The sequence below is a fragment of the Streptomyces sp. NPDC001093 genome, from assembly GCF_040298985.1.
Classification (GTDB): Bacteria; Actinomycetota; Actinomycetes; order Streptomycetales; family Streptomycetaceae; genus Streptomyces.
The window spans coordinates 1-55,030 of the sequence record NZ_JBEPBF010000053.1; the positions used below are offsets into that span (position 1 = coordinate 1).

A 55,030-nucleotide genomic window follows, 5' to 3' on the forward strand; every position below is an offset into this window, starting at 1 on the left:
CGCGGGTTCGCCGGCCGCGGACGGCGCCGCCCGCAGCGGGGAGCGCCCGCCCCGGAGCCGGGCCACCTGCTCGGCGAGCCGCTCGGCAGCGGTCTCCAGGTCGGCCGACGGAGTCTGCCCGCGCAGTTCGTCGGTCACGGCGAGCAGCGCGGCGAGGTGGCCGGCGAGCTGGATGTCCAGCTCCTCCTCGCGCGACCGGTGGGGGAAGTCGGAGGCGGTGCCGGCCCTTGTGCTGTGGACCGACGGGGTGCGGATCGGTTCGTACATGCGGATGGCCTCCTGTGCGCTGACAGGAAATCATCCTAGCTTGGATTTCGTCTAAAGTTGAGTCGTGTCACGGAATGAGATCCGCCGGCCACGGTCGGCTGCCCCGTCCGCTACGGCTGGCCGTAGCCGTCCAGGAAGTTCCCGATCCGGGTGATCGCGTCCCGCAGATCGCCGACCGACGGCAGGGTCACCACCCGGAAGTGATCCGGCTCGGGCCAGTTGAAGCCCGTGCCCTGGACGACCATGATCTTCTCCTGGCGCAGCAGGTCCAGGACCATCTGCCGGTCGTCCCTGATCTTGAAGACCTGGGGGTCGAGGCGCGGGAAGAGATACAGCGCGCCCTTGGGGCGGACGCAGCTGACGCCCGGGATCCGGGTCAGCAGCTCGTACGCGGTGTCCACCTGCTCCTTCAGTCGCCCGCCCGGCAGCACCAGGTCGTTGATGGACTGCCGTCCGCTGAGCGCGGCCACCACCCCGTGCTGCCCCGGCATGTTGGCGCACAGCCGCATGTTCGCCAGGATCGTCAGACCCTCGATGTAGGAGTCGGCGTGGGCGCGCGGGCCGGAGATCGACATCCAGCCGACCCGGTAGCCGGCCACCCGGTACGCCTTCGACATGCCGTTGAAGGTGAGGGTGAGCAGGTCCGGGGCGATCTTCGCGGTCGGGATGTGCGTGGCGTCGTCGTAGAGGATCTTGTCGTAGATCTCGTCGGAGCAGACCAGCAGGTTGTGCCGGCGGGCGATGTCGGTCAGGCCCTTCAGCACCGCCTCGTCGTACACCGCGCCCGTGGGGTTGTTGGGGTTGATGATGACGATGGCCTTGGTGCGGTCGGTGACCTTGCGCTCGACGTCGGCGAGGTCGGGCATCCAGTCGGACTGCTCGTCGCAGCGGTAGTGCACGGCCGTGCCGCCGGAGAGGGAGACGGCCGCCGTCCACAGCGGGTAGTCCGGGGCCGGTACGAGGACCTCGTCGCCGTCGTCCAGCAGCCCCTGCATCGCCATCACGATCAGCTCGGAGACGCCGTTGCCGATGAAGACGTGCTCGACGTCCGTCTCGATGCCGAGGGTCTGGTTGTGCATGACGACCGCGCGGCGGGCGGCCAGCAGCCCCTTGGCATCGCCGTAGCCGTGAGCCGTCGAGACATTGCGGAGGATGTCCTCCAGGATCTCCGGCGGGCACTCGAAGCCGAAGGCGGCCGGGTTGCCGGTGTTGAGCTTGAGGATGCGGTGTCCCGCCGCCTCAAGCCGCATGGCCTCCTCGAGAACCGGGCCCCGGATCTCGTAACAGACGTTGGCGAGCTTGGTCGACTGGATCACCTGCATGCCGTGAGCTTACGGCCCGGTAATGCCTCGTGGGTGGTGTTTTCCGACACGTGAGACGCATTGGTTTGTCCTGATATCTCCGTGGGCTGTCTCAGCGGTCACTTGCGTCCCTAGAATGCGGTGCCGCCGGGGCGCCCGGTCGCGCACGGCGCCGTGAGCGGGCGGGGAGGTACGGAGGGGATGGGGATGGGCGGCGGACACGGACGGAACGGCGGACCTGTACCGCGTCCTGCGCCCCAGGACCGGCCGGACGCGTACCCCGCGCAGCCGCTTCCGGCACTGCCGGACGGTGCTGTGCCGCATCCCCTCGCGGCTGCCCCGCCGGACGCGGCCCCGCCCAGCGTGTACCTCCCGCAGGCCCCGGTGCCGGCGTACGAGGAGTATGCCGACCCCGCCGCCGCCCATGGCTGGATGAACGCCTACGACGAGACCCGCGAGCTGCCTGCGCTGACCGAGCGGCCCGGCCCGGCCGGCGCCACCCGGCCGACACAGCCGACCCGGTTCGAGCCGGTCGAGCCGGTCGGCCCGACCGGCCCGGCCGGCCGGTCGCGGGAGGGCGAGGGGCGGGCGGCGCGGCGGCGCGCCGAGCGGCACACGGGCGGCCGCCGCCGGGTGGCGGCCGTCGCCGGGGTGCTGGGCGTCGCCGGTGCGGTCGCGGTGATCGCCGCTCTGTCGGGTGGTTCGAGCGGCTCGGGTTCCCCCGCCTCGGGAGGGTCCGGTCCGGCCGTCGGCGGCTCCAGCGCCGCGAGTCCCCGCACCGGCGCCGGCTCTTCGGCCGAGGCCACCTCGACGCCCTCCGGCGGCCCCTCGGCCTCGCCGTCCGGTCTCCCGGCCGCCGGCGCGTCCCCGGGACGGACGACCGGCGGTCCGGCCACCGAGGCCGCCACCACCGCCCCCACGACGCCCTACGCGCCCGCGCCCACCGTGACGACGGCCCGCCCGGACACCAGCGCGCCCACGCCCGGCGGCCGCGGCCACGGCCACGGCGCCACGAAGCACCCTCGCTGGCCGACGGGTGCGTGAGCGCGGGCCGGCGGCGAGGGTTCGCGCTGTCCGGTGCCGTGGTCACCAAGCCCAAGCGGCGCCGGGAAACGGCGAGTTGAACGCTTGCGGCGGTAGAGGGAAACCCCTATGACCTGAGCCGGCTCCTTGTTCCCTTCCTCTCGATGCACCGAAGATGTGCATGACAAACGAACGGGCGGCCGGAGAACTCCGGTCGCCCACGTCGTCAGAGGGGACCCCCACATGAACAAGCCTCTCCTTGCCGCGCTCTCCTCCCTGGCCATGGCCGGGCTGGGAGCCGCCCCCGCGGTCGCCGCGCCGCACAGCGCCGTCAAGCCCGCGGCGACCGTCAACTTCGCCGGCACGGTCGCGCTCAGCAACTGCTCCGGTTCCGTCATCCGCTTCCCCAACTCCGCCGACAGCGACCCGGCGCTCGTCCTCACCAACGGCCACTGCCTGGAGACCGGCTTCCCGGACCCCGGCCAGGTCATCACCGGCCAGTCCTCCAGCCGCAGCTTCGGCCTGCTGAACGCCTCCGGCAGCAGGGTCGCCACCCTCCGCGCCAACCAGGTCGTCTACTCGACCATGACGGACACGGACGTCACGATCTACCGGCTGACCACCACCTACGCGCAGATCAAGAGTGCGTACGGGATCAGCCCGCTCACCGTGAACGACACCCACCCCACCGCCGGCACCGCCATCAAGGTCGTCTCCGGCTACTGGAAGCGCACCTACAGCTGCAGCATCGACGGGTTCGTGTACCGGCTGAAGGAGGGCGACTGGACCTGGAAGGACTCGGTCCGCTACACCTCCGCCTGCAACACCATCGGCGGCACCTCGGGCTCCCCGGTGATCGACACCAGCACCGGCAAGGTCGTCGCCGTCAACAACACCGGCAACGAGGACGGCGAGACCTGCACGGTGAACAACCCGTGCGAGGTGGACGAGAACGGCAACGTCACCATCCACCAGGGCATCAACTACGCCGAGGAGACCTACGAGATCCCCGCCTGCTTCACCACGGGCAACAAGCTGGACCTGAGCGCCGCCGGCTGCACCCTGCCCAAGCCCTAGCGGACCTCCGTGCGGCGGACGGACCGGCCCGCGAGCACGTCCGTACGCTTCCCGTCCTCGATGACGAACCGGCCGTCGACCAGGACGTGCGGGATCCCCGCGGGAAGCGTGCGGGGCTCGGCGAAGCTCGCGCCGGGCGCCACCGTCCCCGGGTCGAACAGCACCAGATCGGCCCGGTACCCCTCGCGCACCAGCCCCCGGTCCGGCAGCCGCAGCCGGGCCGCGGGCCGGGAGGTGAGGTGGGCGACGCACTCCTCCAGCGAGAGGATCCCCAACTCCCGTACGTAGTGGCCGAGATAGCGCGGGAAGGTCCCGTAGGCACGCGGGTGCGGCTTGTCGCCGCGCAGGATGCCGTCGGAGCCGCCGGTGTGGGTGCGGTGCCGCATGATCGTGCGGACGTTGTCCTCATGGCCGACGTGCTGGAGGACCGTCGTACCGAGCCGGTCCTCGACCAGCAGCCGGCGGGCGGTCTCCCAGGGGGCCTCCCCGCGCGGCCCGGCCGCCTCCCGGACCGTACGGCCCACCAGGTCGCCGAGCGCCGGGTCGGTGACACCGGAGATCTCGATGGTCTCCCACTCCACCGGCACGCCGTGACAGCCGTCCGAGCCGGTCACCTCCAGGTCGTGCCGGATCCGCTCGGCCGTCGCCGCGTCGGTGAGGCGCGCCAGGACCGCCTCCGGGCCGCCCTCGCTCGCCCAGCTCGGCAGCAGCGCGGCCAGGGTGGTGCAGCCGGGCGTGTAGGGATAGGTGTCGAGGGTGATGTCCGCCCCGGCGTCCAGGGCCCGGTCCAGCAGGGCCAGCAGCTCCGGCGCGCGGCCCTCGTTCACGCCGAAGTTCATCGTCGCGTGGGCCAGATGCAGCGGACAGCCGGCCTCCCGCGTCAGGGCGACCATCTCGGCGTAGGCCTCCAGCGCGCCGGCGCCGTAGGAGCGGTGGTGCGGGCAGTAGTAGCCGCCGTACGACGCCACCACCCGGCACAGCTCGGTCAGTTCGGCGTCCGGGGCGTACATGCCGGGCGTGTACGTCAGCCCGGAGGACAGTCCGACCGCGCCCTGCTCCAGCCCCTCCGCGACCAGCCGCCGCATCCGGTCCAGCTCCTCCGGGGTGGCCGCGCGGTCCTCCCAGCCGACGGCGAGCGCGCGGACCGTGCCCTGGGGGACGAGGTAGGCCGCGTTGACGGCGATGCCCCGGTCGAGCCGGTCCAGGTACTCGCCGACCGACCGCCAGTCGAAGTCGATGTCGTCGCCGTGGCCGTTCCACCCGGTGATCGCCCGCCGCACCTCCGGAAGCGTGCGGTCGTCCACCGGCGCGTACGACAGCCCGTCCTGCCCGAGGACCTCCAGCGTGACTCCCTGCGCGGCCTTCGCGCTGTGGTCGGGGTCGCGCAGCAGGGCGAGGTCGGAGTGGGCGTGCATGTCGATGAAGCCGGGGGAGAGGACCAGGCCCTCCGCGTCCAGCTCCCGCACGGCGCGCGGGCGCTGGCAGCCGGCCGCGGCGGCCTCCTTGACGACCGAGACGATCCGCCCGCCGTCGATCACCACATCGGCCCGGTACGACGGTGCGCCGCTGCCGTCGACGACGTCGGCGTCCCGGATGACCAGGTCCTCCATGTCCCGCCTCCCTTTTCACCGGCTCCTAGAAGAACGTACGGATGTAGTCGACGACCGTGCCGTCGGCCTCGGCCACCGGGATCAGCTGCCACTTGTCGAACGCCGTGCACGGGTGGGACAGGCCGAGCCCGATCCAGTCGCCGACCCCGACGTCCGCGCCGGGGACGGTGCGCAGCCACAGGTGCTGGTCGGACAGGGCGGTCACCTCGATCCCGTCGGCCGGGTGCTCCGTGCCGTCCCGGCGTACCACCTGGGCGACGGGCAGGTCCAGGTCGTAGGCGGCGTCCCGCTTGCCCGCGTTGACGAAGGCCTGATCGGCCGAGGGGCGCGAGACGACCTGCGCCCACAGCCGGAACGCGGGCTCCAGGGCACCTTCCTCGGGCACCCGGTTGAACGGGGTGAGCCTGCTGTAGTGCACGTCGTCGTGCGAGACGTAGGCGCCGGAGCGCAGCAGCTTCAGGACGGGGAGGGAGAGCCCGGGGACGGCGGCGAAGACATCGGCGACCGCGTCGAACCACTCGCTGCCGCCGGCGCTGACGATGATCTCGCCCGCTCCGGCGAACCGCCCGGCCTTGTCGAACTCCACGGCGAGCGCGACCAGCCGGTCCAGCCAGGCCCGCACGAGCTCCGGGTCGGCGCCGGGCACCTGGGCCTCGTAGCCCGCGACACCCACGAGCCGCAGCGTCTCGGTGCCGGCCACGGCATCGGCGACGGCCCGGGCGTCCTCCTCCGTGCGCACGCCGGTCCGCGCACCCTCGCCGGCGCCCAGCTCGACGACGACGTCCACGGGCCGGGCGGAGCCCCTGAGCGCGGCGTCCATCAACTCGGCGCCGCGCACGGAGTCGACGTAGCAGACGAATCGGAAGCCGGGGTCGGCGGCGAGCTCGCCCGCGATCCAGCGCAGTGCCGAGGCGTCGACCAGCTCGTTGGCGAGGAAGACCCGCTGGATCCCGAACGCCCGGGCGACGCGCACCTGGTGGGGCACCGCCAGCGTGACGCCCCAGGCGCCGTGCTCGATCTGACGGTGGAAGAGCTGCGGGGCCATGGAGGTCTTGCCGTGCGGGGCGAAGGCGAGGCCGTGCCGGGCGGCGTACGTCTCCATGAGCGCGAGATTGTGTTCCAGGCGCTCGGCGGACAGCGCGAGCACGGGCGTGGTGAAGCCGTCCGTCTCGGCGAAGAGGTTGCGGCGCTGAGCGGCCAGCTCGCCGACGGTGAGGCCCTCGGCGTCCGGCGGGAGGCCCTTGAAGCGGTGGTCGACGCGTTCCTCGGCCAGCTGGGCGAGCGCTTCGCTGCTGCTCATGGAGCCCCTCTCTCACCGTTGCACTCTCTGCAACGGTCATTGCACGGATTGCTGAATGGTGTCTAGCATCTCGCCGACATCGGGTCAACGGAACCGTGACCCGGGGATCGGACAGGAGTCATCGTCAACGACGCTGCTGACGCCGTGAAGGGTGCGGTCATGGAGGTTGTGGACCTGGTCGCGCTCGGCGAGTCCATGGTCACCTTCCTGCCCACCCGGCCGGGCCGCCTCGCGGACGTGCCCTCCTTCGACCGCGCGATCGGCGGCGCCGAGTCCAACGTGGCCTGCGTGCTGGCCGCCGCCGGGCACACCGCGCGATGGGTGAGCCGCGTGGGTGCGGACGGCTTCGGGCAGCACCTGGTGGAGCGGATCGCCGGGTACGGCGTCGACGTCTCGTCCGTCTCCCGCGACCCGGCCCGCCCGACCGGTGTCTACTTCCGCACGGCCGGCGACCGGGGCACGGGCGCGCACGAGGTGGCGTACTACCGGGCGGGTTCGGCGGCCTCGGCGATGAGCGCGGCCACCGTGGACCTGGCGGCGGCGCGGGCGGGGCGGGTGCTGCACCTGTCGGGCATCACGGCGGCCCTGTCGGAGGACTGCCGCGCCCTGCTGCACACCCTGACGGCACGCCGCCCGGGGCGCCCGCTCCTCTCCTTCGACGTGAACCACCGCCCGGCCCTGCGGAGCACCCTCGAGGGGCCCCTCGTGCTGCTCGGCCTGGCCCGCCGAGCGGACATCGTCTTCGTCGGCGAGGACGAGGCGCAGGAGGCGTGGGGCGTCACGGGCGGCCCGGAGGCGATCCGAGCGGCGCTTCCGGAGCCGGGGCTGCTGGTGGTGAAGCAGGGGGAGAAGGGGGCGACCGCGTTCGACGGGCGCCGGCCCACCGCACTCCCGGTCACCTTCGAACCGGCCCTCCACGTGGACGTCGTGGCGGCCACCGGCGCCGGGGACGCCTTCGCCGCCGGGTTCCTCTCCGGCACCCTCCGCGGCCTCCCCCTCAAGCGCCGGCTCAGGCTGGGACACCTCTTCGCCGCCGCCGCCCTCACCACCCCCGGCGACCTCGCCACACCCCCCGCCCGGGACCACGCCGACCGCCTGACCGCCCTGGACGACACCGCATGGGGGAGACTTCGACTCGCCCCCGGCTGGACGCAGGCCGAGCGGGCCACACAGGAGGCGAACACCCCATGAGCCAGACCGTCGACCGCGCCCTGAGCATCCTGCCGCTCCTGGCCGAGGGTCCCGCCGACCTCGGCCAGGTCGCCGACCGCCTGGGCGTGCACAAGTCCACCGCGCTCCGCCTCCTGCGCACCCTGCACGAGCACGGCCTGGTCTACCGCCAGTCCGACCAGCGCTACCGCCTCGGCGCCCGCCTCTTCGCCCTCGCCCAGGAGGCGATGGAGAACCTCGACATCCGCGAGATCGCCCACCCCCACCTCGTACGGCTGAACGAGGCCTGTGGGCACACCGTGCACCTCGCCGTGTACGAGGAGGGCGAGGTCCTCTACATCGACAAGGTGGACAGCCGCTACCCGGTCCGCATGTACTCCCGGATCGGCAAGCCCGTCGCCATCACGGTCGCGGCCGTGGCCAAGCTCCTCCTCGCCGACCTGCCCGAACCCGAGCGCCGCGCCCTCGCCGACAAGCTCGAGTACCCCCTCTACACGCCCCGTTCGACCCCCAACGCCCCCGCGTTCCTGCGGGAGTTGGAGAAGGTCCGCGAACAGGGCTGGGCCACCGACCTCGGTGGTCACGAGGAGTCCATCAACTGCGTCGCCGCCCCCGTCCGCGGCGCCGACGGCCGCGTGGTCGCCGCGATGTCGGTGTCCGCGCCGAACGTGGTCGTCACCGCCGAGGAACTCCTCACCCTGCTCCCGCAGGTCCGCCGTACCGCGGACGCGATCAGCGGCGAGTACTCCGGAAGAACGCCAGTGACGGACCCCACGAAGGACACCGCATGACCGAGAAGACCGCGCTCACCCCGAAGACCCACACCACCCCGCCCGCCCGGTTCTCCCACGGCGTACGGAAGGGCAACATCCTCCAGGTCGCCGGCCAGGTCGGCTTCCTGCCCGCCGAGGAGGGCAGGCCCCCGACACCGGCCGGTCCCACCCTGCGCGAACAGACCCTCCAGACCCTCGCCAACGTCAGGGCGATCCTCGAAGAGGGCGGCGCGAGCTGGGACGACGTGATGATGATCCGCGTCTACCTCACCGACGTGGACCACTTCGCCGAGATGAACGACATCTACAACACCTACTTCGAGGAGCAGGGCCTCACCCAGCCGCCCGCCGCCCGGACCACGGTCTACGTCGGACTCCCGGCCGGCCTCCTCATCGAGATCGACGCGCTCGCCGTACTCGGCTGAACAGCTGACGATCGCTCACCACCCGCACGTCCCCTCACGGTACGGCGGCCCCCACCCCCGGGCCGCCGTGTCGCGATCCCCCCTGCCCGAAAGCATCATGCATTTACGAAGAGGACCTCCGTATGTCCTTCCTGCTCGCCGCGACCGCTCCCACCGCCCCACCACCCCACACCGGAGGCCTGCTCCTCCTCCTGAACGGCACCCCCGGCCTCCTCACGGTCGCGGCCCTCGGCATAGCCCTGTTGCTGTTCCTGATCATCAGGGTCCGGCTGCAGCCCTTCGTGGCCCTCCTGGCCGTCTCCATAGCCGTGGGCCTGCTGGCCGGCCTGTCGGTCACCGAACTCTTCGGCACGGTCCAGCGTTCCGACGCCGTCTCCACCATCGAGTCCGGCATGGGCGGCATCCTCGGCCACGTCGCGATCATCATCGGCCTCGGTACGATGCTCGGCGCGATCCTGGAGGTCAGCGGCGGCGCGGAGGTGCTGGCGACCCGTCTGCTCGGTCTGTTCGGCGAGCAGCGCGCCCCGCTCGCCATGGGCCTGACGGGCCTGATCTTCGGCATCCCGGTCTTCTTCGACGTGGGCATCTTCGTCCTGGCCCCGCTCGTCTACGCGGCGGCCAAGCGCGGGGGCAAGTCGATCCTCCTCTACTGCCTCCCCCTGCTGGCCGGCCTCTCGATGACCCACGCCTTCCTGCCCCCGCACCCAGGCCCCGTCGCCGCCGCGGGCCTCCTCCACGTCCAGCTCGGCTGGATCATCCTCATGGGCATCGTCTGCGGCATCCCGGCCGTCCTGGCCGCCTGGGCGTACTCCGCCTGGATCGGACAGCGGATCTTCGTCGCCGTACCGCAGGACATGGTCGAGGCGGCGGAGGAGGCCAGGCGGGCGGTCGTGGCCGAACAGCGTGCCCAGGGAGTGGAACCCCGGGAACGTCCGGTCCCGCTCGCCACGGTCCTGGCCATCATCGGCACACCGCTGATCCTCATCCTCGCGGCCACGTTCTCCTCGATCGCCCTGGACCCGTCCCCCACCCGCTCGGTCCTGGAGTTCTTCGGCCACCCGTTCGTGGCCCTGACCATCGCGTTGCTGATGGCCTACTACCTGCTGGGCATCCGCCGGGGCTGGTCCCGCAAGTCGCTGGAGACGGTGTCGACCGCCTCGCTCAAGCCGGTCGGCAACATCCTGCTGGTGGTGGGCGCGGGCGGGGTCTTCGGCGCGGTACTGAAGGCGAGCGGGGTGGCCCAGGCCCTGTCGGACACGTTCCACGGCGTGGGCCTGCCGGTGATCGTCCTGTCGTACCTGATCTCGCTGGTCCTGCGGGTGGCCCAGGGCTCGGCGACGGTGGCGATCGTGACGACGGCGGGCATCGTGGCGCCCCTGCTCGCGGAGGGCCACCACGCGCAGCCCTTCGTGGCCCTGGTCATCATGGCCATCTCGGCCGGCTCCATCTTCGCCTCGCACGTCAACGACGGTGGCTTCTGGATGGTGGCCAAGTACTTCGGCATCAGCGAACGGGACACGCTGCGGACGTGGACCGTCCTGGAGTCGGTGCTGTCGGTGGCGGGGTTCGCGGTGGCGGCGGTGGTGAGCGTGTTCGTATGAACGTGACGTGAGGGATACCGGGGATGAGCGGGCTGACTGGTTCCGGCACAGGGAAGTCGTCCATACTGCCGCCGTGGAGCAGCGCATAGGAGCGAGCAGCAAGCCGTCCGAGGCCGAGCCGTTGAAGACCGGGCCCGTGACGGGCGCCGGTTTCGACCCGGCGTTCATCCCCGGAATCACGGTTCCGGCACAGGCCAGGTCGTCCGACGAGCCGGAGCCGGAGGACGCGGTGGCGCCGGCGGTGTCGGCGGAGCCGGAGGATTCGAAGGCGCCCGAGACAGAGGTGACCGGGACGTCCGAGGAAGCCACGGAGTCCGTGGACGACGAAGGCCCGGACGACGGACCGGTCTTCGAGGCCTCCGACCGCCGGGCGAAGATCGTGGCCGACCGCAAGGGTGTCCGCCTCAGCCTGGACGAGGAGGCCTGCGAGTTCCGCTGGGACGAGATCGCGGCGGTCGAGACGGAGTCCCCCCGCTTCGGCAAGCGCTACACGATCACCGTCCACACCCCGGACCGCCGCTGGTTCCCGATCGAGATCGAGGCGACGGCGAAGTCCCGCTTCAAGGAGTGGGACGAACAGCTGGACGCGGTGCTGGACGCGTACTTCGACGACTCCGAGGAGTCCCCTTCGGAGCGTTGATGAAGGGGACGAAGGCGTCGGCCGGCTTCTCCGGCCCGTAGTGGTAGAGCACGTTGCGCGTCTCGAAGGCGGTCGGGTCCGATCGAATCGACAAAGCCCGGGCCGCTGCGGGCCCGGGCCTCGTCACCAGCCGATTCTCATGTCACGGCAGTGCGTGCACATGCGCCCCCACCGAGCCCGACCACGCGTTCCCCGCCGACGCGTCCCAGTTCGTGGACCAGGTCATCGCACCGCGGAGGTCCGGATACGTCTTCGACGGCTTGAAGGAACCGCAGTTCGTGCCCGCGGTCAGGCAGTCCAGCGCGTTGTTCACCACCGAGGGAGATACGTAGCCGCTGCCCGCCGCGCTCGGGGAAGCCGGGAGGCCGAGGCCCACCTGGGACGGGGCGAGGCCGCCCTGGAGCTGGATGCAGGCGAGAGCGGTGAGGAAGTCGACCGACCCCTGGCTGTAGACCTTGCCGTCGCAGCCCAGCATGGAACCGCTGTTGTAGTACTGCATGTTGACGACCGTGAGGATGTCCTTGATGTTCAGGGCCGTCTGGAAGTACGCGTTCGACGTCGACTGCATGTCGATCGTCTGCGGCGCCATCGTGATGATCAGCGACGAGCCCGCCTTCGCCGACAGGGCGCGGAGCGCCTGCGTCATGTACGTCGCGTCGAGGCCGTTCTCCAGGTCGATGTCCACGCCGTCGAAGCCGTACGTCTGCATGAGGGAGTAGACCGAGTTCGCGAAGTTCGTCGCCGAGGTGGAGTCGTTGATCGACACCGTGCCGTTCTGGCCGCCGATCGAGATGACGACTTTCCTGCCGGCCGCCTGCTTCGCCTTGATGTCCGCCTTGAACTGGTCGACCGTGTAGCCGCCGAGGCCGGCCGAGTCCAGGTTGAACGTCACCGCGCCCGGCGTCGACGTGGCGTCCGCGAAGGCCACCGCGATGATGTCGTACGACGACGGGACGTCCGACAGCTTCTGGACCGTCGCGCCGTTGTTGAAGTTCTGCCAGTAGCCGGTCACCGCGTGCTTGGGCAGCGCGCCGCCACCGCCGCTGCTGCCCCCGGAAGCCGTCGTGGCGGTCACCGCCGCCGACTTCGCCGACTCGCCCGCCGCGTTCGTCGCCGTCACCTGGAAGGAGTACGAGGTCGAGGCCGTCAGGCCTGTCACCGTCGCCGAGGTGCCCGTCACCGCGGTCACCTTCGTGCCGTCGCGGTAGACGTTGTAGCCCGTCGCGCCCGAGACCGGGGACCAGGACAGTGAGACGGAGGAGGACGTCGTACCGGAGACCGTCACGCCGCCGGGGGCCGCCGGAATGGTCGGGGCCGGGCCGCCGCCTCCGCCGCCGTCGGGGCCGTAGACCGAGACGTCGTCGGCGTAGTAGGCCGCCTGGCCGTACCAGCCGTGGGTGTAGACCGTGACGGATGTCGTCGAGGCGCCTGTGGTGAAGGTCGTGGACAGCTGCTTCCAGGTCGTCGTGTCCGGCGTCCACGTGGACACGTCCGTCGTACCCGTGCCCGTCACGCCCAGGTAGGAGTAGCCGCCCTGCACCCACGCGCTCAGCGTGTACGTCGAGTTGGGCTTGACCGCGACCGTCTGGGTGCACTGGGCGTCGTCCTGGCCGGCCGGGGTCGCCTTCAGCGCGGAGGAACCGGAGTGCACCGGGGAGGAGACCGTCGTGCCGCTGCCGGCCGTGCACGTCCAGTCGGACAGGCCCGACTCGAAGCCGGCGTTCGTGACGTTGTTGACGTCCGCCGCGGAGGCCGGGGTCGCGGCGAGTCCCGCGACGGAGAGGGCCAGGGCCGTGGCGGCGGACCACAGGGTGATTCGCCGTCCGCGGGGTCTGGGTATGCCTGGTGCATGGTCCATTGGGGCCTCCGGTGGGGAAGGGGGGTTCGGAGAGGGAGCCTTGGCGGAGAGGGGAGAGGGGAGAGGGGAGGAGAAGGTGCGGTGGCCACCGTTGGGCATACAAGTTGGTCCAGACCAATCTGGGTGTCAAGAGGTCCAGACCAAAACCGTTTCCGGTTCACCGCTCAAGCTGTCCGTATTTGGCCGGAGTTGTGACCGGAGAGTTCCACGCGGGCTTCACAAACGCTGTTCTCCGGCCATACGGCCGTGGATACAGTGCTCACGTAGTCACGCAGTGAAGTCGTCCTGGCGCACGGGAGTTACCTCCGTGGGCCGGCGGGTGTGAAGAGCGGGGAGTTGCGCGTGCCCACTGCCATTGCCGTGACCAGTGCCGACATGGCACTGCCGGCGCAGGACGAACGGACCATGCCGGCCGTCGTGCTGGGCGGCCTCGACCAGCGGCCCCTGGAGCACGCGCTCACCGAACTCCACACCCTGACCGAGCAGTACGGATACCTGATCGTCGTGTGCTCGACCGCCACGCCGAAGACCGTCCTACGACGGCTGCACACCCTGCGCTCGCTGCTGGAGAGCGACCGCATCGCCGTCTTCCGGCCCGGACTTCCGCCCCTCGGCATCGCCGTGCTCGCCCGGCAGCTGCGGCAACTCTCCTCCTGCGACCTCAGTCCGGGCGTCCTCGCCTCCGCCGGGCGGCTGCTCACCCACTACATCCACGCCGGGGCCGTGCTCGGCTCGGTCGCCAGACTGGACCGCGTGCCGGTCGGCCTCAAGGCGCACGCCAAGTCCTGGGTGCCCGGCAGCCAGTTCGCCGTGCTCGCGCATCCCGAGCCGCAGCTCGTGCGCACGGGTCCCGGCGTCACGCTCAAAGGGCCCGAGTTCAACACCTGGATGCTCGTCGGCAAAGGACAGCAGACGCAGCAGGGTGACTGGGTCGCCGGGCTCGCGGGGCAGTGGAGCGTGCACGGGCTGCGCGAGGTCCCGCTGCCCGCCGAGTCCCCGGTGTGGTGGGGGACGGGCCGCATGACCGAGTTCTGCAGCTACCTCGCCGACCTGTCCGTTCTCTACCAACTGGTCACGTCGGTACGGCAGACCACCTGTCACTGGTGCGGACTGGACGTCATCGGCGACCGGTGCGTCTTCTGCTCCGCCACCCCGCCCGCCCACGAACCCGCCGCGCCCCGCGCCCTGGAGCAGCGCACGCCCGCCTGACCCGATCCGCACGTCCCCAGCCCGCTCGACCGATTCCCCCAATGAGGTTGCACGGTTCATGAACTCCCGTCAGCGCCGCGGCGTGATACTCCTGATCCTGTCGGTCCTGTGCGCTCTGGGCGCGTTCGCCGGCGTGCTCTCCGTCGTCCACGACGTCAATTCCAAGGTCGGCCCCGAGGTCACCGCCTACCGGGTGCGGTCCGACGTGAGGCCGTACACCACCCTGGACGCCGGCCAGTTCGAGAAGACCGAGATGCCCAAGCGGTGGCTGTCGGACAACGCGGTCACGGATCTGCGGCAGATCCAGGGCAAGATCGCGGTCACCACCCTGCGCAAGGGCTCCCTGCTCCAGACCGACATGGTCGTCGACCAGCCCGCCCTCCAGCCCGGACAGCAGGAGGTCGCCATCATGATCGACGCGGCGACCGGCGTGGCAGGGAAGATCACCCCCGGATCGCACGTCAACGTGTACGCCACCTTCGCCGGAAAGAAGGAAGGCGACCCGGACCAGTCGAAGATCATCGTCACCGACGCCCGGGTCCTCGACGTCGGCCAGATCACCGCCCTCGACCCCGAGCAGAGCAAGAACCAGCAGCAGCCCAGCGAGGCCGTCCCCATCACCTTCGCGCTGTCCACCCTCGACGCCCAGCGCATCACCTACGCCGAGTCCTTCGCCCAGCGCGTCCGGCTCGCGCTGGTGGCCCCCGGCAGCGAGACCAGCGTCCCGGACAAGGAACGCACCTACGAACTCGCGACGGACAAGTGAGAGGCGGCCCGCATGCCAACCAGGATCCTCCCGGCGGGAGCCGACCCGGACGCCGTACGCTCCCTCACCACCCTGCTCAGCCAGCTCCCCGACGCCGAACCCCAGCCGCCGGTCGGCGACTCCACCCAGCTGGTCGACACCCTCGCCCGGCTCGCCGCCGAGTCCGTGGACGAACTGCCCGAGGTCGTGGTCGTCCACGAGCGGATCGGCCCGGTACCGGCCCTGGAACTGATCCGCGAGGTCGCGCTCCGCTTCCCCGCCGTCGGCGTCATCCTCGTCACCACCGACGCCGGACCCGGCCTGTTCTCCGCCGCCATGGACTCCGGCGCCCGCGGCCTGGTCACGCTCCCGCTGTCGTACGAGGAACTCGCCAGCCGGGTCCAGGCGGTCGCCCAGTGGTCGACCGGGGTACGGCGTCATCTCGGTCACGGCGTCTCCGACCTGCTCGGCGGGGTCGGCGGTACGGTCGTCACGGTCAGCGGCGCCAAGGGAGGCGTGGGCGCCACCCTGGCGGCGATCCAGCTGGCCCTCGCCGCACAGGCCTCCGGCCGGCCGACGGCTCTGGTCGACCTCGACCTCCAGGCCGGAGACATCGCCTCCTACCTGGACATCCAGTTCCGGCGGTCCGTCGCCGACCTCGCCGCCATCACCGACATCTCGCCCCGCGTCCTCGCCGACGCCCTCTTCCGCCACGACACCGGGCTCGCCCTGCTCCTCGCCCCCGGCGAGGGCGAACGCGGCGAGGAGGTCACCGACCGCGCCGCCCGCCAGACCGTCAGCGCCCTGCGCTCCCGCTACGAGGTGGTCGTCGTCGACTGCGGCGCCCAGCTGAGCGGGGCGGGCGCCGCCGTGGTCGAGATGGCCGACATCGCGCTCCTGGTCACCACGCCGGACGTCATCGCCGTCCGCGCCGCCAAGCGGACCGTACGGATGTGGGACCGGCTGCAGATCCGCAAGGCCGAGGAGACGACGGTGGTCGTCAACCGGCACACGCGCAGTACGGAGATCCAGCCGGCCCTCGTGCAGCGCATCACCGGCACGGCGGTGGCGCGTACGGCCGTTCCGGCCAACTTCAAGGAACTTCAGGCCGTTGTCGACACCGGGCGGGTGCATGAGCTCGACAGCAGGAGTTCCGTGAAACAGGCCCTGTGGGGGCTCGCGGGGGAGCTGGGGCTGGTGCGGGCGGCCGAGGGGACCACCGGTCATCGGGGGAGCGGGCGTGGCGCGGGCGGATTCCGGCGGCGGAAGGAGTGAGTGCCCCATGAGAAGGCCGGAGGGGGATCGGGGGCAGGTGAGCATCGAGTTCCTCGGGATGACGCCGCTGATCGTTCTGACCTTGGTGCTCGTGTGGCAGGCCGTGCTCGTGGGGTACACCTTCACGCTGGCCGGGAATGCTGCGGACGAAGGGGTACGGGCGGGGACGGCGGCGCCGCGCGGGGGTGCACGGCAGGCGGCCTGCTCGGCTGCGGGGCTGAAGCATCTGTCGGCGGCCTGGAAGGGGGATGCAAAGGTGCAGTGCAGTCCGTCCGGCTATGTCACGGCCGATGTCTACCTCAAGGTCCCCGTTCTCTTTCCCGGGGTGATCTCCTTCCCCGCCACGGTGCACGGCCACGCCGGCGCCGTCGAGGAGGTGAAGCACTGAGATGCCGTACCGACGCGGGCGGCGGGACAGGGGCCAGGTCGCCATCGAGTACCTCGGGTTCATCCCGATCCTCCTGATCGTGGCCATGGCGGGCATCCAGATCGGGGCCGTCGCGTACGCCGCCGAGCAGGCCGGTACGGCGGCCCGGGCCGGGGCTCGGGCGGCTTCCCTGCGGCAGGACGCCCAGCAGGCGTGCTCCGAAGCCGTCAGCGGCGGACTCAGCGTGACGTGCGGTGAGGAACCAGGAGATGGCTCGGTGACCGTCACCGCCCGGGTGAAGATCCCGAAGATCATCTGGGACTTCGGCGACGCCACGAAAAAAGCCACCATGCCGCTCGACCACTAGGCGAGGAGATGCCGACATGAGCCTGCGGGCACGCATCAGCACTCCGGAGGAGCACGGCAGCCGGGGCGAGGACGGGCATCTGGTCGCCTCCTACCGGGCCAAGCTGCTGGAGGAGATCGACCTCGCGGAGATGAGTTCGCTCGCGGCGGCCGAACGCCGGGCGCGCCTCGAGCGGGTGCTCGGGCACATCATCAGCCGTGAGGGCCCGGTGCTGTCGACGGTGGAGCGCGCGCAGCTGATCCGCCGGGTGGTGGACGAGGCACTGGGCCTCGGCATCCTGGAGCCGCTGCTGGAGGACGCGTCGATCACCGAGATCATGGTGAACGGCCCCGACGCGATCTTCGTCGAACGAGGCGGCCGCGTCGAGCAGTTGCCCTTGCGGTTCGTCTCCTCGGACCAGCTGATGCAGACCATCGAGCGGATCGTGTCCACCGTCAACCGGCGGGTGGACGAGTCGAACCCGATGGTGGACGCCCGCCTGCCCTCCGGCGAACGCGTGAACGTCATCATCCCGCCGCTGTCCCTGACCGGGCCGATCCTCACCATCCGCCGCTTCCCGCGCTCCTTCACCCTCCAGGAGCTGATCTCCTTCGGCTCGCTGGACGAGCACATGGTGTATCTGCTGGGGGGCCTGGTGCAGGCGAAGTTCAACATCATCGTCTCGGGCGCCACGGGCACGGGAAAGACGACCTTGCTGAACGCGTTGTCGGGCCTGATCCCTTCCCACGAGCGCATCATCACCATCGAGGACTCCGCCGAGCTCCAGCTCCAGCAGACGCACGTGGTCCGGCTGGAGGCGCGGCCGCCGAACGTCGAGGGCAAGGGCCAGGTCACCATCCGGGACCTGGTCCGCAACTCCCTGAGGATGCGACCGGACCGGATCGTGGTCGGCGAGGTCCGCGGCGGCGAGTCCCTCGACATGCTCCAGGCGATGTCGACCGGCCACGACGGATCGCTGGCGACCGTGCACGCCAACAGCGCCGAGGACGCCCTGACCCGGCTGCAGACCCTCGCCTCCATGTCCGACGTCGAGGTCCCCTTCGTGGCCCTCCACGACCAGATCAACAGCGCGGTCGACGTCATCGTCCAGCTCACCCGGTTCGCCGACGGCGCCCGCCGGATCACCGAGATCGCGCTGCTCGACAGCCATGGCGGGGAGCCGTACCGGCTCGCGACCGTGGCCCGGTTCGACGCCCGGCCCATGACCCCCGACGGCCGCGTGTACGGCGGCTTCCAGTACTTCCCGCTGCCCCGCCGTACCGCCGACCGCCTCTACATGGCGAGCCAGCCCGTCCCGCAGGCCTTCGGAGTCGCCCACTCCGTGGACCAGCTCGCCACCCGAGAAGCCAGGTAGGCCCCATGGAACTCCACACCCTCGTCCAGCTGACCACCGGCGTGACGCTGCTGGCCTGCGTCCTGGCGGTGGCCGGCGTGCACGCCTACGCCTCGGGCCGGGCCCAGCGCGCGGCCCTCGTGGACCGGCTCACCCACACCGGCCCGGCCCCGGCGACCGGCCGCAGGCGCCGCTTCCGCGACCTGGACCGGCGGCTGCGCCGCACCCGCCTCGGCCGCCGGCTGGAGCTGCGCCTCGCGGCGACCGGACTGGACGTGACCCCGGGCGAGTTCTTCGTCTGCATGCTGGCGACGGTCGCCGCGCTGTGGCTGATCGGCCAGGCCACCCTGGCCCCCTTCTTCGGACCCCTCGCCGGGCTCCTCGGCATCGGTGCGGCGGTGCAGTTCCTCAACTGGCAGCGGCAGAAACGCATCGAGCGCTTCATCAACCAACTCCCCGAACTCGCCCGCATCCTGGCCAACGCCACCCAGGCGGGCCTCGCCCTGCGCACCGCGATCGGCATGGCGGCGGAGGAGCTGGAGGCCCCGGCGGGCGAGGAACTGGCCAAGATCTCCGACCAGTTGGCGATCGGCCACTCCCTCGACGACGCGCTCGGTGAGCTGGCGGACCGGCTGCCGTCCCGGGAACTGGTCGTCCTCGTCACCACCCTGGTCCTGTCCAACCGGGCAGGAGGCCAGGTGGTGTCGGCCCTGCGGAACCTCACCGAGACCCTGGAGGAACGCAAGGAGACCCGGCGGGAGATCCGCACCCAGCTCTCCCAGGTGACCATGACGTCGTACGCCGTCCCCGTCCTCGGCGTCGGCGCGCTCTTCCTCATGAACGGCGTCAAGGACGGCGCGCTGGCCCGCATGACCGGCTCACCGGTCGGCCAGGCCTGCGTGCTCATCGCGTTCGCGATGTACGCGGTCGGATTCGTCCTCATCCGGCGCCTGAGCCGGATCGACGTGTGAAGGGGGTGGCGGCCCGATGACCGGACTCCTGCTCGCACTCCTGATGGCCCTCGGCGTCTGGGGCGCCTTCGCCGGCCTGCGCATGTACCGCGCGGAGGCGAAACTCCCCGGTGACCTGGCGGTGGCCCTGGAGGTCGGCGCCACCCGCACCGGCGCGGTGGGCTCGCTCATCGACCGGATGGGCATGCGCTACGCCCCCGCCGTGCTGCGCCTGATGGGCCCGCGCCTGGTGGCCCGCTACCGCCGCAAGATCGACCTCGCCGGCAACCCCGGCGGCCTGACCATCGACCGCTACGCGGCCCGCCGCGCGGTGTACGGCGCGCTGGGCGCGGTCGGCTGCCTGGTGTTCCTGCTGCGGGGCCAGTGGTTCGTGGCCGTGCTCCTGCTCCTGTTCGGCGCCTTCTGGACGGAGGTCGGCATCTGGTCGGCGATCCGGGTCCGCAAGGACGTCATCGAGCGCACACTGCCGGACTTCCTGGACGTGCTGGCGGTGGTGGTCAGCGCGGGGCTGGGCTTCCGCCAGGCTCTCGACCGGGTGGCGACGAGGTACGAGGGCCCCTGGGCGGACGAACTGCGCATCACCCTGCGCCAGATGGACCTCGGCATGAGCCGCCGCCAGGCCTTCGCCGAGCTGAGGAGGAGGAACGACTCCGAACAAGTGGCGATGTTCGTGACGGCACTGCAGCAGGGGGAGGAGCTGGGCGCCCCCATCGTGGACACGCTGGTCGCGCTGGCGAAGGACATGCGCCGCACCGACGCCCAGAACGCCCGCCGCAAGGCCGCCCGCGCGGTGCCCAAGGCCACGCTGATGATCACCACGTTCATGGTCCCGGCCACGATGCTCCTGCTCGGCGCGGGCCTGATCCTCGGCTCCGGCGTGGACTTCGGCTCCCTCACGGGGAAGTGAGCGGACGTGACGGTGGTGGGTCTGATGGGGCGCGGGGGAGGGGTGCCTTCCGGGGCCGGCGGCCGGGTGCGCGCCGTCATGGGCTGGTTCGCACGCCGTTGGCGGGCGACCGCCCGTACGGATCCCGCCACCGCCGAACCCTCGGAGAAGATCCAGATCCGTGCGCTGCAGGCCATGTGCCGGCAGGTCTTCGGCTTCCGCCTGGCCATGATCGCCCTGGCCGCCCCCGCCGCGCTGCTGCACGCGGCCCCCGGCCTGGGCGCCCGCCTGGCCGGCGCGGCCGTGGTCGTGACGTTCATGGTGTCGTACGTCCTGTTCCGCGACTGGGAGCGCTTCGGCCCGCTCCTCCTGCGCCACCCCAGCCTCCTCGCCGCCGACACCCTCTTCGGCTCGTTCCTGCTGATCTCGGCCGGCCCGGACACCACCCTCGCCTACGTCAGCGTCTGCACCCCGCTCCTGGCAGGCCTGGTCTACAGCTGGCGGGGCGCGGCCTGTTTCGCCTCCCTCCAGTCCCTGATCCTGCTCCTGGTCCACGCCACCCTGAAGGCAGACCGGCACGCCCCGGTCGCGGAAGCGCTCCTCCTCCCCGGCCTGTGCGTCATCTCCGGCGCCATGGGCTCGACCCTGCGCAACCTGATGCTCCGCTTCGGCGCCGCGACCCAGGCCCTGACCTCGGTCCAGGCACGCCTCGCGGCGGCGGAGGCGGTGAGCGAGGAACGCGCCCGGCTGGCACGCGAGATGCACGACTCCGTGGCCAAGACCCTCTACGGCGTGGCCCTCGCGGCGGACGGCCTGGCGGCGACGGCCTCGACGGACGCTCCCGACCCCGACCGCATCCGGCAACAGGCGGAGCTGGTGTCCCGCTCGGCGCGCAGGGCGGCGGCGGAGTCGAGGGAACTCCTGACGGACCTGCGCCGACAGCAGCAGCCGGATGCGCTCGACGGGGGCGGGACGGCGGTGTGGAGCGAACTGACCGACATGACAAGGGACTTCACGGAACGCACGGGCCTACGGGTCACCTGCCCGGACCTGGACCCCGGCCGTCTCCCCCCGCTGGCCGCCCCCCTGGCCCGCCACCTCCTCTCCATCACCACGGAAGCGCTGGAGAACGCCTACCGCCACGCGTGCGCGACCCAGGTGGAGGTGGGGGCGGCGATGCACGGGGGTCTGCTGTGCCTCACGATCCACGACGACGGCCGGGGCCTCCCGCCCGGCACCACGCTCGAACGGCTCCGCGACTCCGGCCACTTCGGCCTGCTCGGCATGGTCGAGCGCGCCGCGCAGCTGGGCGCCCGGATCCGCATCGGCAGGGGCGGCCACGAACGGGGCACGGAGGTACGCGTGGAACTCCCGCTGCCGTCGGTGAACGACTCCGGCCCCACACCCGGGAAACCCTGAGAGGAGGCACCATGCAGCACAGCAACCCCTGGCCCGAGGCTCCCCCGCCACCGCCTCCCCCTCCCCTGCGTCTGCTGGTGGCCGACGACAACCCCGTGGTCCGGGCGGGCCTGACGGCCCTGCTCTCGGCCCGCGCGGACACCACGGTGGTGGCGGAGGCGACGGACGGCCGGGAGGCGTACGAGGCGGCCGTACGGCACCGCCCGGACGTCATCCTCCTCGACGTCCGCATGCCCGGGGTCGACGGAATCTCGGCATTGCCGCACCTGGTGCGGCTGGCGCCGGTCATGATGCTGACCTACAGCCACGAGACGGAGACCGTGCGGGAGGCGTTGCGGCTGGGGGCGGGGGGATACCTGGTGCACGGCGAGTTCACGACGGAGCAGTTGGTGCGCGCGGTGCGGGATGTCCGGGAGGGGCGGCCGCATGTGACGCCGGGGGCCGCGAAGGCGTTGCTGACGCACTTGCAGGCGAGTGCACCTGCACACATGGAACCCCAAGTCCCTCAATTTTTACGGAAAAACTCACCCCAAGTTCTTTCGCAACTGCAATCCTCCATGGGACAGTCATTCCGTTCACGTTTCCGGCTGAGCACAAGGGAGGCGGAGATCATGGACCTCATCGCGTCCGGCATGACGAACCAGCAGATCGCCGCCGCCTGCTTCATCTCCGAGAAGACGGTCAAGAACCACATCAACCGCATCTTCGCCAAGCTCCAGACCACCACGCGGTCCCAGGCGGCCGCGAAGTGGTTGGGGGTGGCTTGAGGTGGGGGCGTGGGGGAGCGGACGGGGCGGGGAATGGGCCTGGGGTTGGGTCCTGGGGCCCTTTGTACACGGGAGCGTCGGGTCGTACGGTGCCCCGACCGGAGGCGAAGCTGGAGGGGGCAACCATGAGCAAATGGTTCAACACCACCGTGGCGTATCTGCAGGCCCGCGCTGTTCGCAGCGACAGGGGGCAGACCGCGGTGGAGTACCTCGGCATCATCGCGGTGGTGGTGGCGATCGTGTTGGCGATCACCGGCACCAGCATCGGTCAGTCGATCTACGACGCCATCACGAACAAGATCGCCCAGGTCACCGGCGGCTGATTCCTCCACGCCGCGACGCAGGGCAGGCCTTCCCCATCTACATCACGGTGGTGGCAGGCCTGCTCTTTCTTGCGTTGGCCTACCTCGCGGTCGGCCAGGCGTCGGTGAATCGCAGCGGCGCCCAGACGGCGGCCGACGCGGCAGCGCTCGCGGCGGCTCAGAGCGAGCGTGACCAACTCGCGGCCCAGTGGGTGAAGGTGCTGCCCGACCCCGCGAAGTGGCAGGCCATCTTCGAGGGCAGGGCGACGTTCGTCGGCCCCGACCCGTGTGAGCGGGCCGGCCAACTCGCCAAGCAGAACGATGCCGTGCTGAATGACTGCTTGCCGCCGGGGTTGCTGAAGTACCGGGTCGACGTGCGGACCAACAAGTCCGTCGGCCGGTCTGTCGTGCCCGGGTCGGAGAACTACCAGTCGACGGCTTCCGCCACCGCCGAGATCAAGTCCCTCTGTACCTTCAACCCCCCCGCCGGGGGCGCCGAGGGCGACGCGCTGCCCGCACTCACCTGCAACGGCAAGGTCTGGCATCTGAAGCCGGACGACACAACGGGGCTGCCGAAGCCCGAAGACCTCTTCGACGTCCACCTGGCCGGCTGACGAGCGAACGATCAATGACGAAGGAAGCGGAGCGATGAGCATTCGGTTCACTGCGAAGGCCCGCAGGGGGATGGTCGCATTGGCCGTTGCGGCTGGTCTGGCCGTCGGTGTGACCGGTTGCGGTGGAAGCGGCGGCGGCAAGAAGCCGGACCACTCGGCGTCCGCTTCCAGGACGGGCGGTTCCAGTCCGAGCACCCAGGAGGGTCAGTCGGACCAGCCGCTGGCCGAGTTGAAGGGTTCGGACGGCCTGCTTCTGCAGATCACCTCGGCTCAGCGTGATACGGGCGGCTTTGTGACAGTCAACGGCACATTGAAAAACGACGGAGCCCAGACCGCTGTGATTCCCTCTGCTCTGAGCGGCAACGAAACCGAGATCATCAAGAACGGCAGATCTCTGGGCGGGGCCACACTGGTCGATGCGCAAGGCAAGAAGCGGTACTACGTGCTGCGGGACACCGAGGGCCGCCCGCTGACGACCACCGGCTTCTCGACGCTCAAGGCCGGCGCCACCCTGGCCGTCTTCATGCAGTTCCCGGCCCCGCCCGCGAACACCGCCGACGTCGAGTTCCAGTTGCCCACCTTCTCCTCCGCCACCATCAAGATCTCCGGGTGAGCCCGACATGACCACCACCCGTCTCGCCCTCACCCTCACCGCCGCCGCTCTCCTCCTCGCCGCCACCCCGGCCCAAGCCGACGGCACGGACCCGAGTCAGCCCCCGGACACCGCGCCCTCCGCCACCGCCCCGGTGAAGATCGACCCCACCGACCCGGACCTCAAGCTCCCCGAGGGCGCCACCCTCGCCGCGCCCAAGGTGCTGGACATCAAGTCGGTCGTGGAGGACCAGAGCGGGGACGAGCGACGCGAGGACACCAACGCCGACGTCACCTTCGCGCTCCAGGCCGAAGTCCTCTTCAGCAAGGACAGTGCCGAGCTCGGCGGAGAGGCCAAGGCCCGCATCGCAACCATCGCCGAGGAGATCAAGAAGCAGAACGCGACCAAGGTCCGCGTCTTCGGGTTCACCGACAACCTCGGCTCGTCCGCCCACGGCGACGTCCTGTCCAGGCAACGCGCCAACGCCGTACAGGCCGTCCTGGACCAGGACCTGAACGACCCGAACGTCACCTTCGAGGTCCGCGGGTACGGCGAGCAGTACCCGATCGCCGACAACTCCACCGAGGAGGGCAGGAGGAAGAACCGCCGCGTCGAGGTGTCCTTCCCGCGCTCGGGGAGCTGACGGCACCGAGAGGGACATCGGGCGTATACGCCACTGTCGCCGAGCTGCTCAGCCAGGGTGTGGTCCCTGGCATCGCGGCAACCGTCCACGTGGCGCGACCGAACCCGATGCTTCCCGAGGGTGCGCCGGTGGTCACTGTCTCACCGGAGGCCTACGCCGGACTCGCAGTGGGTGTCATGGATCTGCATCGCTGACTCAGCCGCTGCTGCGCCGACTCGACATCACCGGGCGTCGGACGCGTGCTCCTCCTTTCGGTCACCCACCTCGTACTCGAACCAGATCCGATGGGTGCCGTCCGCGTCGATCCGCAGACCGCCGGCCCCTCGGATCCCGGCCAGCGCCCCCGTCCCGCTCCCCGGCACGATCACGAAGAACTCGGCCTGTCTGCCCTCCCCGCGGGTCGTCGCCGAGTGGGCGAAGTTGAAGGTGCCGCCCAGACCGCCCAGCGTCCCTTCGAAGGACTCCATGGCGACATACGTACCGGTCCCACTGGACTGGTCGTACGCCGCCGTGAACAGCGTCCCCGACACCCCGGCGACCTCACCCTCGTACCGCTTCCGCATCGTGGCCACCCCGACCGGCACCGCCGTCTCGACCACCGGCTCCTGCAGCGGCACCTCCGCCGGAGCGAACTCCTCGACCTTGAACGTCCCTGAAGCCTTCATACCGCGATGCTAGGACCCGCCACTGACAACGCCCTCGCGCCGCATCACCGGGTCGTGCCCACGGCCGGCAGCCCGACCTGAACACCTGCCGGCCCGAGGAGGGCCACCCCGGAAGGCCTCGCGTCACGCCGTCTCCACGCTGACCCGAACCCCCACCCGCACCCCCCACCCCGCCATCGCCCCCGCCTCCGCCTCCAGGACGTGGCGGGCCCGCAGCCGGGGCAGGCCCAGGCGGCCCGGGGGCATGGTGCGGACGGCGAGGACGGTCAGGCGGCGGTCCAGGTAGGCGACGTCGATCGGGATGCGCATCCCGAACGTGTGCACCCCGCTCGCCGGTGACAGCAGCATCGCCCCGGCGACCGAGTCCCGGCCCAGCAGCCCCTTCGTCCGGGCCCGGTAGGAGGCCGCGATCTCCAGGGGGAGGGTCGTCGGGGCGGCGGTCGGCGTCTCCTCGCCCTCGTCCCCCAGCGCCTCCCCGTCGCCGCCCCTCGGCACGATCAGTCTCCCCGACCCGTCCCGCCAGCGTCTCCCCACGTCCCCTGTCCCCTCCCGCGGCCCTGCGGCGCAGACAACTCGCCGGTGGCAAAACCCGGTTGCCACCCCACCTCCTCCCCACTGGGAAGAGGTCCATGACTGCACTCGGTGTCGTATTCCGCCCCCAGCTTCCCCCCGAGCGGCTGCGGGCGGTGGCGCGCGCGGCGGACGAAGCAGGGCTCGAGGAACTGTGGTTGTGGGAGGACTGTTTCCGGGAGGGCGGGATGACGACCGCCGCCGCGGCGCTCGCCTGGACCGAGCGGGTGCGCGTCGGTGTCGGGCTGCTGCCGGTGCCCCTCAGGAACGTGGCGCTCACCGCGATGGAGTCCGCCTCCCTGCACCGGATGTTCCCGGGCCGCGCGACCCTCGTCGTCGGGCACGGCGTGCAGGACTGGATGGGGCAGGTCGGCGCCCGCCCCGCCTCCCCGCTCACCCTCCTCGGCGAGCATCTCGACGCCCTGCGCGCCCTGTTGGGCGGGGAGCGGCTCAGCGTGCGCGGACGGTACGTCTCCCTGGACGACGTCGGCCTCGACTGGCCGCCGGAGGCCGCCGTGCCCGTGTTCGCCGGTGCCACCGGGCCGCGCACCCTCCGCCTCTCCGGCGCCAGGGCCGACGGTACGGTCCTCACCGCCGCCACCTCCCCGGACGGCGTGCGGCAGGCCCGGCAGCTCATCGCGGAGGGACAGAAGGAGGCAGGGGGTGACGCGTCGCGGCCGCACCGGGTCGTCGTGTACCTGCTCGCCGCCACGGGGCCCGGCGCCGAGGCCCGGCTGCGGGCCGAACTCGTCGCGGAGGGGCTGGGGCAGGCCGCGGACGTGGGCGTGGCGGGGGATGCGGGCGCCGTCGCAGCGGCCGTACGGCGGCTCGCCGAGGCCGGTGCCGACACCGTCGTGCTGCAGCCGACCGGGGACGAGCCCGACCCGGAGGGATTCGTGCGGTTCGCCGCCGAGGAGGTCCGGCCGCTGGTGCCGTAACCGCAGGTGGTGAGGCGTTGTCAGAGGCGGCTGCCACACTGCCCCGCATGACCGAGGAGCACAGCGAAGTGGGCCTGCGCAGCGTCACGGACGACGACCTGCACGTCTTCCTCGCCTATGAGCACGACCCGGAAGCCCTCCGGCGCTCGAGATTCACGCCCCGGCCGCGGGACGCCTTCCTCACGCACTGGCGGGAGCGCGTGCTGGGCGATCCCGACTGCCTCGTGCGGACGGTCACCGTCGGCGGCGAGGCCGCCGGGAGTGTCGTCTCCTGGACGGCGGACGACGCGCGGCGGTTCGTGGGGTACTGGCTCGGGCGGCCGTACTGGGGGCGGGGCGTCGGCACCCGCGCGCTCGGCCTGTTCCTGGAGCTGGAGCGCGTACGGCCCCTGTACGCCGACCCCTTCCACGCCAATGCCGCCTCCGTCCGCCTGCTGGAGAGACACGGTTTCGAGCGGGCCGGCACGGTCCGGCACGGGGACGACGAGCACGTCCTGCTCGTCCTCGGCGGGCCGGCGGCGCCCCGATGAGGACGATGCCCGCCCCCTGGCGCCTCGCCTTCGAGCCGGCCTGGGAGGCACTGCGCGCCGGCAGCCGGCCCGTCGGTGCCGTGCTGTACGACCCGGAGGGCGACGTCGTCGCGGCCGGGCGCGATCGCAGCCGGGAGGCCACCGCCCCGCCGGGCCTGCTCGCGGGCACGGACCTCGCGCACGCCGAGATCAACGCCCTGGCCCAGCTCCCGGCCGGCCGCCGGTACCCCGGTCACCGCCTGTACACCACCCTCGAGCCGTGCCTGCTGTGCAGCGGCGCGCTGATCCACGCCCATGTCCCGCACGTCGTCCACGCCACCGCCGACGAGCACTGGCGCGGAGTGGAGCGCGTCCCGGAGGTCGGTGGCGCGACAGCCGCCCGCTGGGCCACCCGCGAGGGCCCGCTGGACGGACCGCTCCGGCCGCTCGCCCGCTTCGGCGCCCTGCTGATGACGCTGTGGGGCCTCGTGCACACGCGGGACCTGGTGCCCGAGGGCCCCGCAGCCCGCGAGGCCCGCCGTCACCTGGACGCCGGCGCTCTCGACGCGGCCACGGCCCGGGCGGCGTACGAGATGGTCCGCGACACGCTCAGCGTGAGCCGGTGACCGGGGGATGGTCCCCGGTCGCGCCGTCGATCAGCTCCCGCAGGATGTCCATGTGGCCGGCGTGCCGTGCGGTCTCCTCCACCATGTGGACCAGGGTCCAGCGCAGGGTCACGGTGATGTCCCGCCAGGCCGGGCTGCCCTCGGCGTCCAGCGGGAGCCCCGTGATGACGGCGTCGGCGGCGGCGCGGGCGCGGCCGTAGAAGGCGACGATCCGCTCGGTCGTCTCCTCGGGGGTGATCCGCATGTCGTCGTGCGGGTCGAACCACAGCGGCTCGGCCTCGCCGCCGAACGTCTCCACGAACCAGCCGTACTCGACACTGGCGAGATGTTTCACCAGGCCCAGCAGGTTGGTGCCGGACGGTGTCATCGGCCGGCGCAGCTGCTCGTCGTCCAGGCCGTCCAGCTTCCACAGCACAGCGTCCCGGTGCCGGTCCAGGCTCGCGTGCAGGGTCTGCTTCTCTCCGGCGGTGTACGTCGTCGTACGGATCGTCATGCCAGCGGAAATTAGCAGGCGGCGCCGGCCACGCCCCGGGATCATGGAGGGCATGTCAGTGAACCGCTCCTTCGAGGCACTCGTGGCCGAGGGTGCCGCCGTACCCACCGAGGGGTGGGACTTCTCCTGGTTCGAGGGGCGGGCCAGTGAGGAGCGGCCCTCGTGGGGGTACGCCGTCTCGGCGGGGGAGCGGCTGGCCGGCGCCGAGGCCGTCCTCGACATCCAGACCGGCGGCGGTGAGGTGTTCGACTTCGCCCTCGCCACGGCGGCTCCGGCCCGGCCGCTGCTGGCCGCCGCGACGGAGGGCTGGCCGCCGAACGCGGCCCGGGCCACCGCGCTGCTGCGGCCGCGCGGGGTGGTGGTCGTCGTGGCCGCGGACGACGCGCCGCTGCCGTTCGCCGACGAGACGTTCGACCTGGTGCTCAGCCGGCATCCGGTCCGGCCGTACTGGGAGGAGATCGCCCGGGTGCTGCGGCCGGGCGGTACCTATTTCGCCCAGCATGTCGGGCCGGCCAGCGTCTTCGAGCTGGTGGAGTACTTCCTCGGGCCGCTGCCGCAGGAGGTGCGCTCCGGCCGGGACCCCGAGCGCGAGCGGGCCGACGCCGAGGCGGCGGGCCTCGAGGTGGCCGGGCTGCGGGCGGCGCGGCTGCGGATGGAGTTCCACGACATCGCCGCCGTCGTCCACTTCCTGCGCAAGGTGGTGTGGATGGTCCCGGGCTTCACGGTGGAGGCGTACGAGCCTCGACTCCGCGCACTGCACGAGCGGATCGAGACGGAGGGGCCGTTCGTGGCGCACAGCACCCGGCACCTCTTCGAGGTGTGCAAGCCGGGCTGATTCACCCGTGGTTCACCGACGGTTTCCACATCGTTATCTCGTGCGGTTCACACCAGCCTCACCAGTCACATAAGTTCAGACCAAGGTTATTCGCGTCGGCAAACCCGCGCGGCCGGCACCGCGCAGTGGAGGGGGCTGCGCGGTGCCGTGAAGCCGAATGACCTTCCCGCGGCCCGTAGCGGAACCGTCAAGTCACCGTTCACTGACCGGTTAGCCCGTCGGGGGGACCCCCGGGGCAACTCGCCGGGACGCGCTCAAAGTGGCGCAAATCCTGCGGATCCCTCCGAATCGTTTCGTATCTGATCGGTTTTCCTTGGGATTCCGCTGTGAACCGGCCATGCGGCACCCCTGAATCCAGCCTCGCGCGCCCACCGGGGCGTCGCCGGATGATTCCGGAGAGTAGTTGTGTCCCGCGGATGCACCCACCATCCCTTACGAAGGGTTATGGTGGAAACCCCCCCTCGGGCCGGTCCGTCTCCCCCCCACGGACCGGCCCGTTTTTCTTGCGCGTCACCGGCAGGTCTCGGAAGGGGGACTCCGGGAACCTCCCGGCTTGCGACGAACGTCCCCACCCATGGACGAACGTCCCCACCCATGGACGAGCGTCCTCACCCATGGGGGCGCCCCCGATCCCCAAACCCCGGGCCAGAACCGAACCCCCAGCGGGGGTAGGCTCAACAACCTCCCGCACCCCAACCCCCGCCACCCCCGGAGGGCCACGTGAACCTGCGCGACAATCTGCGCAGCCTGCTCGTCAGGCTCTACGCACGCCGGGTGGAGGGCCACCTGGACCACGCTCAGGTGCCCAAGCACATCGGCGTCATCATGGACGGCAACCGCCGCTGGGCGAAGGCGTCCGGTTCCACCACCGTCCACGGCCACCGGGCCGGTGCGGAAAAGATCGAGGAGTTCCTCGGCTGGTGCACCGAGACCGACGTCGAGGTCGTCACCCTGTGGCTGCTGTCCACGGACAACTTCGACCGGCCGCAGGACGAACTCGTCCCGCTGCTCGGCATCATCGAGGACGTCGTCCGCACGCTCGCCGCCGACGGCCGCTGGCGCGTGCACCACGTCGGCACGATGGACCTGCTGCCGGGCGGGATGCAGCGCACCCTGAAGGAGGCCGAGGAGACCACCGCCCACATCGACGGCATACTCGTCAACGTGGCCATCGGCTACGGCGGCCGGCAGGAGATCGCCGACGCCGTGCGCTCCATGCTGCTCGACGCCCACGACAAGGGCGCGACCTTGGAGGACCTCGCCGAGTCCGTCGACATCGACATGATCGGCCGTCATCTCTACACCGGCGACCAGCCCGACCCGGACCTCGTCATCCGCACCAGCGGCGAGCAGCGGCTGTCCGGATTCATGCTGTGGCAGACCGCGCACTCCGAGTACTACTTCTGCGAGGTCTTCTGGCCCGCCTTCCGCAAGGTCGACTTCCTGCGTGCCCTGCGCGACTACGCCGCACGTCACCGCCGTTACGGCGGCTGAACCGCACCGAACGCCCCGTCGGCCGCCACGCCGTCGGGGTGCGCCGGATACCCGGATTCGTGTGGATGTAACGAGGAGTTCACCGGTACGCCGGTGGCCGCTTTTGCATGGCGGTGCATGTTCGAGGGCATAAGCCAAACAGGTCGACGCCCGAACCACGGGTGTCGGATCTCAGCGGGCGGCACGGGGCCGTCCGCCCGGGAGGCCCTTTGCACCAGCCCGATCGTGCGGTGACTGCACGGAAGCAGCCGCGGAGGGCCGGTTCACGGCCCGCCGCCGTACGCGGGGGCCGCACACCGGTCCAGCTCCACTTCGTCGCTCCCCGACCTCATCCGAGGGGGTACGTCCTTCCGTGGTGACCAGCACAAAGCGCCACAAGTCCGACCGGCGCACCTATGTTCTCGACACCAGCGTCCTGCTGGCCGACCCGAACGCCCTGACCCGCTTCGACGAGCACGAGGTCGTGCTCCCCATCGTGGTGGTCACGGAACTGGAGGCCAAGCGGCACCATCCGGAACTCGGCTACTTCGCCCGTCAGGCCCTGCGCCTGCTCGACGACTACCGGGTCCGGCACGGCCGTCTCGATGCCCCCATTCCGATCGGGGACCTCGGCGGCACCGTCCGTGTCGAGCTCAACCACTCGGACCCCAGCGTGCTGCCCACCGGCTACCGCCTGGGTGACAACGACTCCCGCATCCTCGCGGTGGCCCGCAACCTGCAGGCCGAGGGGTACGACGTCACCGTCGTGTCGAAGGACCTCCCGCTCAGGATCAAGGCCTCCTCCGTCGGTCTCCTGGCCGAGGAGTACCGCGCGGAACTCGCCATCACGGAGAACTCCGGCTGGACCGGAATGTCCGAACTGACGCTCTCCGGCGAGCAGGTGGACATCCTCTTCGAGGAAGGGCATCTGTACGTCCCGGAGGCCGCCGAGCTGCCCGTGCACACCGGCCTGACCATCCACTCCGAGCGCGGCAAGGCCCTCGGCCGCATCACCGCCGAGGGCAACGTCCGCCTGGTGCGCGGCGACCGGGAGGCGTTCGGCATCAAGGGCCGCAGCGCCGAGCAGCGCATCGCGCTCGACCTGCTGCTCGACCCGGACGTCGGAATCGTCTCGATGGGCGGCCGGGCCGGCACCGGCAAGTCGGCGCTGGCGCTGTGCGCGGGCCTGGAGGCGGTCCTGGAGCGCCGCCAGCACCAGAAGGTGATGGTGTTCCGGCCGCTGTACGCGGTCGGCGGGCAGGAGTTGGGCTATCTGCCGGGCAGCGAGGCGGAGAAGATGAGCCCGTGGGCGCAGGCCGTCTTCGACACGCTGTCGGCGGTCACCAGCCGCGAGGTCATCGAGGAGGTCACCTCGCGCGGGATGCTCGAGGTGCTCCCGCTCACCCACATCCGCGGCCGCTCACTGCACGACGCGTTCGTGATCGTGGACGAGGCCCAGTCGCTCGAACGGAATGTGCTTCTCACCGTTCTGTCCCGGATCGGCGCCAATTCACGGGTCGTTCTGACCCATGACGTGGCGCAAAGGGACAATCTGCGCGTAGGCCGCTACGACGGGGTGGTCGCCGTCGTTGAGAAGCTCAAGGGGCACCCGCTCTTCGCGCATGTCACGCTGACTCGCTCCGAGAGGTCCCAGATTGCGGCGCTTGTGACCGAAATGCTGGAGGACGGGCACATCTGACCCCACTCCCATGACAGTTGGCGCCGTCCGGCAAAGGCCACGAGCCTAGCCGGGCGGCGCCTCGGCGTGTGGAGCTTTCCGAAAATCCCCTGGGCCAAACGGGATGTGAGCTTTCACACGCAACACAGAATTGCCACTCGGCGTCCGGTTACGGCAGAGTCTCAGTCCTGTCAGGCCCCGCATACGACACACCTGTACCGCCAGCGGTACAGCACCACAGAAGTACCACCAACTCCATAGAGTTCGTCGTATGCCGCCCGAGCACCATGCGGCGCTCCCCGAAGGGGGAGTTGCCCACCGGGCCCGCGCCTCCCGTGACCCCGCAGTTGGGAGGCCAGTGCCAGGGGCACGATTGCGTCCGCCAGGGTCACCGAAGCGGGCGATGCTGGAAGGAAACCGTGTGAGCCGGATTTCGGTCCGGGGATTCGCAGTGGCCTCGGCCACCGCGGTCACCGCCGTCGGAAGCGTCGTCGGAGTTGCCTCGGGCAGCGTCGCGCAGAACAACAACGACGCCGAGGCGACGGCAGCCGACACCACGCTCCTCGCGGACATACCCGCGGGCCAGCAGGCCCAGGTGCAGTCCGCGTCCTTGACGCAGCAGGCCGACGCCCAGGCCATCGCCGCGGACTCGAGTGCCAAGAAGGACGCCGAGGAGGCGGCCCGCAAGGCAGCCGCCGAGACCGCGATCGCCAAGAAGGCGGCGGCCGAGCAGGCGGCCAAGGACGCCAAGGCGCGTGCCGAGGCGAAGTCCGCGGCCAGCCGCGACAGCGCCCGCGACTCCTCGAGCTTCCCCGTCCAGAGCAGCTACACCGTCGCACAGATCCAGGCGATGGCGCGTCAGATGGTGGCGTCCGACCAGTACCAGTGCTTCAGCAACATCGTGGACCACGAGTCCAGCTGGAACTACCAGGCGACGAACGCCTCCTCCGGTGCCTACGGCCTCTTCCAGGCCCTCCCCGCCGGCAAGTACGCCTCCGCCGGCGCGGACTGGCAGACCAACCCCGCCACGCAGATCAAGTGGGGCCTCAACTACATGGACAGCCGGTACGGCAGCCCCTGCCAGGCCTGGTCGTTCTGGGCGGCCAACCACTGGTACTAGGCGCTCCGCCGGTTCGGCCGAGTGACTCAACTTTGCGCAGCCCCTCCCCGTCCTTAGGGGAGGGGCTTTCGCCCTGTACGGTCGTATCCGAACGCCTCCAGGGGGAGGAGAGGTGGCGAGCACGCGGGGACGCGGGGGAAGAGGACGGATCATGTCGCGAGTGCCAGGGTGGCTCGGCAAGCTCGGTGCCGGCCTCACCGAGATGAGTGAGCGCTTGGACGAGCGCCGAGCGGAGGTGGAGCGCGAGCAGTCCGCGCCCTCCGAGGACACCCCGCTCGAACCGGTCGCCGCGGCCCCCGCGCCCGACGCCGCCGTACCATCCCCCCGCCGGCCCGTACCCGCGACCGGTCCCCGCCCCGACCCCGCCGAGGCCGTGCCCTGGGGTGTGCGGGTCGCGGCCGAGGCCGGCTGGCGCATGCTGGTCCTCGCCGGCACCGTCTGGGTGCTGATGAAGGTCATCAGCGCGGTCCAGCTGGTGGTGTTCGCCTTCGTCATCGCCCTGCTCGTCACCGCGCTGCTGCAGCCGACGGTCGCCCGGCTCACCCGGCGCGGAGTGCCGCGCGGCCCGGCCACCGCGCTCACCGCGATCAGCGGGTTCGTCGTCATAGGGCTGATGGGCTGGTTCGTGACCTGGCAGGTCATGGAGAACATCGACACGCTCTCCAACCAGATCCAGTCCGGCATCGACGACCTGCGCAACTGGCTGCTGAAGAGCCCCTTCCACGTCACCGACAAGCAGATCAACCAGATCGCCAAGAACCTCCGCGAGGCGATCGGCGCCAACACCGACCAGATAACGTCCGCAGGGCTGGAGGGCGTTCAGGTCATCGTCGACTTCCTCACCGGGCTCCTGCTGGTGTTCTTCTCGACGCTGTTCCTGCTCTACGACGGCAGGCGCATCTGGGAGTGGTTCCTGAAGCTGGTGCCCGCCGCCGCCCGCCCGGGCGTGGCCGGCGCCGGCCCGCGCGCCTGGCGCACCCTGACCGCCTACGTCCGGGGCACGGTCCTGGTCGCCCTCATCGACGCCACGTTCATCGGCATCGGCATCTACTTCCTCAACGTGCCGATGGCCGTCCCGCTGGCCGTCTTCATCTTCCTGTTCTCGTTCATCCCGCTCGTCGGCGCGGTCGCCTCCGGCGCGCTCGCGGTGATCGTGGCGCTGGTCACCCAGGGCGTCTTCACGGCCGTCATGACCCTGGTGGTCGTCCTCGCCGTCCAGCAGATAGAGGGCCACATCCTGCAGCCGTTCATCCTCGGCCGCGCGGTCCGCGTGCACCCGCTGGCCGTCGTCCTCACGGTCGCGGCCGGCGGCATGGTGGCCGGCATCGGCGGCGCGGTGGTGGCCGTACCGCTGGTGGCGGTGACGAACACGGTGGTGGGATATCTGCGGCAGTACGCGGAGGAGCTGCGGCTGCAGAAGGCCGCCGCCGTGACGGCGGACGAGCTCCTGGCCGAGAACGCGGAAGACCCCGCCCACCAAGGGTGAGCGGGGCCTTCGCGGAACCGCCTACTCGGCCAGCACGGCCTCGGCGTCGAGGGTGACGCCGACCGCCTGGATCACCGAGGCGATCTTGAACGCCTCCTGGACGACCTCGCGCTCCACGCCCGCCTTGCGCAGCACCTGCTCGTGCGAGTCCAGGCACATGCCGCAGCCGTTGATCGCGGACACCGCGAACGACCACAGCTCGAAGTCGGCCTTCTCCACGCCCGGGTTGCCGATGACGTTCATCCGCAGGCCCGCGCGCAGGGTGCCGTACTCGTGGTCGGACAGCAGGTGACGCGTCCGGTAGAAGACGTTGTTCATCGCCATGACGGCGGCGGCCGACTTGGCGGCCGTGTACGCCTCCGGCGTCAGGTTCGCCTTCGCCTCCGGCTCCAGCTCACGCAGCACGATCGGGGAACGGGAGGCGATGGCGGTCGCCAGCACCGTGCCCCACAGCGCCTGTGCGGGAAGGTCGGAGTTGCCGATGACCGAGCCCAGGTTGAGCTTCAGGTCCTTGGCGTAGTCCGGGACGCGGGACTTCAGCGAGTCGAGCGACATGGGTCACTCACCGGCCAGCAGCGCGACCGCGTCCAGGGTGTCCTCACCCTTGTTCCAGTTGCACGGGCACAGCTCGTCGGTCTGCAGGGCGTCCAGGACCCGCAGGACCTCCTTGGGGTTACGGCCCACGGAACCGGCGGTGACCATGGTGAACTGGATCTCGCGGTTGGGGTCGACGATGAAGACGGCGCGCTGCGCGAAGCCGTCCTCGCCCTCGATGCCCAGGTCGCGCATCAGCTCGTGCTTGGAGTCGGCCATCATCGGGAACGGCAGGTCGGTCAGGTCCGGGTGGTCCTTGCGCCAGGCGTGGTGGACGAACTCGGAGTCACCGGAGAAGCCGAGGATCTGGGCGTCGCGGTCGGCGAACTCGTCGTTCAGCTTCCCGAACGCGGCGATCTCGGTCGGGCAGACGAAGGTGAAGTCCTTCGGCCAGGCAAACACGACCAGCCACTTGCCCTCGTAGGACTTGTGGTGGATCTGCTCGAACTCCTTGCCCTTCTCCAGCGAGACGCAGGCGGTCAGTTCGAACTCGGGGAACTTGTCACCGACAGTGAGCACACGCTCTCCTTGCAGCGAGGAACACCCTTTTTGGGGGTGTTTCCCATGGGTTGGACTCCGTCGATGTTGGCACAGGGTGCATTGATTAGTGAAATAGCTACACTCGGTCATGTTGATCGGAGGTAGTTATCAGTGACCATGAGTAACGGCAAGCGGAGGCAGCCGAGCCTCGCCCAGCTGCGTGCCTTCGCCGCCGTCGCCGAGCATCTGCACTTCCGGGACGCGGCGGCCGCCATCGGGATGAGCCAGCCCGCCCTGTCCGGTGCGGTCTCGGCGCTGGAGGAGACCCTGGGCGTGACCCTCCTCGAGCGTACGACGCGCAAGGTGCTGCTCTCGCCCGCCGGCGAGCGGCTGGCCGTACGGGCGAGGGTGGTGCTGGACGCGGTGGGGGCGCTGCTGGAGGAGGCCGAGGCGGTCCGGGCGCCGTTCACGGGCGTCCTGCGCCTCGGGGTGATCCCCACGGTCGCGCCGTACCTCCTGCCGACCGTGCTGCGGCTGGTCCACGAGCGCTATCCGCACCTCGACCTCCAGGTGCACGAGGAGCAGACCGCCAGCCTGATCGACGGCCTGAACTCCGGCCGTCTCGACCTGCTGTTGCTGGCGGTGCCGCTCGGCGTGCCCGGAGTCGCCGAACTCCCGCTCTTCGACGAGGACTTCGTGCTCGTCACTCCGCTCGACCACTGGCTCGGCGGCCGCGAGGGCATCCCGCGCGAGGCGCTGAAGGAGCTGAACCTGCTGCTCCTGGACGAGGGCCACTGCCTGCGCGACCAGGCCCTGGACATCTGCCGGGAGGCGGGCCGCGAGGACGCGCCGGTGACCACGACGGCCGCCGGGCTGTCCACGCTGGTCCAGCTGGTCGCCGGAGGGCTCGGGTGCACCTTGCTGCCGCGTACCGCGCTGAAGCTGGAGACGACCCGGAGCAGCCAGCTCCTCACCGGCTACTTCGCCGACCCGGCACCGAGCCGCCGGGTCGCCTTCGCCATGCGGGCGGGCGCGGCCAGGGCCGCCGAGTACGGGGAACTGGCGGCGGCCCTGCGGGAAGCGCTGGGCACGCTGCCGGTGCGGGTGCTCGACCCGGACGGGTGAGCCCGTCAATCGATCAAATGAGTGTCGAACAAAGTGATGTGCAACGGCATGAAACTCCAACTTCCGTCAGTCCGGGTCAGGTCGGAAATCCCCGGCTGAAACATGCCGCTCGGCTGATACACATACCCCCTCGGTGCGACGCGTCAGGCGTCTGTGCGAAATGCAAGGGGAGTGATGGATCACGGCGGGCTCGCGCACGCGTTGACCGCGTGCGGGCGTGACGGATTCACGGGGGAACTGCGCGTGCCGGGGAGCCCCGGCGGTGCCTTCCATCTGCGGGACGGACTCGTCGTGGCGGCGGAGAGTCCGGGCGCCCCCGGCGCCGAGGTGCTGCTGCTGCGCTCCGAGCGCATCGACGGCGAGCAGTGGGCGGAACTGGTGCGCGGATCCGGGGAGCGCTGGCCGACCGCCGGGCTGATCGAGCGCGGCTACGCGGGGGCCGCCCAGCTCCGGGTGGTGTGCCTGATGGCGCTGCAGGACGCGGCCTTCGCCGTCGTCGCCGGCCGGGTGGACGCCTGCGAACGCCTCACCGGCACCGAGCCGCACGCCCCGGTCGCCCCCGGCGAGAGGCCCGCCCGGCTGCTCGAGGAGGCGGTGCGCAAGGTGGCCGCCGTGGACGCGCTGCCGTACCCCGTACGCCCCGACCGCGAACGGCCCCTGCCCAAGGCCTCGCCGCAGCATGCCTGCACCCCGCTGCAACGGGAACTGCTCGCGCACGCCGACGGCCGCCGTACCGCCCGCGACCTCGCCTTCCGCACCGGCCGCGGCGTCTACACGGTCACCGTGGAGGTCGCGCGGATGCTGAGCGAAGGGCTGCTGGAGTGCGCCGGCCCGCTCGCCCCGGCCCCGCTCCTGATGGCGCCCGAGGCGCCCGTCGCGCGGCACCGCGAGCAGGACGCGCCGGAGCCGGAGGCGCCCGCCTCCGCCGAACTGCCGCACCGCGCACCCGGTGCCAGCGGCATCACCGAAGTCCTCGCCCCGCCGCCGAGCGGGGTGGGCTGGAAAGGGTTCTTCCGGCTGCGGCACGGAACCGCCGAATGACAGGGGTCCGCCGACTGCCGCAGCGGTCGAATCCGGCAAGGGAACAAGGGAGTTGAGCACATGGACCATGAAGCGCTGGCGCAGGAGATGCGCGGACTGCGCGAGGAGGTGACCGGGATCACCGACACCGCCCTCGCGGCGGCCGACGGCATGCTCATCGCGGCCGACACCGCCGAGTCGATCGACCCGGAGGGGCTCGCCGCGCTCGCGGCGGCGGGCCTGGGCCTGGCGCGCCGCACCGCCGCCGCCACGGCGCGCGGAGCGCTGCGCCAGACGGTGACGTACGGCAGCCACGGCTGCGTCGCCTTCTACGCCGTCGGCGACACCGCCCTGATGGTGGTCCTCGGTGACGAGGGGATGGACGTGAACCGCCTGAACCGGGCGACTCCTCCGGCCCTCGACCGCATCGGATCGATCCTCACCGAGAAGACGCCAGAGGGAGTGTGACGGATGGCGACCAAGCGCATGACGGGTTTCTCCGACCAGGTGATGAGTCTGGTGAAGTCGCTGCGGGCCGAGGCGCCCGACTGCGTCGCGGCCGGTGTGGTCGACATGGCCACCGGGATGCTGCTGTCGTACGAGACCGTCGACAACCATCCGCCGGAGGTCCTGGACCTGCTGGCGGGCGCGACCCTCGACCTGTTCCAGGGCCGCACGGTCGTCATGATCGAGGACATCTTCAAGGAGCGCCGCGGGGTCAGCGACGACAACCACTTCTTCCAGGAGATCCTCGTCAACAGCGAGAACCTCACCCATTTGTTCCTGCGGTTGAACGAGCAGCAGGACGTCGTCGCCGTCGTCGTCTGCCGTAAGTCGGTGAACGTCGGCATGCTGTTCGCCCAGGCGCGGAGGGTGGTGCGGGAGCACAGCCTGTGAGGAACGGCCGTGGGCCCTCCCCCGGGGGCCCACGGCGCGTCGCGCTCCTACTCCGTCCGCAACCCCTCCGGCCGCATCAGCCGCAGCAGCGGCGGCAGGCTCAGCAGCGTGACCGTGAGGACGACCGCCGCGCCGGCGCCGGTCATCGACAGCATGCTCGGCCAGTCCACGCCCACCGTCGCGCCCACCATCTTCAGCAGCACCGCGCCCAGCGTCAGTCCGACGGCCGAGGCGAGCAGCAGGCCGAGGGTGATGGGGATCGCCGTCTGCCACAGCACCGACATGCTCAGGGTGCGTCGCCGGGTGCCGAAGGCGACCAGCGACGACAGCAGCTTGCGCCGCTCGCGCAACTGCTCCAGCTGGGACACCAGAAGGCTCGCCCCGATCAGCGCCAGCACACAGACCGCGCCGGCGAAGGTTCCCGTACGGATGGAGGTGAATTTGTTCGACTGCTCGGTGGACGACCACACCAGCGAGTCCGCGAGCGGGTCGATCCGCGCCGCCGTGTTGCGGACGAACTCGTGCACGTCCGGCAGCGACTCGTCCAGTCTGAGGTACACCGATCCGGCCAGCGCGGCGCTCATCCGGTGGGACACGGCGGCCGGGGTCATCAGCACACCGCTCTCCTTGAAGCCGGCCGGACCGATGAGCGCGCGGCCCCGCTTCAGGTTGCCGGGCACGGTCCACACGACGTCCGGGCCGTTGCCCGCGCCGTCGCTCGCGTCGAGATGGAGGGTGCGGCCGGGCCGGGCGAGCTTCGCCACGTCGGCGTCCCGGTCCGCGCCGGTCACCGCGAAGACGTCGCCGTCGCGGCAGCTCGGCAGGTCGGCCATCTCCCGCAGCGTGGCACAGGTGCCCACGGTGAGGCCGACGGTGTTCGCCGGCCCCTTGTCGGAGCTCCAGCGCCCGTCGCCCAGCTCGGTGCTGCCAACCGAGGTGGCCTTCCGCACGCCCTTGGTCGCGGCGAACTGCTGGGCGGCCGGGAGGAAGGGCAGCCCCCGTGACAGGTTGACCTGCATCTGCACCCGGTCGGTGTTCTGCCCGGTGTACTTGGTGTAGTCGTCCTGGACCCCCGCGAACAGCATCTGCAGCGCGATCGCCCCGGCCACCGCGACCGCGATGCCGTTGACCAGGCGGGCCGCCGAACCGCTGCTCAACTGCAGCCGTCGTACGGCCAGTTGCCAGGACAGCCCGCCGCTTCCGAGCCGGGCCACGACCGCCTCGACGACCCATGGCAGCAGCGCGGTGACACCGACGAGCAGCAGCAGGACGCCGCCGATCACCAGGTACTCGTTGAAGGTGCCGTTGCTGCGGCCCTGTCCGATCATGGGGGTGAGCATCGCCAGGCCGCCCAGCGGCAGCAGCAGCCGCCACCACAGCCGGCGGCGGGTGGGCTTGGCCGTACGGACCACGCCCAGCGGCTCGATGACCACCCGGCGCAGCGCGAACAGCGTGACCAGCACCGCCGCCGCCGGAACGGCGAGAGCGACCAGGGCGGCCAGTGCCGGGGAGGGATCGAGATAGCTGGGGAAGACGCTGATGCCCACGATCTCGACCGAGCCCGCGAGCTGCCGGCCGAGCAGGAAGAAGACGGTGCCGAAGACCAGCCCGAGCAGCGAGCCCGCGAGTGCCTCGCCGGCCGCGATCCGCCGGGTCATCCGGCTGTCGGAGCCCACCAGCCGCAGCGCGGCCAGCCTGCGGTCGCGCCGCTCGCCGCCGAACCGTACGGCCGTGGCGATGAACACGGCGACCGGCATCAGCAGCACCACGAAGACGACCAGCACCAGCAGGATCAGTACCGGGTCGGCCTTGTTCACCGGTGAGGCCTTCGGCGGACCGAAGTGGTCGATCCGGGCCGTCCGCCAGCCGTCGAAGCGCGGGGCGAGGTCCTTCGCCCCGGCGTAGTAGGCGAGTTCGTGCGAGCCGATGAGTCCGGGCTCGGCGATCGTCCCGGTGATCCGGTACGGCAGCCGCTCGCGCAGCAGCTTGCCGTCCGCCGAGCCGAGGAGGTCCTTCAGTGCGGGGGAGACGACCATCTCGCCGGGCGCCGGGTACTTCGTGAGGCCCGGTGCGAGCGGTGCCCGCGGCCCTTCGGGCTCCACCAGCCGGCCGCGCACGTCGCTGCCGCGGAAGGTGCTGTCGGTGTCGGAGATCACCAGGGTGTTCGCGGCCTTCGCCCGGTGCGGGCCGTAGGTGTAGTCCAAGCGGTCCTGGTTGCGCTGGTCCCGTACCGCCAGCGCGTTCGGGATCGCGGTCGTCAGCAGCAGCAGCGCGACGCCGAGACCGACGCCGACCGCCGTCAGCAGCATCCGGATCCAGCCCTCCCGCCCGCCGGTGAAGGCGAACCGGACCCCCATGCCGAGGTCCCGGCCCCATTGCCGGGCGTTCATATGGCGCGCTCCATGTCCCGGGACTTGCCGTCGCGTACGACGATCTCGCGGTCGGAGTAGGCGGCCACCCGGGGCTCGTGCGTGACCAGGACGACGGCCGCGTTGGCGGTGCGGGCCGCGTCGGTCAGCAGCTCCATCACGCGCTCGCCGTTGAGGGAGTCGAGTGCGCCGGTCGGCTCGTCGGCGAACACCACCCGGGGCTCGGTGACCAGTGCGCGCGCCACCGCGACGCGCTGTCCCTGGCCGCCGGAGACCTCGCCGGGCCGCTTGTCCTTGAGGTCGTCCACCTCCAGGCGTTCCATCCAGGCGAGCGCGGCCCGCTCGGCCTGCTTGCGGGGGCGGCCGTTCAGCCTGAGGGGCAGGGCCACGTTCTCCACGCAGGTCAGCTCGGGTACCAGCTGGCCGAACTGGAAGACGAACCCGAACTCGGAGCGGCGCAGCGCGCTGCGTTCGGCGTCGTTCATGCCGGCGAGTTCGCGGCCGTTGTAGATGATGGACCCGGAGTCGGGCGGCACGATGCCGGCGAGGCAGTGCAGCAGCGTCGACTTGCCGGAGCCGGAGGGGCCCATCACGGCGACGACCTCGCCGGGGTGGATGGAGAACTCGGCGCCGTCGAGCGCGACCGTGGGGCCGTAGGCCTTGTGCAGGTTCTCGGCGGCGAGCAGGAAGCCGGGGGGAGGAGTCACTTGGCCACCACCTCGCGGAGCTTGTCGAGGCGCGCGGCGGTCAGTTCCAGCCAGCGCAGGTCGGCCTCCAGATGGAACAGCGCGTGGTCGCAGATCAGCTGGTCCGCGAGGTCGCCCTTGCGCTTGCGGTCGGTCAGGATCCGCATGCTGCGCAGGTGCTCGGCGCGCTGGGTGTCGAGTATGAGGGAGGCGTCGCGGTGGGTGAGGAGGGCGAGGACGACCTTGGTGTACAGGGTCGACTGCAGGTACTCCTCGGGCTTCTCCGGAGTGGCGAGCCAGGCGTTGACGTCGGTGATGCCGGCTTCGGTGATGGCGTACCGCTTGCGCTCGGGACCGCCGCCCGCCTCGATCCCGTCGACTTCCACGAGGCCGTGCTTCAGCAGCCGGGACATCGTGGAGTAGACCTGGCCGTAGTGCAGCGGCCGGTCGTGACCGAACTTCTCGTCGAAGGCCCGCTTCAGGTCGTAACCGTGCCGCGGGCCGGACTCCAGGAGCCCCAGGAGAGTGTGACCGATGGACATGCGCAGCACTCTACACATGGTGTATACGCAGCATGTATACGCGGAGTGCAGGGATCATGGCCCGGTGTGCGGCGGTGCAGGTGGGAGCCGATTGTCACGGTTCCGAAACAGGCGGCCGGCCCCTGCGCGGCATGGGGCCGGTCTCCTTCGGCAGCCGTCCCGCCTCCGCCAGCGCCCTGCGCAGCAGGAACTCGATCTGCGCGTTGGCCGACCGCAGGTCCTCCCCGGCCCACCGCGCGATCGCCTCGTACACCGACGGGTCCAGCCGCAGCAGCACCTGCTTGCGCTGCTGCGGCCGTCGCTTCGGGGTCTCCGAAGGCTCCGTCACTGGTAGAGCGTCCCGGTGTTGAGGACCGGCTGCGGGGCCCGGTCGCCGCAGAGCACCACCATCAGGTTGGACACCATCGCCGCCTTGCGCTCCTCGTCGAGTTCCACGATGTCCGCCTCCGCGATCCGGGCGAGCGCCGCCTCGACCATGCCGACCGCGCCGTCCACGATCTGCCGCCGCGCGGCCACGACCGCACCGGCCTGCTGCCGCTGGAGCATCGCCGAGGCGATCTCCGGAGCGTATGCGAGATGCGTGAAGCGCGACTCGACGATCCGCACTCCGGCCGCCTCCACGCGCGCCTGCAGCTCCTTGGCCAGCTTCTCGGTGATCTCCTCGGCGTTGCCGCGCAGCGAGAGGCCGTCCTCCTCGTGGGCGTCGTACGGGTACTCGATCGCGATGTGCCGTACGGCGGTCTCGGTCTGGGTGGCGACGAACTCGGCGAAGTCGTCCACCTCGAAGGTGGCCTGGGCGGTGTCCTGGACCTTCCACACCACGACCGCGGCCAGCTCGATCGGGTTGCCGTAGGCGTCGTTGACCTTCAGCACGGCGGTCTCGTGGTTGCGCACGCGGGTGGAGATCCGGGTCCGCGAGGTGAGGGGGTTCACCCAGCGCAGGCCGTCCTGCCGGATCGTGCCCCGGTAGCGGCCGAAGAGCTGGACGACGCGGGCCTCGCCGGGGGCGATGGTGTTCAGGCCGCCCATCGCCAGGAGGCCGGCGAGCAGCACGAGGACGCCGGCGGCTATGAGGCCCCCCTTGGCGCCGCCGGCGGAGACCGTCGAGGAGGTGGCGAAGAGGCCGGCCGCGACGGCCACGCCGAGCAGGCCGAGCAGCAGGGCGAGCCCGCCGCCGATGCTGTGCGCGGTGAACTCCCGTACGCGCGGGGCGGGCATCTCGGGTACGTCGGACATGGATCATCCCCCGTTTCGTGAAAGCTTAGCTTGGGTCTATCTAAGTGATATCACTTTTCGGGGTGGAAGCAACCCTGTGCCCTCCAGAGCCGTCGGTTCCCTTGGGGCAGGTGCTGATTGTCACGTCCGTAAAAGAGCGGATCGGACGCCCTTTGTCATATAGACGGGTGTTAGCTTTCGGAGCTGACCACTGAGACGGAAGCGGAGCGAAGGACCCATGGGACGAGCGGAAGAGAGACGAGCGCGACAGCGCGGTGGCCACCGCGCGGCGCCCAGGCGCCGCCGCTCCGCCCCCACGGCGGCTGCACCGGCCGGCGGCAAGCCCGCGAAGAGCTTCATACGCCGGCTCTTCAGCTGGAAGAAGATCCTCGGCACGTTCCTCGGGCTGTGCCTGCTCGGCATCGGCGGCTTCATCGCCCTCTACATGCTGGTGGACATCCCCAAGGGCGCCAACGCCCTCGCCCAGCAGGAGAGCAACGTCTACAAGTACAGCGACGGCACGGTCCTGGCCCGCGTCGGCAAGACCAACCGCGAGAGCGTGGACCTGTCGAAGGTGCCCAAGGACGTCCAGCACACCTTCGTCGCCGCCGAGAACAAGACCTTCTACTCGGACTCCGGCATCGACCTCAAGGGCCTGGCCCGCGGTCTGTACAACACGGCGATGGGCCGCGGCGCCCAGGGCGGTTCCACGATCACCCAGCAGTACGTCAAGAACTACTACCTCACCCAGAACCAGACCGTCACCCGCAAGCTCAAGGAGATGGTCATCTCCTTGAAGGTCGACCAGAGGCTGTCCAAGGACCAGATCCTCGCGGGCTACATCAACACCAGCTACTACGGCCGCGGCGCCTACGGCATCCAGGCCGCCGCCCAGGCCTACTACCGCACCGACGCCGAGAAGCTGACGGTCCAGCAGGGCGCCTACCTCGCCGCGCTCCTCCAGGCGCCGAGCCAGTACGACTGGGCCGTCGCGACCTCCACGGGCAAGAAGCTGGTGCAGGCCCGCTGGAACTACGTCCTGGACAACATGGTCAAGCAGCACTGGCTGGACCCGGCCGCGCGGCAGGCCATGAAGTTCCCGTACCCCAAGGAGCCCAAGGCGACGCCGAGTCAGGCGGGCCAGAAGGGCTATCTGATCGACCTCGCCAACCAGCAGCTCGAACAGCAGCTGATGCAGCAGGAGAACATCAGCCGCTCCCAGGCGGAGGCCGAGGTGATCGACCGCGGCTGGACCATCACCCTGAACATCGACAAGAAGAAGCAGGTCAAGCTGGAGCAGGCCGTCAAGTCCGAGCTGACCGGCAAGCTGGACCCGAAGAAGCGCAAGGTCGACGGCGCGGTCCAGGCCGGCGCGGTCTCGGTGGACCCGAAGACCGGCAGGATCGTCGCGATGTACGGCGGCAAGGACTACTTCCAGCACTACGTCAACAACGCCACCCGCCGGGACTACCAGCCCGCCTCGACGTTCAAGCCGGTCATCCTCGCCGCCGCGCTGCAGAACAGCGCCACCACGCAGGACGGCAAGCCCATCACCGCCAGCACGATCTACGACGGCACCAGCGGCCGCCAGGTCGTGGACCACGGCAGCAAGGTCGGCTTCGGCCCGCCGAACGAGGACCACCAGAACTACGGGCCCATCACCGTCCAGCAGGCCATGAACAACTCCGTGAACTCCGTCTTCGCGCAGATGGGCATGGACGTGGGCATGGACAAGGTCATGAGCACGGCCAAGCAGCTCGGCATGGACACCACGGGTATGCAGGCGGTGCCCGCGCAGACCCTCGGCTCGATGGGCGCGAGCCCGCTGGAGATGGCCGGGATCTACGCCACGCTCGACAACCACGGCAACAAGGTGACACCGAGCATCCTCAAGTCGGCCGAGCAGAGCAGCCGTTCGGTCCAGATCCCCGACCCGGTCGGCGGCCAGGTGATCAGCCGGACCGCCGCCGACACCGTGACCTCCGTGCTGACCGGTGTGGTCGACGACGGCACGGCGAAGCAGCGCGTGGCGGACAACTCGCTGCGCGCCGGCCAGCAGGTGGCCGGCAAGACCGGTACCTCCGACGAGGACAAGTCCGCCTGGTTCACCGGCTACACGCCCGACCTGGTCACCTCCGTCGGCCTGTTCGGCGAGCAGAGCGGGTCCGGCCGCCATGTGTCCCTGACGGGTGCGACCGGCCTGCTCGATCCGCCCGGCCGCGTCAACGGCGGCACCTACCCGGCGCAGGTCTGGGCGGCGTACACCTTCGGCGTGACGGGCAGCGCCACGTTCGACCTCGACACCACCCAGGGCGCGGCCGTCCAGCCGACGGCCCCCCCGACCTACAGCCAGACCCCGTCGCAGACGCCGTCGCACACGCCGACCAGCAAGGCGCCGAGCAGCTCCGCGCCCCCGTCCAGGACGCCGCCGTCGCACCCGCCGACCCAGCCCCCCACACAGCCCCCGACGCAGCCTCCCACGCAGCCCCCGACGCAGACGCCGACGGGCCAGATCACGCAGGACCCGATCGACCCGGGCGGCAACGGAGGGAACTTCGGCCAGGGCAACTTCGGCCAGTAGGAGCGCACACGAAGGGCGCCCGGGGACTCCCCGGGCGCCCTTGGCGCAGGTACGGCTCGCTCAGCCCCGGTTCAGCTCGAACCACACCACCTTGCCGGTGCTCAGCCGGGTCGCGCCCCAGCGCCGGGCCAGCTTGTTGACCAGGTACAGGCCGCGCCCGCCCTCGTCCGTGGCCCGGGCCTGGCGCAGCCGCGGCAGCTGCGGCACATCGTCGCCGACCTCGCAGCGCAGCACGTCCGTGCGCAGCAGCCGCAGCGTCACCGGCCGGGACGCGTACCGCACGGCGTTCGTCACGACCTCGCTGACCAGCAGCTCCACCGAGTCCGACAGGTCCTCCAGGTCCCAGCGGGCGAGCGCGCGCCGGGCCAGCCGGCGGGCCTGGCCGGGGGCCGTCTCCTCCGGCTCCAGCCGCCAGTACGCGACATCGCTCGGCGCGATCCCGTCGAAACGGGCCGCGAGCAGCGCGATGTCGTCGTCCCGGTCCCCCGGCCCGAGCATGTCCAGCACCTCGTCGCACAGGGCTTCCAGCGGCGGCGGATGGTCCGGCCCGGTCAACTGGGCGGTCGCGGCGAGCTTTTCCCGCAGCTGCTCTATGCCGGTCCACACGTCCCGCAGCCGGGACTCCACCAGCCCGTCGGTGTAGAGGAGCAGCGTGGCCCCGGCGGGCGCGTCCAGCTCGACGGCCTCGAAGTCCACCCCTCCGACCCCGATCGGCGCGCCCGGCGGTACCCGCAGCACCTCGGCCCGCCCGCCCAGGTGCAGCAGCACGGGCGGCGGATGGCCGGCGTTGGCGATGGTGATGCGGTGGGTGACCGGGTCGTAGACGGCGTACAGGCAGGTCGCCATGCGGTCCGTGCCGAGCCGCTGCGCCTGCTCGTCCAGGTGGTGCAGCACCTCCTGCGGCGGCAGATCGAGCCCGGCCAGGGTCTGCGCGGTGGTGCGCAGCTGGCCCATGATCGCCGCCGAGGTCATGGAGTGCCCCATGACGTCACCGACCACCAGCGCGACCCGGCTGCCCGGCAGCGGAATCGCGTCGTACCAGTCGCCGCCGACCCGCGCGGTCTCCGCCGCCGGCAGATACCGCGACGCCAGCCGTACACCCGTCGGGCGGGGCAGGGTCTCGGGCAGCATGGTGCGCTGCAGCTCGTCGGCGATGTACGCCTCCCGGCCGTACAGCACCGCCTTGTCGATGCCGAGCGCGCTGTGCGTGGCCAGCTGGGCCGCCACCAGCAGGTCGTCGCCCTCGAACGCCAGCCGCTCCGGGCGGCGCAGGAACAGCGCCGCGCCGATCACCCGGCGCCGGCCGCGCAACGGCGCGAGGATCGCGTGCTGCCCGGACGGTACGACCGTCTCGGCGCAGTCGCCGAGCAGCTCGGGCAGCGCGGCCCGGGCGGCGGGCGCGTCCGCGAACACCGGCCGCACCCCGCGCAGCACCTCGTTCAGCGCGCCCCCGGGGCGCACCTCGCACAGCTCGGTGGTGAGCGAGGACAGCTCGGCCAGCGCGCTCGGCTCCGGCTCGGGGTCGAAGGCCGGGGGCAGCAGCACCCCCTCGGTGTCCCGGTCCTCCGGAATCCGGTCGGTACGGCGCAGCCGCAGCACCACCGGACCGGTGGGCCGCTCGTCGCCGACCGGCAGCGGATCGCGCAGATAGACCAGGATCGCGTCCGAGAACGTCGGCACGGTCGCCCGGCACAGGCCCATCACGATCTCGTCCAGATCGAGGCCGCGCGCGATCCGCCGGGTGGCCGCGCCCACGAATCTCAGCCGATCGCCGTCGCGCCGCATCGGCATCGGCCGGCCCGGCGGCAGACCGCGCCCGGTACGGCGCTCCTGACCGCCCGGCGTGCGGTCCGCCGTCCGCTCCTGCTCGGCGCCGGGCTGCGGCGGGATGGCCTCCGGCCCGGGACGCGGGGGGACGGCCTCCGACGCCGGTCGCGGCGGGACGGCATCAGGCGCGGGCCGCGGGCGGTGTGCGCCGGGCTCGGTGGTCGCGGGCTGGGAGTGCTCGGGGCCGTTGACTGGGGGCTCCTTCCCCTTGCCGACCGGGGATTGCGTCCCCCTGCCGTCCTTTCCCTGGCCACAGGGCGTGGCCGTACCCGGTCCGCAGGACGCTCCCTCCGCCCGGGCCTGCGCCGGTAAGGCCGGGGTGGTGGCGGGCTTCGGGGTACGCAGGAGCGCCCCGCGGCCCTCCGCGGGGTCGGCGCCCTGGGGGCGCTCGAAGGAGGTGGGCTGCTCCGTCACGCGTGTCGCATCCATCCGTACGGCACTGCGCGCCGGGCGCGCAGTTGCTCCCGCAGAAGTCCCGATACCCGCAATACGTGCCCCAGGAACGGAATTCCCGCGTGCTCAGAGGTGGTTCCTGTGCCCTGGTGCCCCTCGCTCACGTGCTGCCGCCCCTCGGTGACGATCGGTCAAGCTCTGCGCATGCTCCCGGAGTTGCACTTCTGCTCCCATCCGCCACCCGACCACCACCCCTCAACGACAGTGCCGCGCACTGACTCTGATTATCCGTTTGCGGACGACGATCCTACGTTTCCTGCCCGGGGGCGCATCAAGGGTCTCATGAGGACACGTGCGCGGGCGTATGGTCCCAGTCCTCGGGGAGAGAAGGTACCTCCCAGGACGGATCCGGGCGCCAGTGCTGCCAGCCGTCCGAGAACGGCGCCCCCCAGGCCTCGATCACCTCGACCGCCTCCCGCCCGGCCGCCCGGACCCGCTCGGCGGTGGCCGCGTTCATCAGCCCGTCCCGCTGGGCCTGCGCGAACTCGTCCTCGTCGCGCCAGTGCCAGCTGCGGTCGGGGTGCACGGAGATGTCCAGGAAGTAGTCCTCGGAGTCCACCCCGCCCGCCCAACGGGCCAGCGGCTGCTCGAGGTTGACGTACCAGTTCTTGAACCGCCAGCCCGGCTCCCAGAACAGCCACACCGACCAGGGCCGGCCGGGCTGGGCCAGCTTCAGCACGCCCGTGCCGAACCAGCGGTCCCGCTGCACCGAGCGCGGCTTGGTGTAGCGGGACCGGAGCGGCTCCAGGTGCACGGGTGTGCCGTCGGCGAGGACCGGCTTCACGCACTCGGTGCCGGGGGCCATCCACACGGCGAGCAGGTCGGCGTCGTCGCGTACGACGGTGACGGGCCGCGCGATGTGGATGTGCGCGCCGGCGTTCTCCCGGTAGCGCCACAGGATCTGGGTCCCGGTGCTCCAGCGGGTCGCCGGTCCCGGGTCCGTCGTGTGCGCCGCGTCCGCCGTGTCCACGTGTGTCGTCGCTCCGTCGTCCGTCATGGACAGATATTAGGTGCCGCAGGCATACGACGCTGCGGTGCACGTCACGGTTCCGGCGGTGGCCGAAAAGGTTCGCTCGCGGCTAGGGACGTGTCATCCGCAGCACGTCCAGCGCCTCGTCGAGCTGCTCCAGGGTCAGGTCGCCGCGCTCGATGTACCCGCCCTCCAGCACGACTTGCCGGATCGTCCTGCGCTCCGCGAGGGACTTCTTGGCGACCTTCGCGGCCTCCTCGTAGCCGATGTACTTGTTGAGCGGGGTGACCACGGAGGGGGACGACTCGGCGTACTCGCGCGCCCGTTCACGGTCGGCGGTGATGCCGTCCACGGTCCGGTCGGCCAGCAGCCGGGAGACGTTGGCGAGCAGCCGGACGGATTCGAGCACGTTCCTGGCGATGAGCGGCAGCATGACGTTCAGCTCGAAGTTGCCGGAGGCGCCGGCGGTGGCGATGGCCGCGTCGTTGCCGGTCACCTGGGCGGCCACCATCAGTACGGCCTCGGGGATCACCGGGTTGACCTTGCCCGGCATGATGGACGACCCCGGCTGCAGGTCGGGCAGCCGGATCTCGGCGAGCCCGGTGCGCGGCCCGGACGCCATCCACCGCAGGTCATTGGCGATCTTCGTCAGCCCGACCGCGATGGTCCTGAGCTGCCCGCTGGTCTCCACGATCCCGTCCCGGGCGCCCTGCGCCTCGAAGTGGTCGCGGGCCTCGGTCAGCGGCAGCCCGGTGACCCGGGCGACCTCCTGGATGACGGCGGCGGAGAAGCCGGGCGGGGTGTTGATGCCGGTGCCGACGGCGGTGCCGCCGAGGGGGAGTTCGGCGAGGCGGGGCAGGGAGGCGCGCAGCCGCTCGACGCCGTACCGGATCTGGGCCGCGTATCCGCCGAACTCCTGGCCGAGGGTCACGGGAGTGGCGTCCATCAGGTGGGTCCGCCCGGACTTCACGACATCGGCGAACTCCTCGGACTTGCGGGTCAGGGAGGCGGCGAGGTGCTCGAGGGCGGGGATCAGGTCATGGGTGACGGCGGCGGTGGCGGCGATGTGGATGGAGGAGGGGAAGACGTCGTTGGAGGACTGGGAGGCGTTGACGTGGTCGTTCGGGTGCACGTCCCGGCCGAGCCGCTCACTGGCGAGGGTGGCGATGACCTCGTTGGTGTTCATGTTCGACGAGGTGCCGGAGCCGGTCTGGAAGACGTCGATGGGGAAGTGCTCGTCCCACTGTCCCCGCGCGACTTCGGCGGCCGCCTCCTGGATCGCCTGGGCGGTCTCCTTGTCGACCACGCCGAGCTGCGCGTTCACCTTGGCGGCGGCGCCCTTGATCCGGGCCAGGGCCTCGATGTGGGCGCGCTCCAGGCGCTGGCCCGAGATGGGGAAGTTCTCGACGGCACGCTGGGTCTGGGCGCGCCACTTGGCGGTGGCGGGCACGCGGACCTCGCCCATGGAGTCGTGCTCGATGCGGTAGTCGCTGTCGCTCATGGCAGCTATAGCGATCGGGCCCACGGGGTTGTTCCCCGTCGTTACGCTGAGTGAGCGACGTCTCCGCCGACGTGAACGTGGGCTGCGGGGCCGGGTCCTGGAAGAACTCGTTCGACTTGTTCGTCCGGCGGCACCTGCCGGCCTGTCCGGTGCTTGAGGGCGGGGCCTTTCGGACGGAACGGGGTCCGGGGCGGAGTCCTCCGGGCGGGGTCGAAGGGGCGCGGTCCCTGGGGATGGGACGGGTAGGGGCGGCGGGGGCGAGACGAGTCCGCCCCGCCCCGGAGCCACTACGCCAGTCCGGGACCCCGCACCGGGATCGACGTGAACGTCGGCTGCGGGGCCGGGTCCTGGAAGAAGTCGTTGCCCTTGTCGTCCACGACGATGAACGCCGGGAAGTCCTCGACCTCGATCTTCCAGACGGCCTCCATGCCCAGCTCCTCGTACTCCAGGACCTCGACCTTCTTGATGCAGTCCTGGGCGAGACGGGCGGCCGGGCCGCCGATGGAGCCGAGGTAGAAGCCGCCGTGCGCGGCACACGCGTCGGTGACCTGCTTGCTGCGGTTGCCCTTGGCGAGCATCACCCTGGAGCCGCCCGCCGCCTGGAACTGCTCCACGTAGGAGTCCATGCGGCCGGCCGTCGTCGGGCCGAAGGAACCGGAGGCGTAGCCCTCGGGGGTCTTCGCCGGGCCCGCGTAGTACACCGGGTGGTCCTTCAGGTACTGCGGCATCTCCTCGCCCGCGTCGAGCCGCTCCTTGATCTTGGCGTGCGCGATGTCGCGGGCCACGACCAGCGGGCCGGTCAGGGAGAGGCGGGTCTTGACCGGGTACTTGGTCAGCTCGGCGAGGATCGTGTCCATCGGCTGGTTGAGGTCGATCCTGACCACGTCGGAGGACTCGTCGAGGTGCTCGTCGGTCGTCTCCGGCAGGAAGCGCGCCGGGTCGGTCTCCAGCTGCTCCAGGAAGACGCCCTCCGCGGTGATCTTCGCGACGGCCTGGCGGTCGGCCGAGCAGGAGACGGCGATGGCGACTGGGCAGGACGCGCCGTGCCGGGGGAGGCGGACCACGCGGACGTCGTGGCAGAAGTACTTGCCGCCGAACTGGGCGCCGATGCCGATCTTCTGGGTCAGCTCGAAGACCTTCTGCTCGAGCTCCTTGTCCCGGAAGCCGTGTCCCAGCTCCGAGCCCTCCGCCGGGATCTCGTCCAGGTAGTGCGCGGAGGCGTACTTCGCCGTCTTCAGCGCGTACTCGGCGCTCGTGCCGCCGACGACGATCGCCAGGTGGTACGGCGGGCAGGCGGCCGTACCGAGCGAACGGATCTTCTCCTCCAGGAACCGCATCATGGAGGCCTCGTTCAGGACGGCCTTCGTCTCCTGGTAGAGGAACGACTTGTTGGCCGAGCCGCCGCCCTTGGCCATGAACAGGAACTTGTAGGCGCCGCCGTCGGTCGCGTACAGCTCGATCTGGGCCGGGAGGTTGGAGCCGGTGTTCTTCTCCTCCCACATGGTGAGCGGGGCCATCTGCGAGTAGCGCAGGTTCAGCTTGGTGTAGGCGTCGTAGATGCCGTGCGAGAGGTGCTTCTCGTCCTCACCTTCGGTGAGGACGTTCTGGCCGCGCTTGCCCATGACGATCGCCGTGCCGGTGTCCTGGCACATCGGGAGCACGCCCGCCGCTGCGATGTTCGCGTTCTTCAGCAGGTCCAGGGCGACGAACTTGTCGTTGCCGGACGCCTCCGGGTCGTCGATGATCCGGCGCAGCTGGGCGAGGTGGGCGGGGCGCAGGTAGTGCTGGATGTCGTGGACGGCCTCCTCGGCCAGCTTGCGCAGCGCCTCCGGCTCCACCTTGAGGAACGTCCGCCCGTCCGGGCCCTCGACGGTGGAGACGCCCTCGGACGTCACCAGCCGGTACGGGGTGGTGTCCTCTCCCTGGGGGAGCAGATCGGTGTACGCGAACTCAGGCATCTCAGCCCATTCCTCACTCTGACGGACGGCGCCCGCCGACGCTGGCGGGCCTCACCAGCGTAGAACCTGCCGCCGACACGAAACCTGTGAGGTAAGGCTCAGTTCGACACGCCGGGGTTTTCCACAGCCCCTAGTCGCGATCTATCGCGTTTCGGTACGCTGTCCGCGTGGACCTTCAGAAGCACACCGACGCACCTGTCGCCGAGCTGCGTGCCTCGGACGCCGACCGTGACCGCATCGCCGAGATCCTCCGAGAGGCCCTGGCCGAGGGCCGGCTGACCGCCGACGAGCACGCCGAGCGGGTCGAGGGCGTCCTCGCCGCCAAGACGGTGGGCGAGCTGGAGGTCTTCATCCGGGACCTGCCGGCCGCGCACCAGCGCCCCGCCGCCGGTGCCTATGCGCCCGTCCCGCCCCGGCCCACCCCGGGCGCGATCCCGCAGGAGGCCGACGCCAACGTTGTCGCCGTGTTCAGCAGCGCCGTGCGCCGGGGTCGCTGGCGCGCCGGGCGCCGGATCCACGCGTACTCGGTCTTCGGCAGCGTCGAGATCGACCTCAGCGAGGCGATCTTCGAGTACCAGCAGGTCGTGATCAAGGCCGTCTCGGTCTTCGGCGACGTCCAGATCCGCGTCCCGGAGAACGTGTCGCTGCGCGGCACCGGAGGCGGCGTCCTCGGCAACTTCGAGGTGGACACGCTGGACTCGGTCGAGTCCGACGCGCCGGTCGTCTACGTCGACGGCTGGGCCGTACTCGGCAATGTCGAGGCACGCCCCAGGCGGGGCAAGCGCGTGGCGGACATCCTGGACCGGGTGCAGAGCAAGGTCGACCGGAAGCTGGAGCGGGTCCAGGACAAGGTCGACCGGAAGCTGCGCAAACACCTGGGGCGCTGACGGTCGCGAATGCGCCGGTGAGCGGAAGGTTCCGTTCCTCCTGTGCGGCCCGGTGGGGGCGTGAACGAGACGCCCGCGCGCCTGCGACTGGGAACGCTGTGCATAGGCGCGCGCACAGCGGGTAGGGCTTGCTGCATCGTCTCTCGCTCGCGAAGCCGTCGTCAGGAGTAGACCCGTGCTGCAACCGCCGCATTCGTCCCTGCAGGTAGCTGCCCTTCCGGCGCAGCGGGTGCCAGCGCGAGACAGGGACCAAGACGCTCCCTGGCACACCGAGGCGGTGTGCCGGCGCGACGAGGCGGGCCTGTTCTTCGCCCCGTCGAAGGAGCCGACCGCCGCCCGGCTGTCCCGCGAGGAGGCGGCCAAGCGCGTCTGCGCCCGCTGCCCGGTGATGGTCGAGTGCCGCGAACACGCCCTCCTGCAGCCCGAGCCGTACGGCGTCTGGGGCGGCCTCACGGCGGCGGAGCGCCGCGTGGTCCTGGCGCGAAGGCGCCGCCGGGAGATGGAGCTGAAGAAGGCGGCACGGGCGACGGCGGCCAACCGCATAGCGGGTTAGGACACTGAAGAGGGAGCGCCCCCGCCGCACCGGGGGCGCCTTTCCCTGAGGGGCGCGGGCGGCGCTACTTCGCCCGGTCGAAGTCGATCGCGCTGTAGGCCCGCAGCTTGGCGAGCCGGTGCTCGGAGTAGATCCTGCGCACGGTCCCCGACTTCGACCGCATCACGATCGACTCGGTCAGCGCGGTCTCCGACCGGTACTGGACGCCCCGCAGCAGCTCACCGTCGGTGATCCCGGTCGCGACGAAGAAGACGTTCTCCCCGGACACCAGGTCGTCGGTCGTCAGAACGCGGTCCAGGTCGTGCCCGGCGTCGATGGCCCGCGCACGCTCCTCGTCGTCCTTGGGCCACAGCTTGCCCTGAATCGTCCCGCCCAGGCACTTCACGGCGCAGGCCGAGATGATGCCCTCCGGCGTACCGCCGATGCCGAGCAGCAGGTCGACGC

56 protein-coding genes (1 of these 56 cut by a window edge) are annotated in these 55,030 nt (G+C 71.0%); 36 read left to right on the forward strand and 20 right to left on the reverse strand.

Translation table 11 applies throughout. The features are described from left to right. Together ABT288_RS25040 and ABT288_RS25045 are read right to left on the reverse strand one after the other, a co-directional pair. A partial coding sequence (locus tag ABT288_RS25040) for an SCO4983 family protein (RefSeq protein WP_502972808.1) occupies positions 1-267 on the reverse strand: 267 nt, incomplete at its 3' end. 110 nt (positions 268-377) lie between these two features. After that, entirely contained in the window at positions 378-1,589 is a 1,212-nt protein-coding gene (locus tag ABT288_RS25045; protein WP_351611751.1) for a pyridoxal phosphate-dependent aminotransferase, read from the reverse strand. Between the two features lie 294 nt (positions 1,590-1,883). On the opposite strand from ABT288_RS25045, the gene ABT288_RS25050 reads away from it, so the two are divergent. Next, a complete protein-coding gene (locus ABT288_RS25050) occupies positions 1,884-2,612 on the forward strand; it encodes a hypothetical protein (protein ID WP_351611753.1) in 729 nt (242 codons plus the stop codon). Positions 2,613-2,834: 222 nt separating this feature from the next. Next, complete coding sequence (locus ABT288_RS25055) at positions 2,835-3,668, forward strand: trypsin-like serine peptidase (protein ID WP_351611756.1); 834 nt, start codon at positions 2,835-2,837, stop codon at positions 3,666-3,668. Here ABT288_RS25055 and ABT288_RS25060 read toward each other — a convergent pair. Next, complete coding sequence (locus ABT288_RS25060; RefSeq protein WP_351611759.1) at positions 3,665-5,278, reverse strand: N-acyl-D-amino-acid deacylase family protein; 1,614 nt, start codon at positions 5,276-5,278, stop codon at positions 3,665-3,667. The genes ABT288_RS25055 and ABT288_RS25060 overlap by 4 nt on opposite strands. Before the next feature lie 25 nt (positions 5,279-5,303). Further along, complete coding sequence (locus ABT288_RS25065; protein ID WP_351611761.1) at positions 5,304-6,578, reverse strand: amino acid deaminase; 1,275 nt, start codon at positions 6,576-6,578, stop codon at positions 5,304-5,306. A gap of 159 nt (positions 6,579-6,737) precedes the next feature. Between ABT288_RS25065 and ABT288_RS25070 the strand changes: the two genes are divergently transcribed. The 5 genes from ABT288_RS25070 to ABT288_RS25090 all read left to right on the forward strand — a co-directional run bounded on the left by ABT288_RS25070 (position 6,738) and on the right by ABT288_RS25090 (position 11,187). Then, the gene (locus ABT288_RS25070) at positions 6,738-7,769 is read left to right on the forward strand and encodes a sugar kinase (protein WP_351611763.1); all 1,032 of its coding nucleotides are present in this window, start codon (positions 6,738-6,740) and stop codon (positions 7,767-7,769) included. After that, a complete protein-coding gene (locus tag ABT288_RS25075) occupies positions 7,766-8,539 on the forward strand; it encodes an IclR family transcriptional regulator (protein ID WP_351611765.1) in 774 nt (257 codons plus the stop codon). Before ABT288_RS25070 ends, ABT288_RS25075 begins: the two co-directional genes overlap by 4 nt. Beyond that, entirely contained in the window at positions 8,536-8,946 is a 411-nt protein-coding gene (locus tag ABT288_RS25080) for a RidA family protein (RefSeq protein ID WP_351611768.1), read from the forward strand. The genes ABT288_RS25075 and ABT288_RS25080 overlap by 4 nt, the downstream gene beginning before the upstream one ends. A gap of 122 nt (positions 8,947-9,068) precedes the next feature. Beyond that, positions 9,069-10,547, forward strand: a complete 1,479-nt coding sequence (locus tag ABT288_RS25085; protein ID WP_351611771.1) for a GntP family permease — start codon at positions 9,069-9,071, stop codon at positions 10,545-10,547. A gap of 73 nt (positions 10,548-10,620) precedes the next feature. Then, positions 10,621-11,187, forward strand: a complete 567-nt coding sequence (locus tag ABT288_RS25090; protein ID WP_351611773.1) for a hypothetical protein — start codon at positions 10,621-10,623, stop codon at positions 11,185-11,187. A 142-nt stretch (positions 11,188-11,329) separates the two neighbouring features. On the opposite strand, the gene ABT288_RS25095 is transcribed toward ABT288_RS25090, so the two are convergent. After that, the gene (locus ABT288_RS25095) at positions 11,330-13,045 is read right to left on the reverse strand and encodes a chitinase (protein WP_351611775.1); all 1,716 of its coding nucleotides are present in this window, start codon (positions 13,043-13,045) and stop codon (positions 11,330-11,332) included. Positions 13,046-13,366: 321 nt separating this feature from the next. On the opposite strand from ABT288_RS25095, the gene ABT288_RS25100 reads away from it, so the two are divergent. The 14 genes from ABT288_RS25100 (at position 13,367) to ABT288_RS25165 (ending at position 24,535) form a co-directional block, all read left to right on the forward strand. Beyond that, the gene (locus ABT288_RS25100; protein ID WP_450858072.1) at positions 13,367-14,254 is read left to right on the forward strand and encodes a hypothetical protein; all 888 of its coding nucleotides are present in this window, start codon (positions 13,367-13,369) and stop codon (positions 14,252-14,254) included. A 58-nt stretch (positions 14,255-14,312) separates the two neighbouring features. Next, positions 14,313-15,020: a Flp pilus assembly protein CpaB gene (gene cpaB / locus ABT288_RS25105; RefSeq protein ID WP_351611778.1), complete on the forward strand. Its 708-nt coding sequence runs from the start codon at positions 14,313-14,315 to the stop codon at positions 15,018-15,020. 12 nt (positions 15,021-15,032) lie between these two features. Continuing rightward, on the forward strand, positions 15,033-16,274 hold the full coding sequence (locus tag ABT288_RS25110) for a CpaE/TadZ family protein (protein ID WP_351611781.1): 1,242 nt from the start codon (positions 15,033-15,035) through the stop codon (positions 16,272-16,274). Between the two features lie 7 nt (positions 16,275-16,281). Next, positions 16,282-16,662: a TadE family protein gene (locus ABT288_RS25115; protein ID WP_351611784.1), complete on the forward strand. Its 381-nt coding sequence runs from the start codon at positions 16,282-16,284 to the stop codon at positions 16,660-16,662. Between the two features lies 1 nt (position 16,663). After that, positions 16,664-17,008 carry a TadE/TadG family type IV pilus assembly protein gene (locus tag ABT288_RS25120; protein ID WP_351611787.1) on the forward strand — a complete coding sequence of 115 codons (345 nt, stop codon included), beginning with the start codon at positions 16,664-16,666 and terminating at the stop codon, positions 17,006-17,008. 16 nt (positions 17,009-17,024) lie between these two features. Continuing rightward, a complete protein-coding gene (locus ABT288_RS25125; protein ID WP_351611789.1) occupies positions 17,025-18,362 on the forward strand; it encodes a TadA family conjugal transfer-associated ATPase in 1,338 nt (445 codons plus the stop codon). 5 nt (positions 18,363-18,367) lie between these two features. Further along, positions 18,368-19,312, forward strand: coding sequence for a type II secretion system F family protein (locus ABT288_RS25130; protein WP_351611792.1), 945 nt, complete (start codon positions 18,368-18,370; stop codon positions 19,310-19,312). A 16-nt stretch (positions 19,313-19,328) separates the two neighbouring features. After that, on the forward strand, positions 19,329-20,219 hold the full coding sequence (locus ABT288_RS25135) for a DUF5936 domain-containing protein (RefSeq protein ID WP_351611795.1): 891 nt from the start codon (positions 19,329-19,331) through the stop codon (positions 20,217-20,219). Between the two features lie 78 nt (positions 20,220-20,297). After that, positions 20,298-21,617 (forward strand): sensor histidine kinase, encoded by a 1,320-nt coding sequence (locus tag ABT288_RS25140; protein WP_451335086.1) that lies wholly within the window; start codon positions 20,298-20,300, stop codon positions 21,615-21,617. 11 nt (positions 21,618-21,628) lie between these two features. Beyond that, a complete protein-coding gene (locus ABT288_RS25145) occupies positions 21,629-22,384 on the forward strand; it encodes a response regulator (protein WP_351611797.1) in 756 nt (251 codons plus the stop codon). A gap of 125 nt (positions 22,385-22,509) precedes the next feature. Then, positions 22,510-22,707, forward strand: a complete 198-nt coding sequence (locus ABT288_RS25150) for a Flp family type IVb pilin (protein ID WP_351611799.1) — start codon at positions 22,510-22,512, stop codon at positions 22,705-22,707. Then, a complete protein-coding gene (locus ABT288_RS25155; RefSeq protein ID WP_451335085.1) occupies positions 22,707-23,300 on the forward strand; it encodes a pilus assembly protein TadG-related protein in 594 nt (197 codons plus the stop codon). Before ABT288_RS25150 ends, ABT288_RS25155 begins: the two co-directional genes overlap by 1 nt. A gap of 34 nt (positions 23,301-23,334) precedes the next feature. Beyond that, entirely contained in the window at positions 23,335-23,913 is a 579-nt protein-coding gene (locus ABT288_RS25160) for a hypothetical protein (RefSeq protein ID WP_351611802.1), read from the forward strand. A gap of 7 nt (positions 23,914-23,920) precedes the next feature. Further along, positions 23,921-24,535, forward strand: a complete 615-nt coding sequence (locus ABT288_RS25165) for an OmpA family protein (protein WP_351611805.1) — start codon at positions 23,921-23,923, stop codon at positions 24,533-24,535. A 221-nt stretch (positions 24,536-24,756) separates the two neighbouring features. Here ABT288_RS25165 and ABT288_RS25170 read toward each other — a convergent pair whose 3' ends face one another. After that, the gene (locus tag ABT288_RS25170) at positions 24,757-25,200 is read right to left on the reverse strand and encodes a DUF3224 domain-containing protein (protein WP_351611808.1); all 444 of its coding nucleotides are present in this window, start codon (positions 25,198-25,200) and stop codon (positions 24,757-24,759) included. Positions 25,201-25,323: 123 nt separating this feature from the next. Continuing rightward, positions 25,324-25,734, reverse strand: a complete 411-nt coding sequence (locus tag ABT288_RS25175; RefSeq protein ID WP_351611811.1) for a DUF192 domain-containing protein — start codon at positions 25,732-25,734, stop codon at positions 25,324-25,326. 95 nt (positions 25,735-25,829) lie between these two features. Here ABT288_RS25175 and ABT288_RS25180 point away from each other — a divergent pair, with 95 nt between their 5' ends. From ABT288_RS25180 to ABT288_RS25190, 3 genes are read left to right on the forward strand one after another with little or no spacing between them, the layout of a single operon-like run. Next, a complete protein-coding gene (locus ABT288_RS25180) occupies positions 25,830-26,708 on the forward strand; it encodes an LLM class flavin-dependent oxidoreductase (RefSeq protein ID WP_351611813.1) in 879 nt (292 codons plus the stop codon). A 47-nt stretch (positions 26,709-26,755) separates the two neighbouring features. Beyond that, the gene (locus tag ABT288_RS25185; protein ID WP_351611815.1) at positions 26,756-27,238 is read left to right on the forward strand and encodes a GNAT family N-acetyltransferase; all 483 of its coding nucleotides are present in this window, start codon (positions 26,756-26,758) and stop codon (positions 27,236-27,238) included. Between the two features lie 5 nt (positions 27,239-27,243). Next, positions 27,244-27,843: a nucleoside deaminase gene (locus ABT288_RS25190; protein ID WP_351611818.1), complete on the forward strand. Its 600-nt coding sequence runs from the start codon at positions 27,244-27,246 to the stop codon at positions 27,841-27,843. Here the strand turns inward: ABT288_RS25190 and ABT288_RS25195 are convergent. Beyond that, a complete protein-coding gene (locus ABT288_RS25195; RefSeq protein WP_351611820.1) occupies positions 27,827-28,336 on the reverse strand; it encodes a DinB family protein in 510 nt (169 codons plus the stop codon). The two genes, ABT288_RS25190 and ABT288_RS25195, sit on opposite strands and share 17 nt — an antisense overlap. A 52-nt stretch (positions 28,337-28,388) precedes the next feature. On the opposite strand from ABT288_RS25195, the gene ABT288_RS25200 reads away from it, so the two are divergent. The 5 genes from ABT288_RS25200 (at position 28,389) to ABT288_RS25220 (ending at position 34,928) form a co-directional block, all read left to right on the forward strand. Continuing rightward, complete coding sequence (locus tag ABT288_RS25200; RefSeq protein WP_351611823.1) at positions 28,389-29,171, forward strand: methyltransferase domain-containing protein; 783 nt, start codon at positions 28,389-28,391, stop codon at positions 29,169-29,171. Between the two features lie 720 nt (positions 29,172-29,891). Further along, the gene (locus tag ABT288_RS25205) at positions 29,892-30,665 is read left to right on the forward strand and encodes an isoprenyl transferase (RefSeq protein WP_351611826.1); all 774 of its coding nucleotides are present in this window, start codon (positions 29,892-29,894) and stop codon (positions 30,663-30,665) included. A gap of 352 nt (positions 30,666-31,017) precedes the next feature. Next, positions 31,018-32,343, forward strand: coding sequence for an RNA 5'-3' helicase PhoH2 (phoH2, locus tag ABT288_RS25210; RefSeq protein WP_351611829.1), 1,326 nt, complete (start codon positions 31,018-31,020; stop codon positions 32,341-32,343). 400 nt (positions 32,344-32,743) lie between these two features. Beyond that, the gene (locus tag ABT288_RS25215) at positions 32,744-33,442 is read left to right on the forward strand and encodes an aggregation-promoting factor C-terminal-like domain-containing protein (protein ID WP_351611831.1); all 699 of its coding nucleotides are present in this window, start codon (positions 32,744-32,746) and stop codon (positions 33,440-33,442) included. A 151-nt stretch (positions 33,443-33,593) separates the two neighbouring features. Next, on the forward strand, positions 33,594-34,928 hold the full coding sequence (locus ABT288_RS25220) for an AI-2E family transporter (RefSeq protein ID WP_351611833.1): 1,335 nt from the start codon (positions 33,594-33,596) through the stop codon (positions 34,926-34,928). 21 nt (positions 34,929-34,949) lie between these two features. Here the strand turns inward: ABT288_RS25220 and ABT288_RS25225 are convergent, their stop codons facing one another. Together ABT288_RS25225 and ABT288_RS25230 are read right to left on the reverse strand one after the other, a co-directional pair. Next, the gene (locus tag ABT288_RS25225) at positions 34,950-35,483 is read right to left on the reverse strand and encodes an alkyl hydroperoxide reductase (protein WP_351611836.1); all 534 of its coding nucleotides are present in this window, start codon (positions 35,481-35,483) and stop codon (positions 34,950-34,952) included. 3 nt (positions 35,484-35,486) lie between these two features. Further along, positions 35,487-36,041 carry a peroxiredoxin gene (locus ABT288_RS25230; protein ID WP_351611839.1) on the reverse strand — a complete coding sequence of 185 codons (555 nt, stop codon included), beginning with the start codon at positions 36,039-36,041 and terminating at the stop codon, positions 35,487-35,489. A gap of 138 nt (positions 36,042-36,179) precedes the next feature. On the opposite strand from ABT288_RS25230, the gene ABT288_RS25235 reads away from it, so the two are divergent. The 4 genes from ABT288_RS25235 to ABT288_RS25250 all read left to right on the forward strand — a co-directional run bounded on the left by ABT288_RS25235 (position 36,180) and on the right by ABT288_RS25250 (position 39,044). Continuing rightward, positions 36,180-37,127, forward strand: coding sequence for a LysR substrate-binding domain-containing protein (locus ABT288_RS25235; protein WP_351611906.1), 948 nt, complete (start codon positions 36,180-36,182; stop codon positions 37,125-37,127). Positions 37,128-37,301: 174 nt separating this feature from the next. Continuing rightward, positions 37,302-38,168 (forward strand): MarR family transcriptional regulator, encoded by an 867-nt coding sequence (locus tag ABT288_RS25240; RefSeq protein ID WP_351611842.1) that lies wholly within the window; start codon positions 37,302-37,304, stop codon positions 38,166-38,168. A gap of 60 nt (positions 38,169-38,228) precedes the next feature. After that, the gene (locus ABT288_RS25245) at positions 38,229-38,615 is read left to right on the forward strand and encodes a roadblock/LC7 domain-containing protein (protein WP_351611845.1); all 387 of its coding nucleotides are present in this window, start codon (positions 38,229-38,231) and stop codon (positions 38,613-38,615) included. Positions 38,616-38,618: 3 nt separating this feature from the next. Then, on the forward strand, positions 38,619-39,044 hold the full coding sequence (locus ABT288_RS25250; RefSeq protein WP_351611847.1) for a hypothetical protein: 426 nt from the start codon (positions 38,619-38,621) through the stop codon (positions 39,042-39,044). Between the two features lie 47 nt (positions 39,045-39,091). Here the strand turns inward: ABT288_RS25250 and ABT288_RS25255 are convergent, their stop codons facing one another. The 5 genes from ABT288_RS25255 to ABT288_RS25275 all read right to left on the reverse strand — a co-directional run bounded on the left by ABT288_RS25255 (position 39,092) and on the right by ABT288_RS25275 (position 43,877). Next, a complete protein-coding gene (locus ABT288_RS25255) occupies positions 39,092-41,434 on the reverse strand; it encodes an ABC transporter permease (RefSeq protein WP_351611850.1) in 2,343 nt (780 codons plus the stop codon). Continuing rightward, complete coding sequence (locus ABT288_RS25260) at positions 41,431-42,120, reverse strand: ABC transporter ATP-binding protein (protein ID WP_351611853.1); 690 nt, start codon at positions 42,118-42,120, stop codon at positions 41,431-41,433. Before ABT288_RS25260 ends, ABT288_RS25255 begins: the two co-directional genes overlap by 4 nt. Continuing rightward, positions 42,117-42,641: a PadR family transcriptional regulator gene (locus tag ABT288_RS25265; protein WP_351611855.1), complete on the reverse strand. Its 525-nt coding sequence runs from the start codon at positions 42,639-42,641 to the stop codon at positions 42,117-42,119. Before ABT288_RS25265 ends, ABT288_RS25260 begins: the two co-directional genes overlap by 4 nt. Before the next feature lie 94 nt (positions 42,642-42,735). After that, positions 42,736-42,969, reverse strand: a complete 234-nt coding sequence (locus tag ABT288_RS25270) for a type II toxin-antitoxin system antitoxin (protein ID WP_351611858.1) — start codon at positions 42,967-42,969, stop codon at positions 42,736-42,738. Next, positions 42,966-43,877, reverse strand: coding sequence for an SPFH domain-containing protein (locus ABT288_RS25275; protein ID WP_351611860.1), 912 nt, complete (start codon positions 43,875-43,877; stop codon positions 42,966-42,968). The genes ABT288_RS25270 and ABT288_RS25275 overlap by 4 nt, the downstream gene beginning before the upstream one ends. Before the next feature lie 217 nt (positions 43,878-44,094). Here ABT288_RS25275 and ABT288_RS25280 point away from each other — a divergent pair, with 217 nt between their 5' ends. Further along, positions 44,095-46,437 carry a transglycosylase domain-containing protein gene (locus tag ABT288_RS25280; RefSeq protein WP_351611863.1) on the forward strand — a complete coding sequence of 781 codons (2,343 nt, stop codon included), beginning with the start codon at positions 44,095-44,097 and terminating at the stop codon, positions 46,435-46,437. Positions 46,438-46,497: 60 nt separating this feature from the next. On the opposite strand, the gene ABT288_RS25285 is transcribed toward ABT288_RS25280, so the two are convergent. The 4 genes from ABT288_RS25285 to ABT288_RS25300 form a co-directional block, all read right to left on the reverse strand. Further along, positions 46,498-48,693 carry a SpoIIE family protein phosphatase gene (locus tag ABT288_RS25285; RefSeq protein ID WP_450858107.1) on the reverse strand — a complete coding sequence of 732 codons (2,196 nt, stop codon included), beginning with the start codon at positions 48,691-48,693 and terminating at the stop codon, positions 46,498-46,500. 304 nt (positions 48,694-48,997) lie between these two features. Further along, positions 48,998-49,714 (reverse strand): cytidylyl-2-hydroxypropylphosphonate hydrolase, encoded by a 717-nt coding sequence (gene fomD, locus ABT288_RS25290; protein WP_351611868.1) that lies wholly within the window; start codon positions 49,712-49,714, stop codon positions 48,998-49,000. 82 nt (positions 49,715-49,796) lie between these two features. Next, positions 49,797-51,188 carry a class II fumarate hydratase gene (locus ABT288_RS25295; protein ID WP_351611870.1) on the reverse strand — a complete coding sequence of 464 codons (1,392 nt, stop codon included), beginning with the start codon at positions 51,186-51,188 and terminating at the stop codon, positions 49,797-49,799. A gap of 287 nt (positions 51,189-51,475) precedes the next feature. Continuing rightward, on the reverse strand, positions 51,476-53,146 hold the full coding sequence (locus ABT288_RS25300; protein WP_351611872.1) for a fumarate hydratase: 1,671 nt from the start codon (positions 53,144-53,146) through the stop codon (positions 51,476-51,478). Positions 53,147-53,313: 167 nt separating this feature from the next. Here ABT288_RS25300 and ABT288_RS25305 point away from each other — a divergent pair, with 167 nt between their 5' ends. Beyond that, the gene (locus tag ABT288_RS25305) at positions 53,314-54,033 is read left to right on the forward strand and encodes a DUF1707 SHOCT-like domain-containing protein (protein WP_351611874.1); all 720 of its coding nucleotides are present in this window, start codon (positions 53,314-53,316) and stop codon (positions 54,031-54,033) included. Between the two features lie 175 nt (positions 54,034-54,208). Then, a complete protein-coding gene (locus ABT288_RS25310; protein ID WP_228625931.1) occupies positions 54,209-54,586 on the forward strand; it encodes a WhiB family transcriptional regulator in 378 nt (125 codons plus the stop codon). A gap of 64 nt (positions 54,587-54,650) precedes the next feature. Here the strand turns inward: ABT288_RS25310 and glpX are convergent, their stop codons facing one another. Further along, positions 54,651-55,030 carry the final stretch of a class II fructose-bisphosphatase gene (gene glpX / locus ABT288_RS25315; RefSeq protein ID WP_351611877.1) on the reverse strand. The gene runs 655 nt beyond the window's last position, so the window shows 380 of its 1,035 coding nt (coding positions 656-1,035); the start codon falls outside the window, past its right edge — the gene reads right to left on this strand; it ends in the stop codon at positions 54,651-54,653.

What these genes read in the sequence shown, in the direction of transcription:
- ABT288_RS25045 (WP_351611751.1), bottom strand. Translation starts at nt 1,589, where the DNA reads ATGCAGGTGATCCAGTCGACCAAGCTCGCCAACGTCTGTTACGAGATC.
- ABT288_RS25055 (WP_351611756.1), top strand. Translation starts at nt 2,835, where the DNA reads ATGAACAAGCCTCTCCTTGCCGCGCTCTCCTCCCTGGCCATGGCCGGG.
- ABT288_RS25060 (WP_351611759.1), bottom strand. Translation starts at nt 5,278, where the DNA reads ATGGAGGACCTGGTCATCCGGGACGCCGACGTCGTCGACGGCAGCGGC.
- ABT288_RS25065 (WP_351611761.1), bottom strand. Translation starts at nt 6,578, where the DNA reads ATGAGCAGCAGCGAAGCGCTCGCCCAGCTGGCCGAGGAACGCGTCGAC.
- ABT288_RS25070 (WP_351611763.1), top strand. Translation starts at nt 6,738, where the DNA reads ATGGAGGTTGTGGACCTGGTCGCGCTCGGCGAGTCCATGGTCACCTTC.
- ABT288_RS25075 (WP_351611765.1), top strand. Translation starts at nt 7,766, where the DNA reads ATGAGCCAGACCGTCGACCGCGCCCTGAGCATCCTGCCGCTCCTGGCC.
- ABT288_RS25080 (WP_351611768.1), top strand. Translation starts at nt 8,536, where the DNA reads ATGACCGAGAAGACCGCGCTCACCCCGAAGACCCACACCACCCCGCCC.
- ABT288_RS25085 (WP_351611771.1), top strand. Translation starts at nt 9,069, where the DNA reads ATGTCCTTCCTGCTCGCCGCGACCGCTCCCACCGCCCCACCACCCCAC.
- ABT288_RS25095 (WP_351611775.1), bottom strand. Translation starts at nt 13,045, where the DNA reads ATGGACCATGCACCAGGCATACCCAGACCCCGCGGACGGCGAATCACC.
- cpaB (WP_351611778.1), top strand. Translation starts at nt 14,313, where the DNA reads ATGAACTCCCGTCAGCGCCGCGGCGTGATACTCCTGATCCTGTCGGTC.
- ABT288_RS25110 (WP_351611781.1), top strand. Translation starts at nt 15,033, where the DNA reads ATGCCAACCAGGATCCTCCCGGCGGGAGCCGACCCGGACGCCGTACGC.
- ABT288_RS25115 (WP_351611784.1), top strand. Translation starts at nt 16,282, where the DNA reads ATGAGAAGGCCGGAGGGGGATCGGGGGCAGGTGAGCATCGAGTTCCTC.
- ABT288_RS25120 (WP_351611787.1), top strand. Translation starts at nt 16,664, where the DNA reads ATGCCGTACCGACGCGGGCGGCGGGACAGGGGCCAGGTCGCCATCGAG.
- ABT288_RS25125 (WP_351611789.1), top strand. Translation starts at nt 17,025, where the DNA reads ATGAGCCTGCGGGCACGCATCAGCACTCCGGAGGAGCACGGCAGCCGG.
- ABT288_RS25130 (WP_351611792.1), top strand. Translation starts at nt 18,368, where the DNA reads ATGGAACTCCACACCCTCGTCCAGCTGACCACCGGCGTGACGCTGCTG.
- ABT288_RS25135 (WP_351611795.1), top strand. Translation starts at nt 19,329, where the DNA reads ATGACCGGACTCCTGCTCGCACTCCTGATGGCCCTCGGCGTCTGGGGC.
- ABT288_RS25140 (WP_451335086.1), top strand. Translation starts at nt 20,298, where the DNA reads ATGGGCTGGTTCGCACGCCGTTGGCGGGCGACCGCCCGTACGGATCCC.
- ABT288_RS25145 (WP_351611797.1), top strand. Translation starts at nt 21,629, where the DNA reads ATGCAGCACAGCAACCCCTGGCCCGAGGCTCCCCCGCCACCGCCTCCC.
- ABT288_RS25150 (WP_351611799.1), top strand. Translation starts at nt 22,510, where the DNA reads ATGAGCAAATGGTTCAACACCACCGTGGCGTATCTGCAGGCCCGCGCT.
- ABT288_RS25160 (WP_351611802.1), top strand. Translation starts at nt 23,335, where the DNA reads ATGAGCATTCGGTTCACTGCGAAGGCCCGCAGGGGGATGGTCGCATTG.
- ABT288_RS25165 (WP_351611805.1), top strand. Translation starts at nt 23,921, where the DNA reads ATGACCACCACCCGTCTCGCCCTCACCCTCACCGCCGCCGCTCTCCTC.
- ABT288_RS25170 (WP_351611808.1), bottom strand. Translation starts at nt 25,200, where the DNA reads ATGAAGGCTTCAGGGACGTTCAAGGTCGAGGAGTTCGCTCCGGCGGAG.
- ABT288_RS25180 (WP_351611813.1), top strand. Translation starts at nt 25,830, where the DNA reads ATGACTGCACTCGGTGTCGTATTCCGCCCCCAGCTTCCCCCCGAGCGG.
- ABT288_RS25185 (WP_351611815.1), top strand. Translation starts at nt 26,756, where the DNA reads ATGACCGAGGAGCACAGCGAAGTGGGCCTGCGCAGCGTCACGGACGAC.
- ABT288_RS25190 (WP_351611818.1), top strand. Translation starts at nt 27,244, where the DNA reads ATGCCCGCCCCCTGGCGCCTCGCCTTCGAGCCGGCCTGGGAGGCACTG.
- ABT288_RS25195 (WP_351611820.1), bottom strand. Translation starts at nt 28,336, where the DNA reads ATGACGATCCGTACGACGACGTACACCGCCGGAGAGAAGCAGACCCTG.
- ABT288_RS25200 (WP_351611823.1), top strand. Translation starts at nt 28,389, where the DNA reads ATGTCAGTGAACCGCTCCTTCGAGGCACTCGTGGCCGAGGGTGCCGCC.
- ABT288_RS25220 (WP_351611833.1), top strand. Translation starts at nt 33,594, where the DNA reads ATGTCGCGAGTGCCAGGGTGGCTCGGCAAGCTCGGTGCCGGCCTCACC.
- ABT288_RS25225 (WP_351611836.1), bottom strand. Translation starts at nt 35,483, where the DNA reads ATGTCGCTCGACTCGCTGAAGTCCCGCGTCCCGGACTACGCCAAGGAC.
- ABT288_RS25235 (WP_351611906.1), top strand. Translation starts at nt 36,180, where the DNA reads ATGAGTAACGGCAAGCGGAGGCAGCCGAGCCTCGCCCAGCTGCGTGCC.
- ABT288_RS25240 (WP_351611842.1), top strand. Translation starts at nt 37,302, where the DNA reads ATGGATCACGGCGGGCTCGCGCACGCGTTGACCGCGTGCGGGCGTGAC.
- ABT288_RS25245 (WP_351611845.1), top strand. Translation starts at nt 38,229, where the DNA reads ATGGACCATGAAGCGCTGGCGCAGGAGATGCGCGGACTGCGCGAGGAG.
- ABT288_RS25250 (WP_351611847.1), top strand. Translation starts at nt 38,619, where the DNA reads ATGGCGACCAAGCGCATGACGGGTTTCTCCGACCAGGTGATGAGTCTG.
- ABT288_RS25255 (WP_351611850.1), bottom strand. Translation starts at nt 41,434, where the DNA reads ATGAACGCCCGGCAATGGGGCCGGGACCTCGGCATGGGGGTCCGGTTC.
- ABT288_RS25265 (WP_351611855.1), bottom strand. Translation starts at nt 42,641, where the DNA reads ATGTCCATCGGTCACACTCTCCTGGGGCTCCTGGAGTCCGGCCCGCGG.
- ABT288_RS25275 (WP_351611860.1), bottom strand. Translation starts at nt 43,877, where the DNA reads ATGTCCGACGTACCCGAGATGCCCGCCCCGCGCGTACGGGAGTTCACC.
- ABT288_RS25280 (WP_351611863.1), top strand. Translation starts at nt 44,095, where the DNA reads ATGGGACGAGCGGAAGAGAGACGAGCGCGACAGCGCGGTGGCCACCGC.
- ABT288_RS25285 (WP_450858107.1), bottom strand. Translation starts at nt 48,693, where the DNA reads ATGGATGCGACACGCGTGACGGAGCAGCCCACCTCCTTCGAGCGCCCC.
- fomD (WP_351611868.1), bottom strand. Translation starts at nt 49,714, where the DNA reads ATGACGGACGACGGAGCGACGACACACGTGGACACGGCGGACGCGGCG.
- ABT288_RS25295 (WP_351611870.1), bottom strand. Translation starts at nt 51,188, where the DNA reads ATGAGCGACAGCGACTACCGCATCGAGCACGACTCCATGGGCGAGGTC.
- ABT288_RS25300 (WP_351611872.1), bottom strand. Translation starts at nt 53,146, where the DNA reads ATGCCTGAGTTCGCGTACACCGATCTGCTCCCCCAGGGAGAGGACACC.